Annotated in this window: 50 protein-coding genes and 1 tRNA gene (2 of these 51 cut by a window edge); 32 read left to right on the forward strand and 19 right to left on the reverse strand. The window is 27.5% G+C overall.

Annotated elements, in window-relative coordinates:
* The 3 genes from ACPKM0_RS03365 to ACPKM0_RS03375 form a co-directional block, all read right to left on the reverse strand.
* On the reverse strand, positions 1–1,024 hold the 5' portion of the coding sequence (locus ACPKM0_RS03365; protein WP_472473394.1) for a tripartite tricarboxylate transporter substrate binding protein. The gene continues 11 nt to the left of window position 1, outside the view; 1,024 of the gene's 1,035 nt are visible here — the first part of the coding sequence; its start codon is at positions 1,022–1,024; the stop codon falls past the left edge of the window.
* 485 nt (positions 1,025–1,509) lie between these two features.
* The gene (locus tag ACPKM0_RS03370; protein WP_472473395.1) at positions 1,510–2,628 is read right to left on the reverse strand and encodes a GGDEF domain-containing protein; all 1,119 of its coding nucleotides are present in this window, start codon (positions 2,626–2,628) and stop codon (positions 1,510–1,512) included.
* Positions 2,629–3,179: 551 nt separating this feature from the next.
* Positions 3,180–4,925, reverse strand: a complete 1,746-nt coding sequence (locus ACPKM0_RS03375) for a bifunctional metallophosphatase/5'-nucleotidase (protein WP_472473396.1) — start codon at positions 4,923–4,925, stop codon at positions 3,180–3,182.
* Positions 4,926–5,341: 416 nt separating this feature from the next.
* Here ACPKM0_RS03375 and pyk point away from each other — a divergent pair, with 416 nt between their 5' ends.
* The gene (gene pyk, locus ACPKM0_RS03380; RefSeq protein WP_472473397.1) at positions 5,342–6,793 is read left to right on the forward strand and encodes a pyruvate kinase; all 1,452 of its coding nucleotides are present in this window, start codon (positions 5,342–5,344) and stop codon (positions 6,791–6,793) included.
* A gap of 83 nt (positions 6,794–6,876) precedes the next feature.
* Here the strand turns inward: pyk and ACPKM0_RS03385 are convergent, their stop codons facing one another.
* From ACPKM0_RS03385 to ACPKM0_RS03415, 7 genes are all read right to left on the reverse strand, one after another.
* Positions 6,877–7,848 (reverse strand): permease, encoded by a 972-nt coding sequence (locus ACPKM0_RS03385; protein WP_472473398.1) that lies wholly within the window; start codon positions 7,846–7,848, stop codon positions 6,877–6,879.
* Positions 7,849–7,964: 116 nt separating this feature from the next.
* Positions 7,965–8,501 (reverse strand): permease, encoded by a 537-nt coding sequence (locus tag ACPKM0_RS03390; RefSeq protein WP_472473399.1) that lies wholly within the window; start codon positions 8,499–8,501, stop codon positions 7,965–7,967.
* Positions 8,501–8,977, reverse strand: coding sequence for a permease (locus ACPKM0_RS03395; RefSeq protein ID WP_472473400.1), 477 nt, complete (start codon positions 8,975–8,977; stop codon positions 8,501–8,503). The genes ACPKM0_RS03390 and ACPKM0_RS03395 overlap by 1 nt, the downstream gene beginning before the upstream one ends.
* Before the next feature lie 29 nt (positions 8,978–9,006).
* Positions 9,007–9,237 (reverse strand): thioredoxin family protein, encoded by a 231-nt coding sequence (locus ACPKM0_RS03400; RefSeq protein WP_472473401.1) that lies wholly within the window; start codon positions 9,235–9,237, stop codon positions 9,007–9,009.
* Positions 9,238–9,291: 54 nt separating this feature from the next.
* On the reverse strand, positions 9,292–9,633 hold the full coding sequence (locus ACPKM0_RS03405; RefSeq protein ID WP_472473402.1) for an ArsR/SmtB family transcription factor: 342 nt from the start codon (positions 9,631–9,633) through the stop codon (positions 9,292–9,294).
* A 208-nt stretch (positions 9,634–9,841) separates the two neighbouring features.
* Positions 9,842–10,471: a hypothetical protein gene (locus ACPKM0_RS03410; RefSeq protein ID WP_472473403.1), complete on the reverse strand. Its 630-nt coding sequence runs from the start codon at positions 10,469–10,471 to the stop codon at positions 9,842–9,844.
* 181 nt (positions 10,472–10,652) lie between these two features.
* Positions 10,653–11,597 (reverse strand): SDR family oxidoreductase, encoded by a 945-nt coding sequence (locus tag ACPKM0_RS03415; protein ID WP_472473404.1) that lies wholly within the window; start codon positions 11,595–11,597, stop codon positions 10,653–10,655.
* 296 nt (positions 11,598–11,893) lie between these two features.
* Here ACPKM0_RS03415 and ACPKM0_RS03420 point away from each other — a divergent pair, with 296 nt between their 5' ends.
* The 8 genes from ACPKM0_RS03420 (at position 11,894) to ACPKM0_RS03455 (ending at position 23,231) form a co-directional block, all read left to right on the forward strand.
* Positions 11,894–12,538, forward strand: coding sequence for a GntR family transcriptional regulator (locus ACPKM0_RS03420; protein WP_472473405.1), 645 nt, complete (start codon positions 11,894–11,896; stop codon positions 12,536–12,538).
* 110 nt (positions 12,539–12,648) lie between these two features.
* Entirely contained in the window at positions 12,649–14,169 is a 1,521-nt protein-coding gene (locus ACPKM0_RS03425) for a sulfatase-like hydrolase/transferase (RefSeq protein ID WP_472473406.1), read from the forward strand.
* A gap of 94 nt (positions 14,170–14,263) precedes the next feature.
* Complete coding sequence (locus tag ACPKM0_RS03430) at positions 14,264–15,352, forward strand: LacI family DNA-binding transcriptional regulator (RefSeq protein WP_472473407.1); 1,089 nt, start codon at positions 14,264–14,266, stop codon at positions 15,350–15,352.
* A gap of 253 nt (positions 15,353–15,605) precedes the next feature.
* On the forward strand, positions 15,606–16,952 hold the full coding sequence (locus ACPKM0_RS03435) for an extracellular solute-binding protein (RefSeq protein WP_472473408.1): 1,347 nt from the start codon (positions 15,606–15,608) through the stop codon (positions 16,950–16,952).
* A 69-nt stretch (positions 16,953–17,021) separates the two neighbouring features.
* Complete coding sequence (locus tag ACPKM0_RS03440) at positions 17,022–17,915, forward strand: carbohydrate ABC transporter permease (RefSeq protein WP_472473409.1); 894 nt, start codon at positions 17,022–17,024, stop codon at positions 17,913–17,915.
* 4 nt (positions 17,916–17,919) lie between these two features.
* A complete protein-coding gene (locus ACPKM0_RS03445; protein ID WP_472473410.1) occupies positions 17,920–18,756 on the forward strand; it encodes a carbohydrate ABC transporter permease in 837 nt (278 codons plus the stop codon).
* Between the two features lie 3 nt (positions 18,757–18,759).
* Positions 18,760–20,319 carry a carboxylesterase/lipase family protein gene (locus tag ACPKM0_RS03450; RefSeq protein WP_472473411.1) on the forward strand — a complete coding sequence of 520 codons (1,560 nt, stop codon included), beginning with the start codon at positions 18,760–18,762 and terminating at the stop codon, positions 20,317–20,319.
* 77 nt (positions 20,320–20,396) lie between these two features.
* Complete coding sequence (locus tag ACPKM0_RS03455) at positions 20,397–23,231, forward strand: alpha-mannosidase (protein WP_472473412.1); 2,835 nt, start codon at positions 20,397–20,399, stop codon at positions 23,229–23,231.
* A gap of 102 nt (positions 23,232–23,333) precedes the next feature.
* Here the strand turns inward: ACPKM0_RS03455 and ACPKM0_RS03460 are convergent, their stop codons facing one another.
* A complete protein-coding gene (locus ACPKM0_RS03460) occupies positions 23,334–23,723 on the reverse strand; it encodes a hypothetical protein (RefSeq protein WP_472473413.1) in 390 nt (129 codons plus the stop codon).
* 376 nt (positions 23,724–24,099) lie between these two features.
* Here ACPKM0_RS03460 and ACPKM0_RS03465 point away from each other — a divergent pair, with 376 nt between their 5' ends.
* From ACPKM0_RS03465 to ACPKM0_RS03505, 9 genes are all read left to right on the forward strand, one after another.
* Complete coding sequence (locus ACPKM0_RS03465; RefSeq protein WP_472473414.1) at positions 24,100–24,447, forward strand: DUF2200 domain-containing protein; 348 nt, start codon at positions 24,100–24,102, stop codon at positions 24,445–24,447.
* Positions 24,448–24,889: 442 nt separating this feature from the next.
* A complete protein-coding gene (locus tag ACPKM0_RS03470) occupies positions 24,890–25,600 on the forward strand; it encodes a GntR family transcriptional regulator (protein ID WP_472473415.1) in 711 nt (236 codons plus the stop codon).
* Positions 25,601–25,892: 292 nt separating this feature from the next.
* Positions 25,893–27,815, forward strand: coding sequence for an AMP-dependent synthetase/ligase (locus ACPKM0_RS03475; RefSeq protein WP_472473416.1), 1,923 nt, complete (start codon positions 25,893–25,895; stop codon positions 27,813–27,815).
* A gap of 345 nt (positions 27,816–28,160) precedes the next feature.
* Positions 28,161–29,756, forward strand: coding sequence for a hypothetical protein (locus ACPKM0_RS03480; RefSeq protein WP_472473417.1), 1,596 nt, complete (start codon positions 28,161–28,163; stop codon positions 29,754–29,756).
* Positions 29,757–29,760: 4 nt separating this feature from the next.
* Positions 29,761–31,086 carry a hypothetical protein gene (locus ACPKM0_RS03485; protein WP_472473418.1) on the forward strand — a complete coding sequence of 442 codons (1,326 nt, stop codon included), beginning with the start codon at positions 29,761–29,763 and terminating at the stop codon, positions 31,084–31,086.
* 198 nt (positions 31,087–31,284) lie between these two features.
* The gene (locus ACPKM0_RS03490; protein WP_472473419.1) at positions 31,285–32,907 is read left to right on the forward strand and encodes a Na+/H+ antiporter NhaC family protein; all 1,623 of its coding nucleotides are present in this window, start codon (positions 31,285–31,287) and stop codon (positions 32,905–32,907) included.
* Positions 32,908–33,016: 109 nt separating this feature from the next.
* On the forward strand, positions 33,017–34,189 hold the full coding sequence (gene manA, locus ACPKM0_RS03495; RefSeq protein WP_472473420.1) for a mannose-6-phosphate isomerase, class I: 1,173 nt from the start codon (positions 33,017–33,019) through the stop codon (positions 34,187–34,189).
* A 536-nt stretch (positions 34,190–34,725) separates the two neighbouring features.
* Positions 34,726–36,018, forward strand: coding sequence for an L-cysteine desulfidase family protein (locus ACPKM0_RS03500; RefSeq protein ID WP_472473421.1), 1,293 nt, complete (start codon positions 34,726–34,728; stop codon positions 36,016–36,018).
* A gap of 215 nt (positions 36,019–36,233) precedes the next feature.
* Complete coding sequence (locus tag ACPKM0_RS03505) at positions 36,234–37,646, forward strand: MFS transporter (protein WP_472473422.1); 1,413 nt, start codon at positions 36,234–36,236, stop codon at positions 37,644–37,646.
* A 53-nt stretch (positions 37,647–37,699) separates the two neighbouring features.
* Here ACPKM0_RS03505 and ACPKM0_RS03510 read toward each other — a convergent pair whose 3' ends face one another.
* Genes ACPKM0_RS03510 through ACPKM0_RS03525 form a run of 4 tightly spaced genes read right to left on the reverse strand, consistent with a single transcriptional unit; the run spans position 37,700 to position 42,027 of the window.
* Positions 37,700–38,530 carry a carbohydrate ABC transporter permease gene (locus ACPKM0_RS03510; RefSeq protein ID WP_472473423.1) on the reverse strand — a complete coding sequence of 277 codons (831 nt, stop codon included), beginning with the start codon at positions 38,528–38,530 and terminating at the stop codon, positions 37,700–37,702.
* Complete coding sequence (locus ACPKM0_RS03515) at positions 38,523–39,431, reverse strand: carbohydrate ABC transporter permease (RefSeq protein ID WP_472473424.1); 909 nt, start codon at positions 39,429–39,431, stop codon at positions 38,523–38,525. The genes ACPKM0_RS03510 and ACPKM0_RS03515 overlap by 8 nt, the downstream gene beginning before the upstream one ends.
* Before the next feature lie 59 nt (positions 39,432–39,490).
* On the reverse strand, positions 39,491–40,753 hold the full coding sequence (locus tag ACPKM0_RS03520) for an ABC transporter substrate-binding protein (RefSeq protein ID WP_472473425.1): 1,263 nt from the start codon (positions 40,751–40,753) through the stop codon (positions 39,491–39,493).
* A 38-nt stretch (positions 40,754–40,791) separates the two neighbouring features.
* A complete protein-coding gene (locus ACPKM0_RS03525) occupies positions 40,792–42,027 on the reverse strand; it encodes a Gfo/Idh/MocA family protein (RefSeq protein ID WP_472473426.1) in 1,236 nt (411 codons plus the stop codon).
* Positions 42,028–42,137: 110 nt separating this feature from the next.
* On the opposite strand from ACPKM0_RS03525, the gene ACPKM0_RS03530 reads away from it, so the two are divergent.
* The 8 genes from ACPKM0_RS03530 to ACPKM0_RS03565 all read left to right on the forward strand — a co-directional run bounded on the left by ACPKM0_RS03530 (position 42,138) and on the right by ACPKM0_RS03565 (position 47,915).
* Entirely contained in the window at positions 42,138–43,061 is a 924-nt protein-coding gene (locus tag ACPKM0_RS03530) for a helix-turn-helix transcriptional regulator (protein ID WP_472473427.1), read from the forward strand.
* Positions 43,062–43,173: 112 nt separating this feature from the next.
* A tRNA-Asp gene (locus tag ACPKM0_RS03535) sits at positions 43,174–43,247 on the forward strand.
* A 90-nt stretch (positions 43,248–43,337) separates the two neighbouring features.
* The gene (locus ACPKM0_RS03540) at positions 43,338–44,306 is read left to right on the forward strand and encodes a biotin synthase BioB (RefSeq protein WP_472473428.1); all 969 of its coding nucleotides are present in this window, start codon (positions 43,338–43,340) and stop codon (positions 44,304–44,306) included.
* A gap of 12 nt (positions 44,307–44,318) precedes the next feature.
* Positions 44,319–45,398 carry a tRNA 2-thiouridine(34) synthase MnmA gene (gene mnmA / locus ACPKM0_RS03545; RefSeq protein WP_472473429.1) on the forward strand — a complete coding sequence of 360 codons (1,080 nt, stop codon included), beginning with the start codon at positions 44,319–44,321 and terminating at the stop codon, positions 45,396–45,398.
* A 203-nt stretch (positions 45,399–45,601) separates the two neighbouring features.
* A complete protein-coding gene (gene nagB, locus ACPKM0_RS03550; RefSeq protein WP_472473430.1) occupies positions 45,602–46,411 on the forward strand; it encodes a glucosamine-6-phosphate deaminase in 810 nt (269 codons plus the stop codon).
* A 126-nt stretch (positions 46,412–46,537) separates the two neighbouring features.
* Entirely contained in the window at positions 46,538–47,146 is a 609-nt protein-coding gene (thrH, locus tag ACPKM0_RS03555; protein WP_472473431.1) for a bifunctional phosphoserine phosphatase/homoserine phosphotransferase ThrH, read from the forward strand.
* A 6-nt stretch (positions 47,147–47,152) separates the two neighbouring features.
* A complete protein-coding gene (locus tag ACPKM0_RS03560) occupies positions 47,153–47,350 on the forward strand; it encodes a hypothetical protein (protein ID WP_472473432.1) in 198 nt (65 codons plus the stop codon).
* Positions 47,351–47,549: 199 nt separating this feature from the next.
* A complete protein-coding gene (locus ACPKM0_RS03565) occupies positions 47,550–47,915 on the forward strand; it encodes a TraR/DksA family transcriptional regulator (RefSeq protein ID WP_472473433.1) in 366 nt (121 codons plus the stop codon).
* 43 nt (positions 47,916–47,958) lie between these two features.
* On the opposite strand, the gene ACPKM0_RS03570 is transcribed toward ACPKM0_RS03565, so the two are convergent.
* Positions 47,959–48,606, reverse strand: a complete 648-nt coding sequence (locus ACPKM0_RS03570; RefSeq protein WP_472473434.1) for an MBL fold metallo-hydrolase — start codon at positions 48,604–48,606, stop codon at positions 47,959–47,961.
* 17 nt (positions 48,607–48,623) lie between these two features.
* Positions 48,624–49,190: a DbpA RNA binding domain-containing protein gene (locus ACPKM0_RS03575; protein WP_472473435.1), complete on the reverse strand. Its 567-nt coding sequence runs from the start codon at positions 49,188–49,190 to the stop codon at positions 48,624–48,626.
* Between the two features lie 258 nt (positions 49,191–49,448).
* Between ACPKM0_RS03575 and ACPKM0_RS03580 the strand changes: the two genes are divergently transcribed.
* Genes ACPKM0_RS03580 through ACPKM0_RS03595 form a run of 4 tightly spaced genes read left to right on the forward strand, consistent with a single transcriptional unit; the run spans position 49,449 to position 54,592 of the window.
* Positions 49,449–50,576: a hypothetical protein gene (locus ACPKM0_RS03580; protein ID WP_472473436.1), complete on the forward strand. Its 1,128-nt coding sequence runs from the start codon at positions 49,449–49,451 to the stop codon at positions 50,574–50,576.
* Positions 50,563–52,749, forward strand: coding sequence for an endolytic transglycosylase MltG (gene mltG / locus ACPKM0_RS03585; protein WP_472473437.1), 2,187 nt, complete (start codon positions 50,563–50,565; stop codon positions 52,747–52,749). Before ACPKM0_RS03580 ends, mltG begins: the two co-directional genes overlap by 14 nt.
* Positions 52,750–53,664 carry a histidinol-phosphatase gene (locus tag ACPKM0_RS03590; RefSeq protein WP_472473438.1) on the forward strand — a complete coding sequence of 305 codons (915 nt, stop codon included), beginning with the start codon at positions 52,750–52,752 and terminating at the stop codon, positions 53,662–53,664. It begins immediately after the preceding gene.
* Between the two features lie 13 nt (positions 53,665–53,677).
* Positions 53,678–54,592, forward strand: coding sequence for a PfkB family carbohydrate kinase (locus ACPKM0_RS03595; RefSeq protein WP_472473439.1), 915 nt, complete (start codon positions 53,678–53,680; stop codon positions 54,590–54,592).
* Here ACPKM0_RS03595 and ACPKM0_RS03600 read toward each other — a convergent pair.
* Positions 54,589–55,869 carry an RluA family pseudouridine synthase gene (locus ACPKM0_RS03600; protein WP_472473440.1) on the reverse strand — a complete coding sequence of 427 codons (1,281 nt, stop codon included), beginning with the start codon at positions 55,867–55,869 and terminating at the stop codon, positions 54,589–54,591. The two genes, ACPKM0_RS03595 and ACPKM0_RS03600, sit on opposite strands and share 4 nt — an antisense overlap.
* Before the next feature lie 199 nt (positions 55,870–56,068).
* On the opposite strand from ACPKM0_RS03600, the gene ACPKM0_RS03605 reads away from it, so the two are divergent.
* Positions 56,069–56,605, forward strand: a complete 537-nt coding sequence (locus tag ACPKM0_RS03605; RefSeq protein WP_472473441.1) for a hypothetical protein — start codon at positions 56,069–56,071, stop codon at positions 56,603–56,605.
* Between the two features lie 16 nt (positions 56,606–56,621).
* A complete protein-coding gene (locus ACPKM0_RS03610) occupies positions 56,622–57,230 on the forward strand; it encodes a hypothetical protein (protein WP_472473442.1) in 609 nt (202 codons plus the stop codon).
* Positions 57,231–57,269: 39 nt separating this feature from the next.
* Here ACPKM0_RS03610 and ACPKM0_RS03615 read toward each other — a convergent pair whose 3' ends face one another.
* Positions 57,270–57,671, reverse strand: the 3' portion of a protein-coding gene (locus tag ACPKM0_RS03615) for a bifunctional adenosylcobinamide kinase/adenosylcobinamide-phosphate guanylyltransferase (RefSeq protein WP_472473443.1). 237 nt of this gene lie beyond the right edge of the window; 402 of the gene's 639 nt are visible here — the last part of the coding sequence; its start codon lies beyond the right edge, outside the window; it ends in the stop codon at positions 57,270–57,272.

The following is a 57,671-nucleotide window of genomic DNA, read 5'->3' on the forward strand; positions in this document are numbered from 1 at the left end:
AATTAAATTTATCCATATTTCTTGTAATAATTTCATATGAATTATATATTAACTCAGTAACTTCTTCTTCTGTATAATTTGGCATTTCGCTATTAGTACCAATTACATTTGTTAAATATTCTTTATAAGCATCTGATTGTTGAGCTTCGTCAATTTTTTCTTTGATATAATCAACAATTGCATCTGGAGTGTCTTTTTTAACAGCAATAGCAGTATAACCCATTAAATCTTCCATATTTTCTAGACCTAATTCTTTTGCACTTGGTACTTCAGGAACTGTATCTAATCTCTTATCAGATGCTACCATTAATCCTGTGAATTGGTTGTTTAAAATACGAGGAACTGCAACACTTGCATCAATAATATAGAAATCTATTTGACCACCAAGAAGAGCAGCAAAACCTTCTGCACTACCTGAGAAAGGTAAGAACTTAGGTTCAATATTTTGTTGTGATGTTACTTCTAGCATTACAATTCTACCAAAACCTGTTGAATTTGCAGCACTATATGATACTGTTTCACCATTTTCTAATGCATTAGTTATATCTTCCCATGTTTTATATTTTGAATCTGCACTACTGATAATGATTTGTGGTTCAGGAGGGTTGTTTACAGCTAGATATCTAAAATCATCAACAGAATATGTTAAGTCTACCATATTAGGTTGAATAATATAGCCTGCAAATCCAGCAGCTGTTATAGTGTAACCATCTGCTTCATTTAATACAACTTCAGTTAGACCAATTGATTGACCAGCACCAGCTCTGTTCACTACAGCAACAGGTTTTCCAAAATCAACTATATCAGCTAAAGATCTCATTGCAATATCAACTAATCCACCAGCTGGAGCTGGGATTAAAAATTCTATGCTTTTCTTTGGATAACCATCTAATCCTGACGATTCTTCTGTTTGTTTCTGATTGGAATCAGCTGCTGCTGTATTAGTAGTTTCTGTTTTATTACAACTAGCTAATAATAATAATAAAGATAATAAGATAGTAATTAATTTAATATTTTTTTTCATAAAATACCCCTTTGTTTTTCTCTGAATTTCTATTTTTTTTAGAAAATAATTAGAAAGTGTTTTTATGTGCGCACCATAAAAACTTAATTTATCATACAACGATAAATTAGATATGTCAAATTTTTTATTTCACTTTTTTTATGTCGCAAATATTATTTCATACTAAGGTAATAGGGTATAAAATTATTAGTATATAATTATATACTATATAAAGAATTAAAATATTTATATATTGAATAATGTTGTTGATTAAAAAAGTTTTTATCGGACATTATTCAGAAATAAATACTTTTTTATCTATTAAAATGTACTAAAATAGTGGAAGATTTAGATGTTATTTAACTTACGAAGAATGAACATAAAATACTAAAAAATTAGTTTATTCTGTTTGTTTTATTAATCTCTAAAAATCCCAACATAAGAATTTAAATACGCATACTTTATTATGGTTTTTATTAAGAAATAATTATAATTTATAGAATTTATTAAAGATTATTTAATCTTTCTAGCATATCAATTGAAACTTTATGAATGCAGTTTTTGCCATTAGCTTTTGATTCAAACATTGCTATATCAGAAAAATTTATTACTCTAGTGAGATCATAATTTTCAAAATCATCTGTGTCTAAATATTCAATACTCGCACTTAATGTAGTTTCTATATTTTTATAGGAAATTGGTTTTTTAATTATTTTAAGTAAATCGTTTCCTAAATTATTTGATATACTTGGAGAAATAATTAAAAACTCGTCTCCTCCCATTCTATAAATATTAGTTTCAGGTGCAACTTCACTTAATCTATTTGCAATTGTTTTTAAAACTTTATCACCAATAGAATGTCCGTAATTATCATTTATATATTTAAATTTATCCAAAACAATATAATAGATTATTTTACCTTTTAATTTATCATTTATTTGATAATCTTCAAAAAGAGCATTTCTATTTAGTAATTTTGTCAAATTATCAGTTCTAGTTTGCTTTTCAAGTTCAATGTTCTTTTTAATTTCAATATCAACAATATTTTGAGAAAAACGATTAACAATTAAATCATATATTCCTATAACAGTTAGTAGTCCTAATAAACCATCTAATAAGATAATAAAAGCATCATAACTATAATCCATATAATCTGTTGATGACTCTTTTCTAATAAATACATTTAAAAGTCGAATCATGCAATAGAAAAAATATAATATATTTATTGGGAGCATGAGTGATCTTTTTGAAGAGTCTTTTGTTTCTTTTAATATGCAAATGATAATTAGCAAACGAATTAAGACTGAAGAATTTACAGACACTAAAATTCTTGCGGTAACATTTATTTCGATATAAGTAAAGTAGATAAAAGCTAAAGTGTATAATATTAATCCTATTATCCCATATCTAATTTTAATTTTCATATAATAAAATTTAGTTATTCCATAAAGAAGTAATATTTCTGCATAAATTAATAAACTATTAGCTAATATTATCGATATTAAAGATGGAAGAACTGATCTTAATATCATTAAGATACCACCTATATTAAATAGTAGGTAATATAATATAAATTCATCATCATCATTTAATGTGCTTTTATATCTTTTTCTAATAAAAAGCATTACACATAACCCTAAAAAATAAGATAACAATTATACTTAGAAAGAGCCAGCCATATCGAATTTAAACATACACACCTCTAATTTTTTTTACTATCTAATTTAAAATATTCCCTATTTAAATTAAAAATTATCTAGAAAAATAGTTATAATAATCGTTTTGAATATTTATTAGTATTTTAGAATTATTTTTCGTGGTGGCAAAGATTTACTTGATTTTTTAAATCTGAAAAAATTATTATGGTTATACTACTAATAGACAATATAGCCATCTATATGGAGTATTTACTTCATATTCTAGATATAATTATAGCTGTTAGTTATTAATATGATGATACTTTAGCTTGGAAAAAGAAACAAAATAGTGGACCGTTTTTGAATTGAAGTTTGGGGTATTATTCAGTTAAAGATTTCTTTATTTTTTCAATTGTTATAAGAACTCAAAAATTAAATCGAATAAGAGAATCCTATTAATTAAATTTATATTAAAGAGAAAAACAACCTCACTTTTAAAGAAAGGCGAGGTTGTTTTCTGTTTGTAGAAATATAATTTTTTATAAATCTGCTTCAGTTAGACTCTTATAATAAGGAGTTTCAATAGTGCCATTATTAACTAGTTCACAAGCTTTATTACGTAAGGTTTCATCCCAACTGTAACCAGTTAATTTCCAGTTGTTATCAACTTCAGGAGTTATTGTACCTTCTTCTTCTAAGTAGTTAACAATCATATCTCGAATAGAGTTTGAGCTTTCCCAATTTCTCTTACCTGAGATAATCTTAGCAGCTTTTAAACCAGAATATCTATAATTATTAACACCTAAGATTAGTTTTTGCTCAGGATCTAAAGGTTGATTTTTAAATGTTACATTTTCAATTCTGCTTCCAATTGGTTTAGAAACATTTACTTCATAATTTACACCAGCAAACATATCATAAAGGTATCCTGGATATTCTTCATTAAAGGAAATATTTAAATCACCTTCATTAAATGTATTTAAGCCTCTAACAGCCCATTCCATATATTCTTTTAATTCAGCGCCAGTAATTTCTACAGTATATAATGTGTTATCATATTTATAGATATCAAAAATATTTCCATAGTTTAAATCCCCTTTTGGTAAATCACTAGTATCTTTAAATAAAGCAGCAGTTACTACATCTGCATCGCTATTCATTAATTGAACTTTGTTAATTAAATCTATTACAGCAGTATCTCTTAGTTTACCTTCAGGAATGCCCATCATTTCATTTTCAGGTTGGAAAGTAGCACTTGCAACACCTAAAGCAACACTTTGTACTTCGCCATTTTCATCTTTAACTCCGCCTTTAATGAAATCACGAGTTGCTTGATGAGCTTCACTAACGATAGAAAGTTCTCTTATTTCATTAGAAGGTTCATAATCTGCCATATCAACTATTTGAGTTTCAACACCAGTTACTTCATTATATTCGTTAATAGAGATGTCAAATCTAGCGATTGATGAAGCATTCTTTTTACACTCAAGAATTTTTACACCATTAACTTCGTTTTGAACATTGCTATGGAAATGGCCTAACATTAGCATATCTAATTCAGGACATTCTTCTGCAATTTTAAGTCCTGCATCGCTTTCGTAATCTTGGTCAAATTCTGCTGTTTCACCTAAGTGAGCAACACAAATTAATACATCACATTGATCTTTAATTTCATCTACAACAGCTCTACAAGTTTCAGCTCCACCTTTAAATTTTAGTGCAGAAACTTTTTCTCCATCCCATGTTGGTACATTTGGATTAGTAATACCAATAATACCAATTTTAGTTCCATTTCTTTCAATAATGGTGTATGAATTAGCTAATGGTGTATTATCAACATAACTAACATTAGCTGCTAAAATAGGAAAGTTAGCTTGTGCAATTATTCTATTTACCATATCAATCCCAAAATTGAATTCATGGTTTCCTAATGTCATTGAATCATATCTCATATAATTCATTGCTTGTATAATAGGATGTGGTCCATCTACTTTGTTGTAGATATCATCAGTTAGAATGTTACCTTGGATTGTATCTCCATTATCAACTAAGATAACATTTGTTGGGTTTTCTTCTCTTACTTTTTTAACATAAGTATAAGCTCTTGCCATACCTGTGTTTTTAGTTTCTTTGTCGTTTTCATAGGAAAATCCCCAAACATCAGAGTGAATATCTGTTGTTGCTAAAACTGTTACAGTTTTAGATTCTGGCATCTCTTGGTAACCTTGAGCAAATAGAGAGGTAGTACTTGCTAAAAGAACCATCAATAATGCAATCTTTTTCATAAATTTATCCTCCAGGAATTATATAACTGCTGAGTATATCAAAATTTAGTATTTTTTTATACTAGTTTTTGAGATTTTTAATATTTTATTTTTAATATTATTTATTAGTAGCAAATAACATTTATTATAGTTTTCTTACATTTAATTTAGTAATTATCCTAAGTAATAAAAATTTCATTTTTTGTTTTAAGTTAAAAATATTAATAATTGCAATTATTTAAATTGAAGTCAGATAAGATAACGTGTTTGATAGTGTTAAATAAGAATAATTTTTTGTTTATTTGTCCAATCATAATAATTATTCTTATATATTATTCATTATATTTACACTTATATGCAATTTTTCATTAGGAGAGAAACTTTTCTAAGCTTGACGTATGAAATATTTGCCTTATCATATATATAAGAGGTAACTTATGAAAGACAACACAACTAATGCCAAAATTGTAGCTACAATTGGACCTGCTTCTAGAAGCTATGAGATGATTCGTGACATTATTGAATCAGGAGCAAGAGTTATTAGACTTAACTTTAGCCATGGAGACAGTGAAGAACATCAACCTACAGTTGATTGGGTTAGACAAGTATCTGACGAGCTTGATACACCTATCGCCATTTTTCAAGATTTACAAGGCCCAAAAATAAGAGTAGGTAAATTAGATGTGCCATCTTTTACAGTTCATGAAGGGGAAACTCTTAAGATTTCAACTGAACCATGTATTGGTAATAGAGAGTTAATTAGTATTGATTATCCATATCTTCACGAAGAAGTAAAAAGTGGAGATAGAGTATTAATAGATGATGGACTTATTTGTTTAAAAGTATCAAAGGTTGAGGGGAAAATTATTACTACTTTAGTAGTGGATGGAGGTGTTGTAAAACCAAGAAAAGGTGTTAACTTGCCAGAAGCTTCTCTTAAACACCTTTCTTCTTATACAAAAAAAGATGAAAATGATTTAGATTTTGCATTTAAAAATAATCTTGATTTTGTTGCTTTATCTTTTGTAAGAAGTTCTAAAGATGTTATTGCTTTGAAAAAGTTTATGTATAAAAAATATGGTAGAGAAATTCCAATTATCTCTAAAATAGAAAAACCTGAAGCTGTAGTTGATATTGCTAATATAATTAAAGAAACATGTGTAATTATGATAGCTCGTGGAGATTTAGGTGTTGAAACTTCTCCTGAAGAAGTTCCAGTAATTCAAAAAACTTTAATTAGAGAATGTAATCTTACAGGTACTCCTGTAATTACAGCAACCCAAATGCTTGAATCAATGATATCAAATCCTAGGCCAACTAGAGCGGAAGCTGGGGATGTAGCTAACGCAATTCTTGATGGAACAAGTGCTGTTATGTTATCAGGTGAAACTGCAGCTGGAGATTATCCACTACGTGCAGTGAAAATTATGAAGAGAATAATAACTCACACTGAATCTAGTTTGACTTATCAAAGACTTGTATTAGATCAAAGATTGAATCAAGAAGATATTGAAATTAATAGAAAGAAAAGTACAACAGAAGCAGTTGGGGTTGCAACACGTGAACTTGCAATGGAAATAAAAGCTGCATATATAGCTTGTTTTACACATTCAGGTGGTTCTGCTCGTCTTATTTCTAAATATAGACCAGGAGTTCCAATAATTGCATATACACCTTTTGCCCAAACAGCACAACGCTTAGCTCTTTCTTGGGGAGTTACCCCAATGTTAATACCGCATTTAAGTTCTTTAGATGATTTATTAGAAATGGCTCCTAAGTATTTACAAACTTTAGGATATATTAAAGAAGGTGATAAAATTGTTATTACTGCAGGTGTACCTGTTGGATCTCCTGGCAGAACAAATATGATAAAGGTTGTTGAAATCTAATTTAAATAACAAAAGTATAGTTTTGTATTTATATACAAATAAAAAAAAGTTCTAGTAAAATAGAACTTTTTTTTATTTTGAATTTAAGCCATTAAGAAAGGCGCCCATAGATTAAATAAATATCCAACAATCACTATAGCAACGGCCGTAATTATTAAAAAAGCTGCAATTAATTTAGGCTTAATTACTTTTCTTAGTAATATCATCTCAGGAAGGGATAATGCTGTTGTTGCCATCATAAATGATAGAGCTGTTCCAATCCCAACACCTTTAGCAATTAATGCTTCGGCTATAGGGATTGTACCTAGGGCATTTGAATATAAAGGAACACCAATTATAACAGCTACAAGAACTGCAAAAGGGTTATCAGGTCCTGCATATTTGCTTAGTAACTCAGCTGGTGCATAACCATGAATTAAAGCTCCAATTCCAATACCTATTAATAAAAAGATCCAAACTCTTTGAACTATATCTTTTACATTTTGCCATGCAAAATCTACTCTTTCTTTAATACCCATTTCAGGTATAAAATCAGTACCATTTCTTTTTTCATATACATATTCTTCTACTTCTTTTTCTAAATGAAGTTTACCAATAATAATACCACCAATTATTCCAACAATAACTCCAGTAATTACATAAACAACTGCTATTTTCCATCCAAAAGAAGCTAATAAAATTGCAAAGGCAGCTTCATTTACTATTGGAGATGTAATTAGAAAGCTGAAAGTAAAACTTAGTGATATCCCTGATTCAACAAATCCAATAAATATTGGTACTGAAGAGCAAGAACAAAATGGTGTTACTATACCTAATAAGGAAGCTATTATGTTACCAGTAATTCCACTAAATTTACCTAATATCTTTTTTGTTCTTTCCGGTGGGAAGAAACTTCTAATATATGATATAGCAAATACCATCATACTAAGAAGAATTATAATTTTTATTGTGTCATAAAAGAAGAAATGTATACTTGAGCCCCAAGCACTTTCAACTTCTAGTTTAAATACGTTTTCTACCAATAAGGTAACAAGATAATCTAACCAATTAAACATGATAAATTCCTTTATTTATTCTTTTTTATTTTCTTTATTAAATTAATTATTTTTGGTAATAAAAATCCTAACCTAATAAAATTAGGTCTATTTTTTATTATTATAATTTTATTTATTTAAATCATATTTTCTGCATTTGCATAAATTTGTTTTTCATCATTTTCATTTATGAAACTGTTTAAAATAAAAGCAATTATAGTAATACCAATCAAACTACAACACAATCTAGTAAGTGTGAAATTTAAACCCAAACTAGCCATTTCAAAAGTTAGCATTGGAATTTTAGTGGTTGACCAAGCCCCTATAAATACAAAGATGTTAAACAAGCTTGCTCGTTTTTTTACCATTAAAAGAGCAATCGGAAAAGCAGCATATAAAGGCCCTGCTGCAACACTTCCTAAAAGAAGTGCAATTAAAAATCCTTTTAGTTTAGAACCTTTTCCTAAATATTTAATCATTGTTTCTCTATCTACCCAAACATCAAGTAATCCTAATAGAATAAAAATAGGGGGTATTACTGATAATATTTCTAGTAAATTAGATTCAGTGTTTTTAAAAGATGTTCTTCCAATATCAGGATAAACAATTCCAATAATAATATTTATAGTTAAAATAATTAAAAACCATTTATATCTTTTAATAAATATAGTCATTATAAAATCGCTCCCATAATAAATGCTACAAGAGTTGAAAAAACAATAGCAAGTGAATTTCTAAGTACAGTAACTTTAGTAGTAAACATCTTTTTCTCCATTGGATAAGTTACAATTCCAACCATCATTAACGATGAAATAAAAGCTGCAATTTGTGAGACTCCAGCCCCATTATTTAATAATGCAGCAGCTAGAGGAAAAGCAACAAACCCTGGAATTAATGTAATACTACCAATTATTAAAGCAATTAAAACGCCAATAAAACCTGATTGACTTCCTAATAATTTACTAATAGCTTCTTCATTAAGAATACTCAATAACATACCAATAATTAATATAATTACTAAAAATTGAGGTAGTATATTTTCAAAGGCTTTCCAAGCTTTTTTTAAAGCTTTTTTGGTTTTTGTCTTATCCCTAATTAAGGAAATAATCAAACAAACTGCAACTACAAAGTATAATATTTTTGTAAACATATTATATATCCTTAGTTAGGTGATCTTTATTAATTTAATAACTCTTCAATTGCTTTAGGTTTTAATAACTTTCCAGCTGAAACAACTTTGCCATCAATAACTAGTCCTGGAGTACTCATGATGTTATAACTTGCGATTTGTGCATAATCAGTAACATGATCAATAGTAGCTGTTAATCCTTTATTTTTTAAAGCTTCTACTACATTTGCTTCTAGTTTTTTACATTTTGGACATCCTGATCCTAATACTTTAATTTCCATAATTTTTCCATCCTTAATAAATATATTTTTTAATCAAAAAAATGATTATAATTCTTATCTAGAGCAACTTACCATATAATTATCTTTATTAGCTAATTTGATACTATCAGACATGAGAGACGGATAATTGTTTATATTTTTAACTATATTTGATAGAAAATTAGCAATTTGATCTTCTTTTGGTTTGAAAGAATAATAAATAAACTTTCCATCATGTCTTGATTCTACAAATTTTGTATCTCTAAATTTAGTTATATTTTTAGATACGGTAGGTTGGCTTAGTCCTAAAATACCGGTAATATGGCAGACACATAATTCTTCTTGATACAATAGAACAATCATTCTAAATCTATCTTCATTTGATGCTAATTTTAGAAATTCATTAAGTCTTTCCATTAGAAACTCCTGTTATTAAATTTGGTCATATACTCATATTCCCATATTGGAATATGAACAATATAATTATAGTTATACTTTTTGTCAATATTTATTTTGCATAAAAATTATTTTATCTAACAAATATGAAAAAATAGTTTAAATTATAATAGAATAAACGAAAAATATTTTATTATAATAAATCCTTTTTTATAAAACTTAGATGTTTTTATGATGATAAAGATGGAAGAATAATCATTAAAACACCTGTTATTCCTGCATTATCATTTCCTAGTTTATTGCCCCATAATGTTTTTATTTCATTAATGATTTTTCTAAATTCTACATAGAATTTATAACTAGGTTTAGGATTATACGTTAATGAATCTATTTCAAGAATTCTAATTATTTCTTTAACAGTTGTTGGTTTTAAAAACACTTCAGTACTTGGTGCACTATAATACAAGAAAGTTGAAATAATTGTCCATTTAGCTAACTTTCCATCTTGAAGGACAAAAAGCATTTGATTGAAACCTATTTCTTGATTTTCGAATAAAAGTGAATATAATCCTTCTACTAATAATTCTTTATCATCATAAGATAAAGATCTTAAATAATCTCTAAATTTAGGTTTTTCAAAAAGGGAAACCATTGAAGATTTTTGAACAACTTTTATCATTTCTTCAATAATTTTATCAATGTTGTCAAAATTTGTTTTGTTAAATGCATTTAGATAATATTCATGTAGCTTTTGTGTATTATGCTTTTTTTTAATTTGTTGCATTTCAACACTATCAAATCCTCTAGGATAGAGAGATAAAAATTCTCTCTCAGCTTCTAATACTTTATTTTTATTCATAAATAGAACCTTTATTTATTATATATAAAATAATAATGAATAAAAGATAAAATATAAAGTCAAAAAATAAAAATAAATTATCGAATTGATTTAAAAAGAATAAATGCCTTAATAAAAAAAACCGTAATGAATCTTTTTTAGATTAACCACGGTTTATATTATTGTTTTATTAAATAAATAATTAGAAGTCCCATTTAGCTTTAGTTGCTTTTTCTGAAATATCCCATAGTTTTCTTGCAACTGTTTTATCTTTTGCATGAGCTTTAATTTTACATTCTCCAACAGGTCCTACCCAATAGCTTCTACCTGTTGGACCATAAAATCCTTTTTCATCTAAGTTCTTTTCAGTTGCACACATTAATTCTGGATAACAACCTTTTTCAGCTGATTGAGTTAATGGAGTCATTAGTTTAAAGGATAATCTCATAAATAAGTTACCACTAGTAGTAATTAATGAAGTTCTAGATGATCCTGGATGGCAAGCATAAGCTTTTACTTTTGTTTTACCCGCAGCTTTTAGACGATCTTGTAATTCATAAATACTCATGATTTGAGCTAGTTTACTCTGACTATAAGCATTATTCCCTGTATAATCTTTATCCCAGTTCATATCGTCAAACTTAATAGTTTTTATTCCCATATCATAACCCATACTACCAACTGTAACAATACGGCCATTAGATTTTTCAATTAATGGGAAAAGTAAACTTTGTAGTAGAAAGTGTCCATAGTGATTAACTCCAAGTTGGCTTTCAAACCCATCTACAGTTAATTTTTGTTTAGGAACTTGAGCAATAGCCCCATTACACATAAGAGCATCAATTCTTGTAACTTTCTTTAGAACTTCATTAGCAGCTTTTCTAACTGAAGATAAATCTCCTAAATCAATTAAAATATATGAAACATCAATATTATTGTTAAGCTGTGTTTTTAATCTATTAATTACGTCATCTGATTTTTTAGGATTTCTATTAAGCATTACTACTTTAGCGCCTTTAGATAAAAGTATTTTTGTAGCTTCATAGCCTGTTCCACTTGTAGCTCCAGTAATTAAGAAAGTTTTTCCTTTTAATGATTTAATTCTCTCTGGTGTCCATCCATTACGTCCAAATTGTTTATCTGCCATTTTATGACTCCTTATATGATTTTTTTTATTTATTCTATGTATCAGTTTTTGTTTGTAACTATAATATAAATCTATTAATGCACTAATAAAATAGTAAATACTCTCTAAAATATGCCTATTTGTATCACTTAAGATATTTATGCTAAATAAATCGATTATTTTATTTTAGAATTTATTGTTTGATTTGTTTCAGAATTTAATATAAAAAACTGATAAAAGTTAATTATTTTAAAATAGATATCTTTTTACTATTAAATAACAAAGAATTATGCTATATTTTTTCTAAAGGGAATTATATGGCACGTATTAATAAAAAAAGTGAAGAGATATATGAAGAGCTAAAGAATAAGATTTTTGAAGGTGAACTTAAAACTGGGGAAAGGCTAATTGAAACAAAATTAGCTAAAGACAAAGGTGTTAATAAAATTCATGTCTCTTATGCATTAAATCAATTAGCTGAAGATAATTTAGTTGAATATAAACTAAGACGTGGGTATTTTGTTAGAAGAGTTGATAATACAGATTTTTTAGAATTTATTAAAATTAGAGAAATGTTAGAAAAAGAATTGATTATAGAGTTTTTAGACAAATCAAGTGATAGTGATATTGAAGAATCTGTTAAAATGATAAAAAGAAAATTGGCTTTTTTAAATGCTGATTTATTAGAAGATGCTGATGAAGAAACTAATAATTTTTTTGAAAAAATGACTCTAATAAGCAATTATAATTATATTCCTAAAATAATGCACCAATATCAAAGCTATATTATGGAAGTTATTAACTCTGAGTTTAAATTTCGGGAAGATATCAAAGTAACTATTGAAGTCAATGAATTATTATTAAAAGCACTTGAGTCAAGAAACCCTGACCTTGGCATTAAATGGGCAAAGGAAAGATATCAATATCTTTTACATTCTTGCATTTTAAATTTAAAGAAATAATCTATTAAGTTAACAAATAGTTAATTATTTATATAAATTATTTAAATAGTTATTTTTATTGTTTTTGTAAAAATAGCATGCTATACTTTTTCAAAACTAGAAGGAAAGTTATGAAAAAGAAAAATATTTTATTTATTTGTACAGATCAACACAGAAAAGACTCATTAAGTTTCTATAATAATAGTACTCTTTGTAGTACGCCTAATTTAGATAAATTAGCCAATCACTCTATTATTTTTGATAGAGCATATACTACTTGTCCTGTATGTACACCAGCTAGGTGTAGTATGCAAACAGGTCTTTTCCCATCGACTACAGGTATGGAAACAAATTGTTTCCAAAATGGGTGTAGTACTCATGAATTAGTAGATTCACCAATAATTTTATCTAGAAGACTTCAAAAGGCTAACTATTCGCCTTTATATACTGGTAAATGGCATTTAGGGTTTGGGACTAAGAAAGAAGGTGATTTTGATGGAGATAAGTTATTAAAGGCATTAAAAGAAGAAAATAAATGGGATGTTGCAGCATATGAAAAATATGGAACTGTACCAACTGAAGTTGGCTTTATTGGTGATGATTTTCCAGGACATGGTCAAGGTGGATGGCATTTTGATCAGTTTAAACAATATTTAAAAGATAATAATTTAACCTTAGAGATTGAAAACACGACTGGTTATAAAAATATTGGAGATCATTCAACAGTTGGGGAGGTTAAATCTCCAATTGAGAGTACAATTGAATACTTTTTAGTAGAGAGAGCTATTAATTTGATAGATGATTCTACTAAAGAGGATAAACCATTTTATTTGTCACTCAACTTTTGGGGACCTCATGAACCCTTTTTTGCACCTAGTGAATATTTAGAAAAATATAAAAATGTTAAAATACCTAAATGGGATAGTTTTGATGAAAATATAAAAAATCATCCTAGAATGCTAGATATAATAAGAAGAGGGGAGCAACCTTGGAGTTTCTTTGAAAATACACTTAGACATTATTATGCTGTTATTTCTCACATTGATAATCAAATTGGAAGATTATTTGATTATTTAAAAGAAAAGAATATTTATGATGATACAGTTATTATTTTCACAACTGATCATGGCGATTATCAAGGTGTTCATGGTGGATTAGAAAATAAAAGTTATGGTATGTATGATGATATTACTAATATCCCTCTATTACTTAAACCTGCAATTAAAAATTATAAATCATACCATAATGATAAATTGGTATCAACAAATGACTTTTATGCAACTGTTTTAGATATAGCTGGAGAAAAAAAAGATTATAATGAAGGTAGATCTTTATTACCGTTTATTGATAATTTTGATATTAACTGGTCAAATGAAATAATGTGTGAAGGCCTTGGGGCATTTGACGTTATAGTAACACAGAGAATGTATATTAAAGATAATATAAAATATATCTTTAATGGTGTTGATAAAGATCAATTATTTGATTTAGAAAAAGATGAAAATGAAGTAAATAATCTTATTGATAAAGAACCTGAGTTATTGAATAGTATGAAATTAGCATTTAGTAAATATTTAAAAGATAACAACTTCCCACTATATGCTATGTTTTCTAAAATTAATCATATTAATGAATGGGATTTTACAAATTAACACTATTTTATATTCTTTTTGCTTTTTTACTATAAAAAGTGAGTTATTTATGTTATTTTTAATGTGAGTAAACGTTTTTGCAATGAGAGAATAAATGAAAGAATATAAGAATCCTACAATAAAAGATTTAGCTAGAGAATGTAATGTTTCTACTGCCACAGCTTCAAAGGCTCTAAACAATACAGGTCGCGTAAGTGATGATACTCGAAAGAGAGTAAAATTAATTGCCGATAAAATTGGTTATACCCCTAATGTATTTGCTTCTTCATTAAAAGCAGTAAGAACAAATACAATAGGGTTGTGCTTTCATAATGTTTTCTCCGGTCACTTTTGGCCAGAGGTTTATAAAGGAATTGATTCATATTGTTTAGAAAATAATCTATATCCAATCATTAGTAACAGTAATAATAATAGTGATAGAGAAGAAGAAATTATAAATAAATATATTTCAATGAAAGTTGATGGAATAATTATTGTTCCAACTCTTCAAACAAAAAAAAGTTTGTATGAAAAATTAATGAAAACAAAAATACCATTTGTTTTCTTAGATTCCTATGCTGATATTAATTCATTTGATTATGTGGGAACAGATAATTATAATTCAGGTATACTTTTAGCTAAATATTTAATAAATAAAGGGTATAAAGATATAGCAATTATGCTTGGAGGCCATGTTAAATGGAATACATCTTTAAATAATGAAAAAGTTACACACGATAATCTAGGGATAAGACCCTCTTCTATTTTATTAAGATATAAAGGGTTTTGTGATGAATTAAAAACTCATAATATTATTCCTTTTATAATTGATGAAAAAAGAGATATAGAACCTCCTTATATATACGGTTATGAAGTAACTAAAAAAAATATTAATTTATTTTTAGATAAAAAATATTCAGTTTTAGTTTGTCTAACAGATTCTCATGCAATAGGAGCATATAGAGCATTAAATGAATATGATATTAAAGTTGGAAAAGATTTATCTGTTACAGGTTATAATAATGACCCAATTTGTGATTTTATCTCTCCAAGGCTAACAACTCTTTCTCAAGATAAGTTTGAATTAGGAGTTAATGCTATTCAATTATTATCTAATAAGATAAACGATCCTTTATTAAAACCTAAGAAAATTTTGCTACAAGGTGAAATAATAGAAAGAGATTCATGTAACACCCAAAAATAATTATTTTTTAGTATTCTATTTATTAAAAATAGCATGATTTTAATCATAATTCTTATTTGTGCTTAAATTATGTATAGTTATAGTATATAAAATAGTTAACTATTTATAGTATTTTGTATAGTAATTATTTATATTTTATATTTTATTAAAAAAATAACTTGACAACTAAAAATATTGTAGTATTCTATTTTTAGCTTGGTTAAACGATTTCTCAAATCACACTTTAACTAATAAAATATCAAAAGGATTTATTATGAAGAAAAAATTATTTATTGTTTTAACAATCGTTATGATGTTAAGTACATCATTAGTATTCGCTGGTGGTGATTCAGAAAAAAATGAATCAGGTTCTCCTGAAATTGTAGTTTCAAACAATTTTATTGGTAACCCTGATGGAACAATCGAATTAAATTGGCAACCTAACCCTTATCACTGGTTAACTAATGCTTCAGAATCTAAGAAAGCATATTTAGAACCAAGAGTAAAAGAATGGTTAGAAGCTCATCCTGATGTAAAAATCAATGTTATGGATACTTCAACTTCAATTGCAGATGCAATGGCTAAAACTTTAGTACAATCAGAAAACGGTCAACTACCTGATATGGCATCAATTGACTCATATATGTTCCCTAAATTCCATAAATATGTACAACCATTGAATGATGCATTATCAGCAAACAACATTGAACAAGATGATTTCTTCGAATATGTACAAAAAACAACTGTAGATAGTAATGGTGATATCAAAGGTTTATGGTATACAACTGATGTAAGATTCTTATATTACAGAAAAGACTTAATTAAAAATCCTCCTAAAACTTGGGATGAATTATTAGCTGTTTGTGAAGATATTAAAGACGATGTTGAAGAACCTATTAATTTTGAAGCAGATAGAGATGAAGGTACATTAACTGCAACTATCTTACCTTGGTTATATGGTGATGGTGGTAAATTATTTGATGGTGAAACACCAGTATTCGGTGAAGCTAATAATAAAGAAACTTTAGTTAATAGCATGAACTTTGTAAAAGAATTATTAGAAAAAGGATATGCTCCTTCTAGTATCTTAACATCAAATATTCCTGCTTTCTTCCCACAAGCAGCAGCTGGCCAAGTTGGTATGTTTATTGGTGGTAACTTCTCAAAGAACCAATTTATTGGAATCATTGGTGAAGATACATATAATGAATTATGGGATGTAGCTCAAATTCCAATGCCTAAAGAAGGTCAAAGATCATCAATCGCTGGTGGATGGGTAAGTGCAGTATTTACAGATGATTCAGTGAAAAAAGATTTATGTGAAGACTTCTTAATCTGGATGTATGGTAGTGATGATGGTATGTCAGGTTGGTGTGCAGCTGGTGGTTATTTACCTACAAGAACATCTGTATTCAACAATGATCCTTATTTCAACAGTACAGAATTCATGAAAGCTTGTAGAACAGAATTAGCTACTTCTTCAGTTAGACCTGCAGCAGCTCTATATTCAGAAGCATCTAATGAAATTTTAGCAGCTTATGGTGATGTTTTAACAAACAAAATGAGTGCAGAAGAAGGTGTTGATTTAGCATTTAACAATGTTGTTAAATTAACAAAATAATATAAATTAATTATAGTTGGAGTTTTATAAACTCCAACTATAGATGTTATCATCAAAGAGAAAAAGTTTATGAAAAATAAATTACAAAAAAATAGTATAAATAAAATACCAATTCACTGGGTTTTACCTGCATTATTCATATTGATAGCGATATTTATTTTGCCTGTATTAGATGTATTTAAAACTAGTTTTACTAATCAAAAAATAGGAATAAGCGAATATTCTTATACTTTGAATTCTTATAAAGAAATATTTACTTCTGCAAGTTTTTGGTCCTCTTTAGGTAGAACGCTTGTATTTGTTTTCTTCTCTGTTGCTTTTCAAGTAATTTTAGGATTAGCAATCGCTATAAGCGTTGATGAAGGTGAAAAATTAAAAATTAGAGGTACAGTATTTGTTAGAACTGTATCGTTAATATCAATGGTAATCCCTGGTGTTATTATTGGTATTATTTGGAAGATTATGTATCAAGAATCAGCAAATGGTATTCTTAATTATTTTCTTTCATTCTTTAATGTGTCAACTGTAAAATTCTTATCAGATACTAGTTTAACAATGGCTAGTGCTGTTGTTGCTAATGTTTGGAGAGGTACTGCTTCAAGTATGATTTTATTATATGCAGCAATTAAAACAATTCCAAATGATATTATTGAAGCTTCAAAAGTTGATGGAGCTAATGTATTTCAAAGATTCTTTACAATTAAATTGCCTACAATTGCAAATATGTTATTAATTGTAATTATTCTAAATGTTATTGGAACATTTAACACATTTGACATGATTATGACATTAACAGGTGGTGGACCTGGTCGTACTACAGAAGTACTCGCTTTATCTGTATATCGTGAAGTATTCCTTAATTTGAATATTGCTAAGGGCTCTGGCGTTGCAATTATTTTATTAGGCATAAACATGGTAATGGCAGTTATATATTTTAGAATGCAAAAGAAAGTAGAGGTATAGAAGAATGAAACAAAATAATTTAGGTAAAAAATCAGGTTTATATATCATTTATTTTTTTATAAGTATATTTTTCTTAATTCCAGTTCTATGGGTATTAAGCTATTCTTTTAAAACTATACCAGAGTTATTTGCAACTCCACTTCAGATATTACCAAAGCAATTAAATTTAGATAATTATATGTATGTTATAAAAAATACTAGTATTCCAAGAAGTATTTTCAATACATTCTATATTGTAGTTATTTCAATTATTGGAACTATCGCAATAGCAATTCCAGCATCATATATTTTCTCACGTTTTAAATTTAAGGGAGCTAATAGCTTACAATTTATTATTCTAATGTTTAGAATGATCTCTCCAATTGTTATAGTAATTCCTCTATATGTTTTACTTAATAATTTAAATTTAGCTAATTCACATATAATTATGATATTTATATATATTGCTTTAAGTTTACCTTTAGCTATATTGAATATAAAAGGATATATTGATGGTATTCCAAAAAGTGTTGATGAAGCTGCATTAATTGATGGTGCATCAAGAGCACAAATTATTACCAAAATTCATTTCCATGTTGCTTTACCTGGTTTAATTTCAGTAGCTTTAGTTACAATGGTAGCTCTTTGGGGTCAATTTATTGTTCCATTTATTTTACTAAGCGATGCTAAGAAATATCCAATTTCTACAGCATTAAATAATATGAGTAGCGCAAGTGAAGCAATTACAACTCACTATTTAGCAGCAGCTTGTATACTAAGTATTTTACCAACTACTATATTATTTATTATCCTACAAAGATTTATTGTTTCTTCTATGACAGATGGAGCTGTAAAAGGATAGATTATGGATAATAATCTTAAATTTGTTTTAAACAGGGAAAATCCTATTGTTGAAACAACTTACGGTAGAATTCGTGGATTTATAGAAGATTCAACGTATACCTTTTATGGAATAAAATATGCTACATCTAAAAGATTTCAAGCTCCAAAAAAATGTGAAAAATTTGAAGGGATTAAAGATGCTATATCATATGGTTATGTTTGTCCCTTACCAAAGCAAACTAAGATTTCTAATGAAGTATTAGTACCACATAGATATTGGATATCTGATGAAGATTGTTTAAATTTAAATATTTGGACTCAATCCATAGATAAAGAGAAGAAGAGAGCCGTTATGGTTTGGCTTCATGGGGGTGCTTTTACTAATGGTTCTTCTATTGAACAAATCGCATATGATGGGAAGAACTTATCTAAACTTGGTGATGTTGTAGTTGTATCGATAAATCACAGATTAAATGTTTTAGGTTATTTAAATTTATCAGATTATGGAGAAAAATATAATAATTCTGGTAATCGAGGCCAAGAAGATATTATAGCATCATTAAAATGGATAAAGGATAATATTATTAACTTTGGTGGAGATCCTAATAATGTAACATTATTTGGTCAATCTGGTGGTGGAATGAAAATTGCAGCACTTATGCAAACTCCATCATCTGAGGGCCTATTTCATAAAGGTATAATTCAAAGTGGTGTTGTTGATGATGATTCAGCATTTAGAAAAAATGAATCTAAAGACTTAATTAATGCTTTACTAGATGAATTAGATTTAAGTGAAAAAGAAATTGAAAAGTTAGAAACAGTTGAATATGAAAAGTTAATAAAAGCTTATCAAAAAGCAAGTGATAAAGTTAATCATAGAAATGGATTTTTGAAATTAGGAGCTCCTTTAGAAAATGATTGGTATTTAGGGGAAGGTAGATTTAACAAATTTAGTGATCACTCTAAAACTATAGCTTTAATGATTGGAACAACTTTTGGTGAATTTAATTTTGAAAGTAGTGTAGCTAGAAATAATATTAGTGAAGTAGAGATAAAAGAAAAGTTAGTTAATTTATTTGGTTTATCAAAAGACATAGATAAATTAGTAGCTCTTTTTAGAAAAACTTACCCAAGTAGAGACTTAGCTGATTTATTAGATTTTGATGAAACTTTTAGATATCCAACAAAGCATTATATAAGTGAATTTTCTAAAGTGATGAAAGCTCCACTCTATTCATATTTACTAAATTTTGACTTTGAGTATGAAGGGGGAAAACCCGCTTGGCATTGTAGTGATATTCCTTTTGTGTTTAACAATATGGAAAAAGTACCATTATACAATACTAAAGAGACAATTGAGTTGGGAAAGATAATGAGTCTAGCTTGGATTAATTTTGCAAAAAGTGGAAATCCTAATCATGAGAATATGGTCAATTGGCCTAAATGTGAAAAAGAGATTGAATATACAATAATCTTTGATAAAAAATGTGAAGTTAAAGTAAATTTTGATGATGAGTTAGTAAACCTGCATCATAAATTGACTTTATCTAAGGTTATTAAAGAGAAAAATATAATTCATTAATTTACAAAAAATTTTCATAAATTCAATAGATGAATATATGAATCGAAATATAAAAATTCCTATTATCGGAGAACAATATGAAATGGCATGCACAAATAATATCACATACACACTGGGATAGAGAGTGGTATTTAAATAGTAAATATACAAATGAATGGTTAGTTCCTTTTTTTGATTCTTTATTAGATATGTTTGAAAAAGAAGCAGATTATCAATTTGTTTTAGATGGTCAGTTATCTATGATTGATGACTATTTTGAAGAATTAAAAAAGTTAAAAAGACCTATTTATAAATATAAAAATTTAATTAGAAAATACTCAAAAGAGGGAAGATTATTTGTAGGACCATATTATCTTCAACCAGATTGGCAATTATTAAGTGAAGAATCACTTGTTAGAAATTTGGTAATTGGTACAAAAATGGCTAATGAAATTGGTCAATGTATGAATGTCGGTTGGTTACTTGATAATTTTGGACAAATTTCTCAAACATCACAAATTCATAAAGAAGCTGGACTTAGAGGTCTTTATGTTTGGAGAGGTGTTGAAATGGATCCTGAAAATGTACAATCAGAATTCATTTGGGAATCTCCTGATGGTACTAGATTGCCTTCTGTTTATCTATTAAATAGTTATAGAAATGTAATGAGACTTGCTGAATATAGTGATATCATGAAAGATAGAATCTATAATGAAGTTGAAAAGTTACAACCATTTATGACAACAAAAAATATCCTTATGATGAATGGATATGATCAAGAAATGGTACCTGATAATATTCAACCATTTTTAAAAAGTAATCAATTAGATAGTGAAAATATAACAGTTACTCAATCGAATCCTGAAAAATATTTAGATAGTGTGTTAAATGAAAATCCTTCATTAATTACATTAAAAGGGGACTTATATAGTGGCCGCTTTATTTCAGTATTTCCAGGAGTAATGTCTGCAAGAATGTACTTAAAACTTCAAAATGATGAAGCACAAAAAACAATTGAAAAATATGCTGAACCATTAAATTACTTAAACTATTTAATTAATGATAAATATAATGAAGTAAGTTTTATAAACGCATGGAAATTATTATTAAAAAATCATCCACACGATAGTATTTGTGGTGTTAGTATTGATGATGTTCACACTGATATGGAAGAAAGATTTAGAGATTTTCACTATATAGTTGACAATTTATTAGAACAAAGTATTAAAGATATTTTAAATAATGTTGATACATCTACTTTAAATGATCAAAACTATTTTGTTTATAATCCTAGTGTATATGATAGAAAAGAGATTGTTAATATTGAAGGTGTTGATAAAATAGTTGATGCTAAAGCTTTAGGTATTAGTTTAATTAAAGATAATAGCTTAAAGGGTGATGTTGAAAAAACTGATAATATTATCACTAATAGCAAAATTGAAGTAACTATTAATAGTAATGGTACAATTGATCTTTTTGATAAAGAGACTAATACAACTTACAAAAATTTAGGCTATTTAGAAGAAAGTGGAGATGCAGGAGATGAATATAATTATTCATATCCTGATAGAGATAAATATTTCTATTCAACTGATTCTGAAGCTAATATTACATATTCTGTTGTAAATGATAAAAAAGTTGAAGTAATTATTGAATATTCAATGAAACTTCCTAAATCATTAACAATGGATAGAAAAGATAGAGTTGAAGATTTATTAGAAATGCCAGTTAGAACAACTATTAGTATTGAAGCTTATTCAAGTGTTGTTAAATTTAATACTACTATTTTAAATACAGTTAAAGATCATATTGTAAAGGCAGTATTTCCAACTAATATTGAATCAAGTGTTTCTTATGCAGGTTCTCCTTTTGATGTTGTTGAAAGACCAATTCATATAGATGATTATGATGAATCAATGATTCCATCTAATGTAAGAAAAGTAATAGTTGGAGCAAGAGAAGCTAAACCTAATACTATATTCTTAGGTAGAGAATTAATTGATATAAATGATGGGGATAAAGGTTTATCAGTTTTAAGTAAAGGCCTTCCTGAATATACAGTTAAAGAAGAAAATAATGGTATTTGTTTAACATTATTTAGAGGTGTTGATTGGGTAGCTAATGATATTAATACTAGAATAGGTGATGCCGGTCCATTAATTTATACACCAGAGGCAGAATGTTTAAGACAGATGACTTTTGACTATGCAATATATCCACATAAAAATGGTTATGAAGAAGGTGGAGTTGTAAAAGAAGCAGATAAATTTAACAGTGATTTAAAAGTATTAACAACTAATAAGCATAAAGGTAGTTTAAATTCTGATTTTTCTTTGCTTTCTATATCTGATACTTTAGATAATATTAGAGTAACTTCAATTAAGAAAGCAGACTCTTCTCAATCTATGTTAGTTAGAATGTATAATAGTGGTGAAAACGATACAAAGGTATCACTTAATAGTATTCATCAACTTAAATCTGTTAAAAAAACTGACTTCTTAGAGAATGAAAAAGAATCTTACGATATTATAGACAATAGTGTAACCTTTGATGTAAGTAAAAAAGAAATAGTAACTTTAGTTGTTGATATTGATAATACTTTATTAAAAACTGCTTCTAATCAAATAGACGAAAATGCTATTTCAGATATTTATGATTTATCAGAAAGATATACTTTTGAAGGTTATGAATCTGTAGAATTAGTTACAAAAGAAGATATTGAAAGAGAGAGAGCGCGTGCTGAAAGTCTTTTAGAAAATATCGACAATCCTCTTTATAGAAGAACTGCCCTAGAGGCTCAATTATCAGCTACATTAACTCAAGATAGATATGATGAATTAAAAACATATAAACTAGGTTGGGGGTTAAATGAAGCTCGTGTAAAGAGAAGGGTTTTTGATTATATACAAGATATATTATCAAAAAGAAAATAACAGAATACAAAATAAAAAATAGCTCATTTTGATTAAAATTATCAATGTGAGCTATTTTTATATATAATAAATTATACCAAAGTAATAAATATAATTTAAATATTATTTAGAAGCTTGTTCATTTACTTTTTTTTCTAAGTCCCTTAATTCACTATGAATAGAATTAATTTTAAATTCAATCGTGTTTAAAATCCAAAACTGAAAATGGCTTGTCTTATATTGATGGTGCATCATAACAACTATTTTTATTGAAACTAGAAGTACACTTATTTCAAGAGAAATAAAAGGTGGTAGAAAGTGAGTTGTCATTTCAAGAATAAATAGTGTTAATATAATAGCAAGGAATATAATATTAACAATAGAGTCAACTTTTGAGAAATTCTTTCCTCCTAGTTTACCTAGCATATCTCTTATTTTCTCTTTTTCCTGATTGTATTCTTCTATTTCTTTTAGCATAGCTTCTTCTGCTCTAGTGAATTCTTCTTTATTCATATTTATAAATCCTATATTATCTTTGATTTCAACCTACATAAATAAACATGTATATAATCTATAAATTATATATACAAGTTATTTTATTCTCAAAATAATAAATAATTGAGATAAAGGAGTGACTAATATTTTTTAATCTGTTTTAAGTTCATTTGCAAGCATTAATTATCTATTTTATTGATATTTTAATAAATTAGTTAACACAGTTTATTATAAAGTAATAATTTAATAATTTTAAACAATAATAAAAAATGAATTCCTTTATTAAAATTAGAAAAAGTGGAAAATAAATTAGATTTTGGAGTTTAGTAATGATAGAATAATTATGAGCAAATAGTTTTTTTACTTTATAATTTAATAAAAAAAGGAGTAAGCTATGAAAAATGATAGATTATATAATATGAGTTTTTCAAAATTATATCCAATGTATGTTGATAAAGCTATAAAAAAAGGTAGATTACAAAATGAAGTAGATGAAATTATCTGTTGGTTATTAGGATATAGTAAAGAAGAATTACGAATGCAAATAGAAAAAGAAGTTGATGTAAAAACCTTTTTTAATGATTGCCCATGTCTTAATCCTAATAGTGATAAAATTAATGGTGTAGTTTGTAAAGTTAAAGTACAAGAGATAGAAGATCCTCTTATGAGAAAAATTCGCTATCTTGATAAGTTAATTGATGAACTTGCTAAAGGAAAAGAGATGAATAAGATATTTCGTTAATTGTCGAGATTTAAGCGGAGAAATATAAAGGAAAAATAGTTTTAGTGATTGAAGAGCGTCTTATATTTGAGGTAATTAATTCATATAATTTCTTTTAAGAATGAATTTTTAAAATCTGCATGTGAAATTAAGTATTTTATTTTAATTTCATAAACTATATAACTTAATATCTTATTAACTATGTATAAAATTGATATTAACACATTGTTGTATATATGGGGTGTAACTCCATTTAGGAAAACAAATAAATGGATAAAAAAAAGTAAATTTATAACTGTTGTAGTATAAGTAATTTTTTATATATAAAAATTATTAAATATGTAAACTATTATAAATATTTAATACTTATTTGTTAAAAATAATTGTTCTTGATATTGTAGTTTTTTATAAATGGTAGTAACCTACATATACGACTCTAATTTATTTTAACTAAGGGGAAAAAATGTTCAAACATAATGTAGTATACAATTCTATAAAGGAAAAGATAGTAATTGGTGGATGGTACGAAGGAATGCTTATCCCTTCTGAAACTCAGTTATGTGAAATGTACGATGTATCAAGAATAACAATTAGAAGAGCTTTAAAAGAGTTAGAATATAGTGGATTTGTAAAACGAATTCAAGGTAAAGGTACTTTTGTAAAAGCAAGCAATCGTGATGCTATTGAGATTAATAACTCAAAAGAACTTGATGATTTAATTTCTTATGAAGTTATTGAATGTAAATCTGTTTCAGCAAATGCTGAAGTTGCAAGAAAATTGAATGTAGGAGAATATGAAGAAGTTTTATATCTTAGAAGAATAAGATATAGAGGTAATTTAGCTGAAGCTTATATCGATACTTGGTGCACTGATATAAGTGTTAATAAAATAAAAGAATATGATTTAAAAAATCATAAAATCTTATCAGTTTTATCAGATATAAAAGATGAGTTAATTGATGCAATTACATTAACTGTTTCTCCTATAATCCCTTCTGATAATATCTGTAGAATTATTAACGTAGAAGAAGGTTCTGCTCAAGCTTTATTAAAGAGAGTTTCATCTAACCCTAATCAGGTTCCTTGTGAATATACAAAGGCTATAATTAATTCCAATGATTTGGAATATTGTATTAATTCTTGGGTAAAAAAAGATAGCTACAAAGGTTTGTAGTTATATTTAATTATTAAATGTGTAAATAAGGTTAAGACTTAAAATCTTAACCTTATTTAGTTATATGCTAATTTATTAATTTTTTACAAAGTTATTTTTGTTTATAATATTTTGTTACTTTTTTCATTTATTTCTATTATAGTAATAGAGAGTATATCAAATCTGTATATATTTCATCAGTATAAACTATTCATCAAGATAGAATTAATTTATACATATTTCCTTGCGTTTGATGAAAATATTAGGTATTCTATTTTTGACAGGTTTATATATTCTGTAAGGAAAAGGGATCATGGAAAGAACTATTATAACAATGCTAGAACAAGCAGCTACAAAATATGGTAGTCGTGCTTATACTACTAAAAAATTTGATGGTAAATGGATAGAATGTTCATTTAAACAGACAGAAATAGAAACAACAAATATTGCAGCAAGTTTATTAGACAGAGGTTTAAAAGTTGAAGATAAAGTTTCTATTTTAAGTGAAGGCTCAAGTCAATGGGTAAATATTGAATTAGCTGTAATTAAATCTAGAGGAATAAGTGTTCCCTTATCTATAAAACTAACTGAAAGTGAAATAGCTTTCAGAGTTAATCATAGTGAATCTACAATGATTGCTGTATCTCACAATACTATTGAAAAAGTTGTAAAAGCTTATAGTGAGTTTGATCATAAAGTTGTATTAATATATTTAAATGAAGAAGATACTCGAATTTCTAAAATTGCTAAAGAAATGAATTGGGAAAAAGGTGTAGATTATGTAATTTATGCTGATTTAGAGAAAGAAGGTAAAGCTGTTTTAGAAAAGAATGTAGTAATTGTAAGAAATAGTATTGCAGATATAAAAGAAAATGATGTAATAAATATTTGCTACACTAGTGGTACAACAGGAAATCCTAAAGGAATTATGCTAACTCATTTGAACTATTGGGCAAATAGTCATGATGCAGTTACTCTTTTTCAACTTCCAGATGCTGCTTTTGAAACCTTAATTGTTTTACCAGTTGATCATTCTTTTGCACATACTGTTGGTATTTATACTGCATTCTTAAAAGGGATAACTTTACATTTTGTTGATTCTGGTAAAACCAATGCTTCTATACTTAGGAACTTCCCTAAAAACTTAGTAGAAGTTAATCCAATATTTATGATGACAGTTCCATCAATTAGTGGTAGTTTCATGAAGAAAATGAAGCAAGGAATTAATAAAAAAGGGCCTTTTATTCAAAAGATTTTTAATAATGGGTTAGAAGCTGGAATTATTAGAAATGGCGATGGCTATAATAAAGCAAAAGGCTTTGTAAGAGTTAAAACATTCTTCCCATATTTTATAGCTAATGTATTAATTTTTAAAAAGTTAAGAGCTGTTTTTGGTAGTAGAATTAAATATTGTGTTGGTGGTGGAGCTCTTTTAGAAGCTAAACAACAACATTTCTTTGCTGCAATAGGAGTTCCTGTTTTCCAAGGTTATGGATTAACAGAAGCTGCTCCAATAATTAGTAGTAATTCACCAATAAGTTATAAATTTGGTACAAGTGGTAAAGTTGCTCCGTCTGTTGAATGTAAAATAATGTTAGATGATGGAGTTACTGAAGCTAAAGTTAATCAAAGAGGAGAAATCGTTATTAAAGGTGACAACGTAATGAAAGGTTACTTTAAAAACGAAAAAGCTTCTAAAGAAGTACTAAGAGATGGTTGGTTATTTACTGGAGATTTAGGTTACTATGATGAAGATGGATTCTTAGTAGTTACAGGTAGAGCTAAAGCTTTACTAATTAATAAAGAAGGTGAAAAATATTCTCCTGAAGAAGTTGAAGAAGTTATGTATAATAATGTTGATATTATTAATCAATTATTAGTTTATAATGATCATAGACCTGCAACTACTTCATTAGTAACTTTACAAGAAGAAAATGTTAAAGCTTTATTAAAAGAGAATAATATAGAAGATCCAAAAAAAGCCTATGAATTAATTATCAAAGAGCTTAAATCTTATGAAGATAAAGCTAATATGATTCCTAATATGTGGCATCCAGCTAGATTCGCTATAATTGAAAAACCTTTTAGTGAAGCAGACGGATTAGTAAATTCAACTATGAAGTTAGTTAGATATAAAACTAAAGAGTTCTATAGTGATCGTCTTGAGCTTTTATATGAAAATCCTGAAAAGAATAGAGAATTGAATTTAGAAATAATTAAAAAATTATTTTTTTAAGTTATAAAAATTTAGTGTAAAAAGAGCCCTAAGGGGTTCTTTTTTTTTCAATAAAATACTTATATTTTAAAAATATTTTAAAAAATCAATAAAATTTTACTTAATAATGATATAACAAATTCATTATATAAAATAGCTTATTTACTATACATATGTACTTATAAATGTGGGAAAAAAACAAAAAAGTATATAAAAATCTTAATATTTCGTAACTTTTTAGTGTTATTTATACTTTGATATTGTAGAATGTATTTGCTAAATGAATTGTTTTTTAGTGTCGTTGTGTTTTGATTGTATATTTTATTAGTTAATAAAATATTTTTTAGAGATTTTTTTGGAGGAAATATGAAGAAAAGAAAAATTAGTTTATTAATAGTCCTTTCTATAGTATTTTTGCTATCCTCATGTGATATTTCAACTTTGTTAGATTCATTTAAAGGTAATGTTTATGAGGATGTGTTCGATATGGACTTAGTGGGTGAACAAGCTCAAGATGCTGTAAATAGTGTTGTTGAAGCAAGTGAGCCAGAATCGGTTAGTGAAGATGAGGCAGTTGATAGTTCAGGTAATGTTAATGTTGGTGAAGATGCAGTTGATACAATTGTAGTACCTGATGATATTGCTGAGGATGTTGAAATACCTACAGCTGATGTAGATGATGTAGATGATCTTACTCCTAATACTGTTGCTGTTTTTAATGAAGGAGTTCCAACTCTTCCTGTACAAGATGAAGATGAAAAAGATGAAATAAAAGCTACAGTTAATCAAGCATTATCAGGTGAAGGCGAAGATTCATTTATTGAAAGCTTAGAAGAAGATGCTGAAGAAGAACAAATTATTGCTGCTCACAATACTAAAGTGATAGCAAATAAAGTTTTAAATAAAGTAAACGGTGAACTTGAAACTTCAGGTGTTCCTGAAGGTGTAAGCGATGCAATCTCAGCATTAGCTGATGAATTAGGTAATAAATTACCTGAAAATCCAACTCAAGCAGATATTTTAAATGCACAACTTGTTGCAAATTTAGCAAACAGTATGGTAAATGCTTTGACTGTAATGGCTGGTGATGGTGATTTATCAGATATTGATGATATTGATACTGATGATCCTGAGGTTCAAGAAGCACTCGATAATGTTAGAAGTGATGCCGCTTTCTTAATTAATGTAGCAAGAGCTCAAGGAGCTACTTCAGACCTTATTAATAGTATTGATCTTACAAATATCCTATCTTTATTTGAAGGAGATGGAGAAGAAGCAAGACTTGCAAGAGCTGCTATTACTGACACAGTTGATGAAAATTTCTTACCTTATTTAAATGCTTTTAAAACTTCTATTAATTTAGTTTTAACTAAAGTTTTAGGCGTTGATATAACATCTAGTACTCCTGAGATGGATTATGAAACTTTTAAAGCAGCTGTATCATCTTATAGCTTACAAAGAACGGCATTTGATTTATTTGTTTCTAGTTCTGAAGGGTTAACTTATGAAACAATAGATGGAGATCAAAGAAGTAAATATTGTGGTATTACTGGTGTAGTAAATTATACATTAGCTACAGTATTTGATAATGTTAAACCTGCATTAGATAAGATTGAAGAAGCTCTAGAAGGAGGTTCAACTCCTTATACAATAGAAGAAATAGTTAATTTAGTATTACAAGCTAATACAGATTTTATAGATCCATCTGAGTATACAGCCCCATTAGAATATACGATTCCTGATGGTATATCAGACATAGATATAGAAGCCTTACAAACTGAATTAGACATAACAACTAGTGTTGAATTATATATTACTAATGTTCGAAGACTTGCAGAATTAGGTGTTCCAAAAAATGATCTAGAAAATAGTGTATTGATACAATTAGTTGATGAAATAGAGACTTCTATTGATGATGCTCTTAATGGTGGAGAATCTGGAGATTCTGGAGAAGGAGAATAGATTTATGAAAAATATAAAAAAAATATTAATTAGTTTAATTCTAATAGGCCTTATTTCTTCAACATCAGTATTTGCAGATCCAGATCCTGGTTTATTAGATTCAGCAACTCAAGAAGCAAGAGTTTCAGCATTTATGCCTACGAGTAGTCATAGAATGGCAATGGGTAGTGCTGGTTTAGGTTTAGCTGGATTTTATGATAGTTATTTATACAATCCTGCAAATATAAGTAAAGATGGATTTAAATTTGTTTTACCATCTATCACATTAACTGTAAATAATGTCTATAATTTGATGGAACCAGATTCTGGTGAAAATGTTGTTGAACTAGCTCAACAAGTTGGGGATAGTGATGAAGCTGCTATAGATTTAGCTACTTTATTCTTGAAATCAATACCTTTTGGTTATGGTGAAATTTTAACTCTTGATGCTAATACTGGTTTTAAAACAAGAAATTTTGGACTTGATTTAGCAGTTCAAGAAAAACTAAGAAGTTATAATGGTGGTAGTGATTATACAACCGCATCTGCAATAAGTGAAACAAGCGTTGCTTTAACAGCTGCAATTGGTTTTAATGTTCCATTAGTTAGTGATTATATTACCCTTGATCTTGGTGCTTCTGCTGCTTTTAATTATAAAATGTATTCATTAGCAATTGATGCAAATGAAATTCTTAACTTATTTAATCATATGGATGAAGGTGCAGATCTAATATTAGAAAATATACCATTTGCAAGTGGTTATGCAGTTCCTGTAACTGTTGGTGCAAATCTTAATCTTCCTCTAGGTTTTACTATTAGTGGAGTTGGAAGAAACTTTAATGGTAATTATAATATGGTTGCTTATAGTAACTTAAAGAGTTTAATAAACAATGATGAGACTATAGTAGCGTTTATAGGTGAAGATACTTTTGATGATGAAGAAAGTGAAGTAACAATTTCTGATGAATTTAGTGTAGAAGTACCTTGGACATTAGATTTAGGTGTTGCTTTTGCTCCATCAACTCCTTTAGACGGAGTATTAAAAGCTCAATTAGCTTTAGACTTTATTGATTGTTATTCATTAATCGAAGATGCAATTAAAGAAACTAAAACTGCAACACAACTAAAAAGTGATGCCTTAGAATCTATAAATATAGGAGCTCAAGTTAGATTGTTGAATTTACTTGATGTTAGAGGTGGATTTAGCCAAGGTTATAAGAGCATTGGTTTAGGTCTAGATTTATTAGTATTACATCTTGATGCTTCATATTATTGGAAAGAATATGGAGAGGTTTTAGGACAAAGTCCATCGGATGCACTAAGTGTTAAATTCTCATTAATTAGTAGATAACAAAGTATTATATATTAGCCCCTTAGCTACGGTTAGGGGGCTTTTTTATGCATTATTTATTACTATAGAGCTTAGCTATAGTCTAATTTGTGTTATTATAGTAACATACACTATAATAAAACAACAAATGTGTTAAAAACTATATACAATATCACAAAAATATGCTAATTTGTTATCCATTGAAAAAAGAGGTGACAAATGGAAAATTTTGGTGCATGGGGATTAATTCCTCCCATATTAACAATTACATTAGCCTTTATTACAAAAGATGTAATAATAGCTTTATTTTTAGGTATATTATCTGGTTCATTAATTGTAGCTGGTGGAAATATATTTTTAGCAATATTAAGTTTAACTGATATGTTGGCTTCAAGTTTAAATGATGGTTGGAATATAAGGATATTTTTATTCTGTGCATTATTAGGCGGACTTGTTGGTATGCTAAGTAGAACAGGAAGTGCAAGAGCTTTTGGAAATTGGGCAGCAACTAGACTACATAGTAAAAAATCAAGTTTATTCATGACTTGGATTTGTGGTATTATTATCTTTATTGATGACTATTTTAATTCATTAGCCGTTGGTACAGTTATGAGACCTATAACAGATAAAAACAAAATACCTAGAGCAAAATTAGCATATATATTAGATTCAACTGCAGCTCCAGTTTGTATTTTAGTTCCAATTTCTTCTTGGGTTATTACTGTTATGAGTTTGATTAAAGGATCTGAAGGTTTTGATCAATTAAATATTAGTGAATTCTCATTTTTTATGAAGAGTGTACCATTTAATGTTTATGCAATTTTAACATTAATAATGGTTGTTACAATAATTATAACATCTAGAGATTTTGGCGCTATGAAAAAAAGTGTTGAATATGCAAAAGAAACAGGAAAATTATATAATGAAGAATTTGGCCCAGCTCCAGGAGATATAAAACTTGAGGGTGATGATAATGCTAAAAAAGCTAAACCATTTGATATGTTATTCCCTATTATATTATTAATTGTATCAGCTGTTATTTTATTCCCTTTAACAACTTGGTTAGCATCTATAGATGGAGATACAATTACAAGTTTATCTCAATCTATTGCTATGATATCTGTTGGTGAAGCTTTTAATAATACAGATGCTTCAATGGCACTATTTTATGCGGTAATAATAACTTTATCACTTACTTATTTATATTATTTAATTAGAGGTTTATTCACTATTAAAACTGCTAGTGATTCCTTAATTGAAGGTGTTAAGAGTATGGTACCTGCATTAATTATTTTAACTATGGCTTGGACAATTGGTGGAATTATAAAGTATTCACCAGCTGATGGAGGATTAGGTTTAGCCTCATATCTCTCTGATGTAGTAGTGGGGGGAGGATTCCCATTAATGTTAGTACCTATGATAGTTTTTGCTTTATCTGCTTTAATTTCTTTTGCTACAGGTACTTCTTGGGGTACTTTTGCAATAATGATTCCAATTATAATGCCAATTATCGTTGGGCTAGGTCAAGCTAGAGGATTAGATCAAGCATCATTGATTAATGCTTGCTTATTTGGTGTAAGTTCAGTATTAGGTGGAGCTGTATTTGGAGACCATGCATCTCCTATAAGTGATACAACAATTTTATCATCTACAGGTGCAAGTTGTCCTCACTTAGAACATGTTAGAACACAGCTACCTTATGCGATTACAGTAGCTTCTTGTGTATTTGTTGGTTACTTTATTGGTGGTTTATTTAATATGAGTATAGTAGTTACATGGATTGCTTCATTAATTAGTTTTGCTCTTTGTATGACCTTTTTACCAAAAATATTAAATAAATAAAAGTTTTTATAAAAGCATAGCCTACTTTCTAAAGAGAGTAGGTTTTTTTATTGTTTATCTAGTTGTTTTATAATATTATTAGGATAAATAAAATAAATAGGGATATGTTATGAATAAATATATTAAGATTGAACCTAAAGTAATGGAATATGCTTGGGGAAATAAAGATTTTATACCTACTTTAATTAATAAAGAAATTGATGGAAATCCTAAAGCTGAATTATGGATGGGAACACATAGTGGAGCACCTTCACTCATTGAAGGTAGTGATAAAACTTTAGAAGATTATCTAAAAGAACATGTTTGTTTTTTTAGTTCAGAACACGTTCAAAAGTTTAATGATAATTTACCTTTCTTATTTAAAATATTAGCTATTGAAAAGCCTTTATCTATACAATGTCATCCAAATTATAAAGAAGCAAAGATTGGTTATGACAATGAAAAAGAATATAGAGAAAATAACCCTAGATCACTTTGGAATTATAAAGATGATAATAGAAAAGCAGAGGTTATTTTTGCATTAACTGATATCACCGCTATGTGTAGTTTTTTAAGCGATGAAGAGATATTAACTAATTTAAAAACCTACATTCCAAAAGGTTTTGATAAATATATTAGTAGTAAATTTATTGATAATAAAAGTAAGGCAGAAGTTGTTTTTGATTATCTTTATAAAGTTGATAAAGAAATATTAAAAGAATTAATCACTGAGTTATTAGAAAACGTTAAAAACTGTGAGAATAAAAAAGGTTCTTTTTTCACTAAAGAGGGAATTATTAATAGAGTCAAAGATGAATATCCACTAGATAGTGGCTTATTTGCTCCTTTATTTTTAAATGTTGTTCATCTTAAAAAGAATGAAGCTCTTTACTTAGAACCTCGTTTATTACATGCCTATGTTTATGGTAATGGAATTGAATTAATGAGTGCATCAGACAATGTTCTTAGAGGTGGTTTAACTAATAAGAAAATGGATGTTGATGAATTAATGAAAGTTATGCGTATCAGCCAAGACAAAATAGAATTATGTAACACTCGAAGAGATAAATATAATAGAGAAATTGTAGAAACTCCAACTGAAGAGTTTACTTTATTATATTTTGATAAAGGGGATTATCAAGTTAAAACTAAAAACCTTGAAATGTTATTATTCTTAGATGATAGTGTTTTAACTATTGATAAGAAAGACGTTGAAATAAAGAAAGGGGATGTATATGTAATTTGTGCAAATACTATTTATTCCCTAAAAAATAAAGGTCAAGTTTTTGTAGCAACTTGTTAATTAATTTAATTAGTATATATTATTAATAGTGGTAAGTTATATCTTCGATATTTATTAATACTGCTGAAATATTTTTTAGATTTTATAATTTAGGTGGAGTTGAAGCTAAAAAAAATAAGAAGTATTGTTCTCGTGAGTATTTTATAGCAGATAATTTTAAATGGTAAAAGTATTATGACTAATCATTTATTTTAGAGATAAAAAACTATACTATTTTTTAAGAAATAATATTTTATTTAACAGAAAAAAATTTAATAACAGATGTTGAATTTAAAGATACTGAGAGATTATTAATTGAATAATATAAAACTATTATATCAATTTTATCTCTTGGTATTAACTAGTATTTTTTATACTAGTTTTTTTTATTTCTGACTTAATTCTTTTATAGGTAATAAATAAATAAAACAGAGATTTCTATATAACCAAATATATGATATATATATTTATGATTTACTAAAAATAATTCTTAAAAAAGTTGAAAAGCTAAATTTTTCTACTTGTTAATCAATGATAACTATGTTATATTTCTAGCTATGGAAAATATAAGATTTGTTGATTTATTAAATAAAGAATTAGTTATTGCAATGGGATGTACTGAGCCGGCTGCAAGTGCACTTGCAGGTGCTAGAGCTGCAGAATTATTAGAAGGTGATGTTGATAAAATATATGTAGAAACTAGCCGTGATATGGTAAAAAATGCTATGGGCGTTGGAATTCCAAATTGCAAAAATAAAGGGATTCAGGCTGCTGTTTCATTAGGGGTTGCAGGTAGAAGTATCGAAAATGGTTTAGGTATATTATCGGACGTTTCACAAGATCAAAGGGATAGAGCTTCAAAATATAAAGTTGAACTTACCATGGTAGAAGATGTTCCACCCCTATATATAAAAGTTACTTTAAAAAATGATAATCATGAGAGTGTAGCTATTGTAAGTGGGAACCATTCATATTTCTCATATTTAAAAAAAGATGGAAAAGTATTAGTTGATGAGCCATTATCAAAAGTTAGTGAAAAAGGAAAAGATTCTAACTTTATGGCAGATGTCTCATTAGATGAAATTGTTGATTTCGCAACTAATTTACCTAAAGAATCTTCAGATCTTTTAATTGGGGCTGCTACAACAAATTTAGCTATTTCTCATCATGCTCTTACAAAAGAATATGGTTTAGCAGTAGGTAAACATACATATGAAACTTTAAATGATCCTCCAACTTCTTTAGATGAAGCTTTATCTTTAGGTGCAACTTTAGCAGCTAGTGCTTCAGATGCTAGAATGGCGGGGTGTCCTTTTCCTGTAGTAATTAATAGTGGTAGTGGAAATCAAGGTATTACTATTACTTTACCAATTTATACATTAGCAAAATATTTAAATAAAACCGATGATCAATTAGCCTCAGCTCTATGTATAGGAGAGTTAGTTGGACTTGGATTAACAGCAAAAAAAGATAGATTATCAGCTCTATGTGGAGCTTTTACTGCAGCTATTGGTACTGCATGTGGTATGGTCTATTTATTAGATGGTACAACGAGTGAAATGAACAGAGCTATTAATATTATGATAGCAAATTTAACTGGTATTATTTGTGATGGTGCAAAAAATACTTGTGCTCTTAAAATTTATTCATGTGTTCAAAGTGCTGATTTAGCTCTAAGATTAGCTATGAAAGGAAGCTCTCCTAGCGAAGAAAGTGGTATTGTTGGAATGGATAGTGTTCACAGTATCGATTATTTATCTAGAATTAGTCATGAAGGTATGGAACAAACAGATAAAACTATTTTAAAAATCATGATGGAAAAACAAAAAGAAAGAGAAGAAAAATGTTAATTAAATAAAATACAACTTCTTTTATTTTTTATATCTTTAGTAAAGGCAACTTATTTATTTAAGTTGCCTTTTGTACTTTTTAAATAGATTAGTATTAGAAATAAGTTGTTATGATATAAAAAGATAAGTAATTGTGTAATAGAAAATATAATAGTTATTTTCTAAATAAATCTATGATATACTGACTTATTACAAAACAAAAGAGGTTAATTATTATGCAAAAAGTACCTTTGAAGAACAAAGTCTTGTTTGGTATAGGTGATATGTATGCAGGTGGTGCATTTTTAATAGTTGGTTTATTATATTTAAAGTTTCTAACTGATGTTGTAGGACTAGCCCCTTCTCTAGCTGGAACCGTTTTTTTAATAGGAAAAATTTGGGATGCTGTATCAGATCCAATGATGGGTGTAATATCCGATCATACTAAATCTAAATTTGGTAGAAGAAGAATATACTTTTTATGTGGGATAATACCAGTATTTGTTACCTTTTCTATGCTTTGGATGAGAATTTCTAATAGCTCTCAAATATCCATGTTTTTATATTATTCTTTTAGCTATATTTTATTTAATACAGGCTTCACTATGGTTCAAGTACCATATAATGCAGTTTTAGCAGATATGACTAATTCCTATAAAGAAAGATCGATAATGAGTGGTATTAGGTTAACCTTTTCTGCTATTTCTGCAGTAATTGCAGGAACTATTCCTATGTTATTAATTAATTTAAAAGGATATACATTTATGGGATTATGTTTTGGCATTTTTTATGCGATTCCATGGATCTGTGTATTTCTAGGTACTTATGAAAATAAAGAGCATTATGAAAATGTTGAAAATGAAACTATTAAACAAGTTTTTAAAAATCTTCCAACTATCTTCACAAATAGAAGTTTTAGGCATCATGCTGGCTTATTTATTTCAAGTCAAAGTGCTGTTGATTTTTTAACTACATTGTTTATTTATTATTTAACTTATGTATTAAAGAGGGAAAATGAATTTTCATTAGTAATGGGTGCGATGTTAATTGTTCCAATATTTATGGTACCGAGCTATACCAAAATTGCTAATAAATATAATAAAACAACACCTATGCACATTGGTTTGGTTGTTTGGATAATTGTATTATTTATTGCTTTATTTTTAAGAGAGGGGCAACCTAGTTTTCTTATTTATACTGTTGCAGTATTTAGTGGGGTTGGAAGTGCAAGTGCATTATTTGTTCCGTGGTCGATTTTACCAGATATCACTGATGTAGATGAATTGATTTCTGCCAAAAGAAGAGAAGGCCTATATTCAGGAATGGCTACACTACTTAGAAAAATAGCACAAGCTGCTGCAATCTTTTTAGTAGGTGTTATATTAGATTTAGTAAATTATGTTCCTAATGTTGAGCAAACACCTCTAGCAATATTTGGTATTAGATTAATGTTCTCTATAATTCCAATTATCTTATTATCTATAGCATTATTTTTTTCTTATAAATATAATCTTACAAAAGAGAATCATGCAATTATAATTGAAGAGATTGATAGAAGAAAAAATCATAAAGATGAAATAGCAAGTGAGAATACTATTAAAGTTTGTGAATTGGTAAGTGGAAAAAAATTTGAGGATTTAAAATTATAAAAAAAATATTATTGAAGATATATATTTATATCTTCAATAATTAAATATCTTTTTTATCCTTTTACACCGGATAAAGCTATTCCTTGAACAAAGTATTTTTGTAAAAATACGAATAGGATAATAATTGGAACAGTTGCCATAGTAGCTCCTGCCATTATTTGATTATAGAAAATCCTATTTTGTCCTTGAAGTAATGCAATACCAACAGATAATACTCTTGAACTTTCTGATGAACTAATTATAAGTGGCCATAGATAATCATTCCATGAATACATTACTGTAAATATTAATAATGAAATTAAAGCAGATTTAGTAAGTGGCAAATATAATGATCTAAAACAACCAAAGAATGAATATCCATCAATTCTCCCAGCTTCTAAAAACTCATCAGGTAAAGACATGTAATATTGTCTTAATAAGAACATTCCAAATGCACTGAACATACCTGGGAGAGCTACTCCAAGTAGAGTATCAACTAATCCTAGATTTCTCATAATTATATAGTTAGGTACTAAAATCATTTGAGGTGGAACCATTAATACAGATAAAAGTACCATAAATACTAAATTTTTACCTTTAAATCTTAATTTAGCAAAAGCGAAAGCTGCCATTGAACAAAAAACTAATTGAGAAATTGTTCTAATTACAGTTAAAAATATAGTGTTAGTGTAAAATCTTAAGAAAGGAATAACTTTTACAACTTCACTATAGCTACTAAATAATAATTTTTCAGGAAAGAAAGTAGGTGGAACTCTTGTTAATTCCGTTGTAGACTTTAATGAGGATAATATCATCCAAATAAAAGGTACTGCGTTAATAATTCCAAAAACTAATAGAACTATAAATAATATAATATTTGTTTTATTTTTTCTTACATTAAGCATAATGGACCCACCTTTTTTGAACTCTAAATTGTATTACTGTAATTGTTAAAATAATTAAGAATAATATAAATGATTGAGCTGATGAATATCCCATTTTAAAATAAACAAATCCATTTTCATATATGCTCATAACAATTGTACTTGCTGCATTTTTTATTCCCATAGCAGGATCGGCACCTAATATAATAAACGCACTATCGAATACTTGGAAACAAGAAATTAATTGTGTTATTAATATAAAGAAAATTGAGGGTGATAAAAGTGGTAATGTGATTGAAGTAAATTGTCTAAAAGGGGAGGCTCCATCAATTCTTGCAGCTTCATAATAGATTTTTGGAATTCCCTTTATACCAGAAATAATGATTATTAAATCATAAGCAACACCTAGCCAAATTCCAATAAATATTATTGAAATTAAAACATATCTAGAATCTGATAACCATGGAATAGGATCTAAATTCATAATAGTTAATATCTTATTTATTAAACCGTAGTCTAAGTTTAATAACCATTTCCAAACTAGAGTTGCCGCAACTGGCATAGTCATAAGAGGTAAGAAAAAAAGTGTTCTTAAGTTTTTAACATCAAAAATATCTTCTTTTGATAAAAATGCACCAAAAATAATTACAATTAATAAAATAGCTGGAACAACTACTAAGCTGTAAATAAAGGTATTTCTAATTGAATGAATGAATAATGAATCATGAAATAAATTAAGAAAGTTTTCTATATTAATAAATTTCATTTTTGATAATCCGTTCCATTCAAAAAAGGCTAGAAGAATTGACCAACAAATTGGAATTAGGTAAAAAACAACTAACCCAATTGTATTCGGGAAAATCATTGCCCAACCTTGAGTACTTTCTTTTTCAAAGAATTTTTTTATTTTATTGTCTGCCATATTTTCTCCAAACGGTTTTATAAGAATTCTACCGAGATTTCTCTCGGTAGAAAAGTGAATTAATCTTCAGTGGCTAATATAGCATTCATTTGATCTGCTATTGAATTCATAGCAGTAGTTACATCAGTATTGCCTAAGAAACAATCTTTAATTTCGCTTGCTTCAATACTCATCCATTCTGAAGTTTTTTGTGAAACTGGATAAGGATGTGAATAACTTTGAGCATCAATGTATACTGATAAGTTATAGTAAGGTACTGCATCAACCCAAGCTTGTGCTTTACCTTCGTAAGCTGGGATAGTAATAGCTGATTGTGCTAATGAATCATTAAATTCAGGAGAAATTAAATAGTTAATTAATTTCCAAGTAGCTTCAGGGTATTTAGTATTTGCATATCCTGCCCAACCTAACCCATGAATAATAGTTTTTCTTTCATTAGTATTAGGACTTTTTGGAAGTGGTGCGAAATCAACTTGGTCGCCTAAAGAATCATTAATTACAGGTACATACCAAGAACCAATACTTGTCATTGCAGCGTTTCCACTAGTAAATACATCGTATGGGCTGTTTAATTCAACCATTTGTTGACCAGTAGGAGATACTTCATATTTGTAAATCAAGTCAATTAAGAATTGAATTGCATCAATACTATTAGGATTGTCAAAACCAGATGATTTTCTATCTTCACTAATAATGTCTCCACCATTCATTACCATGTAGTTATAATATGCTGCTTGGTTTTCATAGTGAGATAAGTAACCATATTGTTTACCATCAGCTGTTTCTTTGGTTAATATTTTTGCAGCTGTTAGCATATCATCCCAAGTCCAATCTTCATTAGGATATTCTAAATTAGCTTCATCAAACATAGTTTTATTATATGCAAGAGCAATTGTGTCAAATTGTTCAGGAATTACATAATTATCACCATCTTTTGAATATTTAGCTATTAAATCTTTAGGGTATTTACTAATATCTACATTACTTTCACTGATATAATCAGTTAAATTTAGTAGTAAATTATTGTCTGTATATTTTGGGAAATTAGGAACGTTCATCCAAAAAACATCTGGTGCAGTCCCTGCAACAGTAGTAGTTTGAAGTTTTTGCCAATATTGACCCCAAGGAACAATACTTGTTTCAACAGTTATGTTAGGGTTTTCAGCCTCAAATTTTTCTAAAGCGCTATCAATAACAGGCTTTTGTACATTATCCCAATACATTAATTGTAATGTGATTTGTTCGTCTTCTGAATTTCCTTGTGCGAAAAGAGGTAGTATCATAGCCCCTAATAAAACTAGCACAGCAATTGTCTTCTTCATATAATCCTCCTAGATAAAATGAAATTAATAAATAAATATTATAGTTTAATGTTATATCCCTTATTCATAGATTCGTGAGCAGCGAATGCCATTTTATGAGATTGTAGTGATTGATCTATTGAAGTTTTTAATTCAAAGTTATCTTTATCTTGTAAATGAGCAATTAATTCGTCCATGAATCCAATATCTCCACCACCGTGGCCAGCGTTTTTATAAGATGTATGTTTTATAGTTTTTACATCACCAGTTGAAAAATTGAATGTTTCAATTTCGTCATTTAACATATTTCCTCTGATTTGACCATTGTCCAACATAATTTTGATTGTTCTTGATGTATCAGGAGTAAAAGCACTCATAGTAAAGGCAACACTAACATTGTTTTCAAATTTTAGTGATACAACTTGATGTTCGGTCATATCATTGTCACATGCAAAAACACATCTTCCATAAGGTCCTTTATTTAATGCTTCTATAATTCCTTCATCACTTAAATCTGTTGTAATAATATTAGTAGGCCAACCCTTCTCACCAGTTAAATAAACTTTTGGTGCATAATATGGGCAAGTATTACTATGTGGACAACCATCTAAACATCTCTTTGGTGCATCTTCTGGTTTGTTATTAGCAGAAAAATACCCTTTTGATCCGTAAGAGAAGATATCAGTACAATTTGCCCCAATTAGGTATAATAAAATATCCATATCATGACAACTTTTAGCAAGAATCATAGGAGTTGAGAGCTTTTCATTTCTCCAATTTCCTCTTACAAAACTATGTGAAAAGTGAATGTTTCCAACATTTTCATTGTGTTGAATTCCAACAATATTTCCTAATTCTTTAGAATCAATAATGTTCTTTATTGATACAAAAAATGGTGTATATCTTAATACATGTGCAACTGCAACACTAACACCTTTTTCTTTAGCTTTTTTAGCTATAATTTCACATTCTTCAAAGGTTGGAGCAATAGGTTTTTCTAATAAAATATCATACCCTTTTTCAATAGCTGCTAAGGCTGGTTCAAGGTGCATTCTATCTTGTGTACAGATACATGCTAAGTCAGCAAATTTATCTTTTTTTAATATTTCCTTCCATGAAGAGTAAACATTCTCATCACTTATTTTATGATTGTTTTTAAATTGTTCTCTTCTTCCATTATCAGGTTCTGCAATTCCAATTACACACATCTTATGTGGATTATTCTTAGCATATTCTCCATATGTATATTGGCCTCTACCGCCACCACCGATTATTATAGCTTTTATGGTTTTCACTTTGTTTAACCTCAATATTTTTAATATGTTTATATTATAGAAATGGATTTTTAAATAAAAGAATATCAAAAATGACTTGTTTTTTAACAAATCCGTGCATAAAATAGAGTATGGATAGAATAATTGAACTTTATGAAAAGTATAAAGATATAAGAAACCCTTTTGATTATTATAAGGGTATAGGTGTATTATCAATGCCAATACCTAATAATGTTTTATGTTTTATAAGAGTTAATTATGGGATAACAGGACTTTCTGAAAGTATACAATCACATTATAGATATGTTTGTATATTTAACTTTAGAAAGCCTATTGAAATAATTGTTGATGGAAAACTTCAAATAGTTGATAAGGGAGAAGGATTAATTTTACTACCTTATCAATATCATAAATTTCCTATACCAGAAAATGAAAAAGATATCTTTGGTGTTTTTATAACGTTCGAAATGGAAGAAAATTCTTTCTTTGAAAATTTTAGATTAAATAATTTTAAAATTGATTCTAAAATTGTTGATTATCTTTTTGAATTTAATGATTGTTATGTATGTAAAAAGACAGGAGAAATACCTTTACAATTAAGTTTGCTATTATTCTATATTTATAAGAAATCAACATTAGTTCAAAAAGAATTGTCTATTGAAATTATGAAAAACAATTTACTTCAAAAAATAATAACAATGATACATTCTAATTTACATATTAATGTTATAGAAATTGCTGAGAATTTAGGTTATTCAGAAAATTATATTAGACGGTTTTTTAAAAAGAAGATGGGTATTACTTTAGGATCATATATTATAGAGTTAAGAATTTCTAAATCATTATTTTACCTATTTAAAAAAGAATATTTAATCTCTGAAATTGCAGAATTGTGTGGGTATGAAACTATATATTCATACAGTAGAGCTTTTAAACAAATAATGAAATGTTCTCCAAAGCAATTTAGATTAAAAGTAAATACAAAACCTGAACTGTTAAATGAATATAGAGCTAATCAAGAAATGAGAATTGCGATTAAAATGAATAATAAGTAAAATAACTATGATATATGATATATTTAAGTAAATAAAACGCATATTATTAAGAAAAATTAAAAATTCCTATTGACATTAACTAATAAATTCTATAGTTTAAGTCTTGTTATTTGGGGGCGTAGCGAAGATGGTTATCGCGTCGGCCTGTCACGCCGAAGATCGCGGGTTCGATCCCCGTCGCTCTCGAATTAAGCTCTTTACTTTTGTAGAGAGCTTTTTATATTTTTTCTCTCTATCAATCTACTAAAATTATTAAAACTATTATAGACTATCTGTATGAAAGCTGATTTTGATACAATAAAAAATTATCTAACAATGGATAGAAAAGATTTTGATAAAGAGATAAAAACTAAAGCCTTTGAAACACTAAAGATGAATGATTCAAGTGTTTATACTGGAGGCTTGTTAGCATTAACAAATGTTTGTGTTAATAATTGCCATTATTGTGGATTAAATAGGAATAATGGAAATATTAATAGATTTACTTTAGATGATGATCAAGTATTATCATCTATTAAAGCAGTTAAAGATTTGGGACTGAAGAGATTATTATTAATTGGTGGAGAAAATCCTAAAATTAAGATTGATCAGTATCTTAAATATATTGAAGCTGCAAAAAAGAATGATTTAGAAATTAACTTAGCAATGGGTGTTTTTTCTAAAAGAGAATATAAGATACTAAAAGATGCTGGTCTTGATTACTATACTATAAAGTTTGAAGTATCTAATCCTAAAGTTTTTAATGAATGCAATCCTGATATTTTATTTGAAGATAGGATGAAGGCTATTAGAGAAGTTAAAGAAGTTGGATTAAAACTTGGAACTGGAAGCATAGTTGGACTTAAGAATCAGAGTCTTGATGATATGGTTAATGATATTTTATTAACTAAAGAGCTAGAAGCAGATTGGGCACCAATTGTTCCATTTATTCCAGCTCCAAATTCAATAATGGGAGATGATACTCCTTTTGGTAATGTTGATATACTTCTTAGAAGTATTTCACTAATTAGATTGTTATTACCTAATAGTCAAATTACAGCAGGGCAACCAACTCAGGATTCTAAGATTGGGTTCGGCGATGAAAAAGGTAATATAGATGCGATGGCACATGGTGCTAATAAATTATTTGTTGAAGTAACTCCTTTAGCTTTGCAAAAAGATTTTGAAATAACAGAAGGGAGAAAACTTTTAAAGTTAGAGAAAATCGATAGGATGATAAATAGTTTAAGTTTGAAAAGAATATAGAAAGGATATGATATGAAAGTATTAGTTGGTATGAGTGGAGGAATTGATTCTTCTGTAACAGCATATTTATTAAAAAATGCTGGATATGATGTTAAAGCTATTACAATGTTATTAGGACAAGGAAATTCTGAATTAAAAGATGCAAAAAAAACAAATTATTGTTTTGCTCCAAATAAAGATGAAGAAATAAAAAAAGTAAAAGAAATCTGTGAAAAATTAGAAATAGAATCTATTATCTTAGATTTATCAAAAGATTTTAGTGATACAGTTTTACAAAACTTTAAAGATGAATATTTAAGTGGACGAACTCCAAATCCATGTGTTTGGTGTAATTCTAAAATTAAATTTAAGGCTATGTTAGATGAAGCTAGAAATAGTGGAATTGAATTTGATAAATTTGCAACAGGTCACTATGCTAGAATTATAGAGAAAAATGGTAGATTCTGTTTGTATCGTGGAAAAGATTTGAAAAAAGATCAGTCCTATTTTTTATATAGATTAACACAGGAACAACTATCTCAAATTATTTTTCCTCTTGGGGAATTAAATAAAGATGAAGTTAGAGCTATTGATGTTGAATTAGGTTTCCACAAAGAAGAACAAACTGAAAGTCAAGATTTCTATGATGGTGATTATACTGAGTTATTAAATGTTGAATCAAAAGTTGGAAATATTGTTGATAAAGATGGAAATATCTTAGGTAAACATAAAGGTTTATTTAATTATACTATTGGTCAGAGAAAAGGCTTAGGTATTGCAGCTGAGAGGCCATTATATGTTCTTGAATTAGATACTGTTAGAAATGAAGTCGTTGTAGGATTTCAAGAAGCAACATATAATAATGTAGTTGAAGCAAAAGATATAGTTTGGGGTTCTAGAACTGAACTTAATAAAGAAAAACTTCAAGCAAAGATTAGAAGTACCGGCTATCCATCCTCTGTAATTGCCTCTTCTTATTTGAATGAAAATGGGGAAATGGTATTGAGATGTGAATTTGAAGAGAAGATTCAAGCAGCAACACTTGGTCAATCTTTAGTAATATATGATGGCGATGAAATTGTTGCAGGTGGTATTATTTCTAATACGATCTAAGTAATAAATAAAACGTATATATTTATAAAAAGTACCTCTTAAGTAAAATTATTTATATGATTTTAACTTTAGAGGTATTTCTATCTTTAAAAGTGTAAAGTTTATACAATAATACAATAAATTAATATTATGTGTTATTTATTGTTGTTTCTTTTTTTTCTTTGTGTTTAAATATTTTTACACTGATATTAGGAGAAAAATAGATGAGAGTTATAATTGAAGAAAATTATAATGATATATCATTATGGGCTGCAAGATATATTGCAAAAAGTATTAATCAATATAATCCAAGTGAAAATAATCCTTTTGTTTTAGGACTTCCAACAGGTTCAACACCATTAGCTACATATAAAGAATTAATTAGATTATATAATCAAGGATATGTTTCTTTTAAGAATGTTGTTACTTTTAATATGGATGAATATGTGAATCTAGATGAAAATCATCCACAAAGTTATCATTATTTTATGTGGTCTAATTTCTTTTCTTATGTCGATATTAAAAAAGAAAATGTTAATATTTTAAACGGTATGGCAAAAGACCTAGATAAAGAATGTTTAAGATACGAAGAAAAGATTGCAAGTTATGGTGGAATTGATTTATTTTTAGGTGGTATTGGTTGTGATGGACATATCGCTTTTAATGAACCATTCTCTTCTCTTTCTTCTAGAACAAGAGTTAAATCTTTAACTCATGATACAATTGTAGTAAATAGTAGATTCTTTGATAATGATATTTCTAAAGTTCCAACTACAGCATTAACAGTGGGCGTAGAAACAATTACAAGTGCAAAAACAGTAATTATATTAGTTAGTGGCCATTCTAAAGCTGAAGCTTTAAAATTAAGTGTTGAAGGCGCTGTTTCACATACATGTACAGCAAGTGCTCTTCAAATGCATAAAAATGCTATTTTTGTTGTAGATGAAAATTCATGTGGTCAATTAAAAGTAGATACTTATAAATATTTTAAAGAAATAGAAAAAGATAATTTAGATTCTAATACTCTTTTATAAGAGAGATGAAATAATTAAAAAAAACCTTATTTTATTTGATAATAGAATTTACGTAAAATTATGTACTTGAATTATATTTTTTTTATTGCTATTAATTATAGAAATAGTAAAAAAAAGGAAATATATATGAACATTGTATGTCTTGATTTAGAAGGGGTATTAGTACCAGAAATTTGGATTGCTTTTAGTAAGGAAACAGGAATTGAGAAGTTAAAGTTAACAACTCGTGATGAACCAGATTATGATAAATTGATGAAATATAGATTAGATATTTTAAAAGAACATAATCTTAAACTACAAGATATTCAAAAAACTATTTCCTCTGTTAAAGTACTTGATGGAGCAAAAGAGTTCTTAGATGAACTTAGAAGTTTAACTCAAGTTGTTATTTTAAGTGATACTTTTAGTGAATTTGCAGCTCCTCTTATGAAGCAATTAGGTTATCCAACTATTTTCTGTAATAGTTTAGAAGTTTCTGCTGATGGTGAAATCTTAGATTATAAATTAAGAATGCCTGATGGAAAAAGAAAAGCAATAGAAGCTTTTAAAAATATTAATTACAAAACCTTTGCAGCTGGAGATTCATACAATGATTTATCTATGATACGTAAAGCTGATGCAGGTTGTTTGTTTAAAGCACCAAAATCTATTTTAGAAGAAGAAAAAGATTTAGTATTAACTACAAATTACGCTGATTTCTTAGTTGAAATCAAAAAGTTTTTGAATAATAATTAATTAGATATGAAGAAGCATGAGAGAAAAATTATAATATCATTAATCGTATTAGTAATTTCAATAATTATTGGATTTGCACTACTTTCTATTGTGTATAATGGAAATGTATTATATGAAGCTATTGTAGCTTTAGTTGTTATTTTTGTTCTAATTGTGCTTTTAGTGATAATTAAAAACTTTTATAAAAATTTTAAAAATTATTAGTATAAAAACAAAGTATTGGTAATTTTTGTGTAAAATTTATTTTTTTGTTATATTACACTATACATAAGTATAGTGTAATTTCTTGTCTTTTTATGAATTAGCTTATTTTTTTTAAAAATCTTATTGACTAGAATTTGTTTTTTTAGCATGTTTGCATTAACAAAATAAAACGTTGTGACAGAGCGATATAGGAGGCATTATGACTCGTGAATTTATTGATGAGATGAAAGATGCACTAAAAGCTGAAAAAGTTGAATTGTTGGAAAAACTTGTTAAAAAGGATTCTGATTTTAAGGATCTCGTTGGGTCAAAAACTATAAATGATAGTATTGATTCAGTAACTGAAGAACTTGCGTTTAGAAAATTACAATTAAATGCAACTCATGATTTTACAAAATTGGAAGCAATTAATAATGCTTTATCTAGAATACATAATAAACAATATGGGTATTGTATTGTATGTGGGAAAGAAATTCCTGAAAACAGACTTAGAGCAATCCCGTATGCTGTAGTATGTGTAGATTGTAAAAATGCAGAAGAAAAAAAGACACGTATAAGACACTAAAATAAAAGCAAAAGGTTCACATTAAATGTGAACCTTTTTATTGTTAAAGAAATGGATTATGTCTTTCTTGTTTAATTGAAGTTTGAGGACCATGGCCAGGTAGAACGATTGTTTCATCATCAAGCTCCATTAGCTTATTTAATGATGTAATAAGTTGATTATAATCACCACCATATAAATCCCATCTGCCAATACTGTTTGCAAAAAGTGTATCACCAGAGAAAAGTATATTATTTTCACTGCTATAATAGCAAACACCTCCTGGAGTGTGACCTGGGGTAGAAATAACTTTAAATTTGCAATCGCATAAAAATTCACCATCTTTTAATAAATAGTCTGCTTCTGGCAAAGAATTAATTTCTTTTTCAAAACTCTGCAGGAAAGTTAAGTCGAAGCAATGCTCATTAATAAAATCTTTACCTTTTTTACCAAGGTAATTTAAATCATTTTCGCCAACAAAAATCTCAAGTGAAGGATATTTTTCAACTAATTTAGGTAAGCCCATGATATGATCCCAATGTCCATGAGTTAATAATACTGAAACTGGTTGAACATTTCTTTTTTCTAAAAGTTCAATAATTTTATCAGCATCTGCACCTGGATCAATAATCCAAGCACTTTTTGTTTCTTCATTTCCATAAATGTAACAATTAGTTTGGTAAGGTCCTACTACTAAATTATCAATAAACATCTGACATTTTCCTAAGATTATTTTTTTTTGGAATAAGTAATTGTTGCAGTTCTACCTTTAATATCAAGGCCGTTTAGAACTTCAATTGCTTTTTCGCAATTCTTTTCATCCATTGTGATAAATGAGTACTTATCATGTACTTTAATACTGTAAATATCGCTTCTAGTAATTTCTAATTTGTCTTGAAGCAGTTGAGAAAGTTCTTTTGTATATAACTTTTTCATTTTTCCAACGTTAAGGTAAAGTGTTTTTGCACCTTTTGGGAAAGTTTTTACAGGTTTTTCTTTTTTTTGCTCTACATTAGCAGATTTCATAGGTTTTTTATCATTAAAATCTGTAATTGTTTTTTTAGCTTTTCTGTTTCTTTGACCTCTATTTTGTGGTTTGTCATTTTTAGTAAGTTCTCTTAATAAATAAGCCATAAAATAACCACGTAAGCGCCATGGAACATTCTTTTTGATTAGTTTTCTTAGGGATTCTAATTCTTCAGGTTTTGGATCTGTTTCAGTTTTGCCTGCAAGTAATTTAATTTTCCCGATAAGTACATCCTGTTCGTTAGGGGTGCTCTTGTTTCTATCATCCATGAGCAAATCTCCTTAAAGCTATAAACTACACTCAATGAGTTTTAGTGTAGCTCCTTTTTGGTTGTTATATTTATAATATAACTACATAATTAAACTAAGGCTAGTAAAAGGAAACTACCTTAGCGCCAAGGATACCTTGCGGTCACACTCGGGTAAAAATTGATAAACTAATAAAAGTCCTGCAATATCAATTGCTTTTGAGCATATAAAAGAATTAATATCTTTGTCAAGGAAACAATTATTTGTTATATTATTGTTATGGCATATAGTTGTAGTGAAAAGATAGAAATAATAAAGAAAGAAATAGCATCAGAAACAAAGCTTTTAAACCAATTATATAAAAATCTAGGTGAAAATGTAGCTTTTTATGTTAAAGATCAAGCTTTTTCTTTTTGTGTAACTGAACTTGCAAATTATGAAATTTCTAAAAATAAATATTCTAAAATATTACTAAAGAAAAATTCTCTAAAAAGTAAAGTTGAAGTTATTAATGAAAATAGAAGTGAGATTTTTTCATTACGTGATGAGTTGTTAGTAAAAAAAGAAGAAGAGAGTAAAGAATTATCTCGTTTTGGTGCAGCAATTTATGAAGCCTATGTTAATAAACAGCTAGATCAAGAGCTTGTTGAGAAATTAGATACAATATTTAATCAGATTCATAGAAAGATGAGTAATATTGCAAAGAAGAGAGATTCTACTACTATTATTTTATTAACTGCTCTTTATGAAAAGCAATTAGATAGTATGCAAAAATCTTTATTAAATTTATTTATAGAGAGTGCTAATTTTATATTAAAAGAAAATTTAGAAGATAAGCTAGTACTTAAAAATAAAGATAAATATTTAAATAATTTAAAAGTTGTAACAATTCAAAGAAAGGCTATTGAAGAAAATATAAAAACTTATGAAAAACAAATAGAAGAAATCCAAACAGAAGATATAGAATCACCAAATAGAAAATTAGAAGAGATGAAGAGTGAAATTAACACATTATTCGAAGCTCAAACTAATTCGGCAATACTCTTAGGAAAAGAATTATATAAAGTTCTTCCTGATGAAATAACTTCTAAAGAGATTGGGAAAAAAGCAATCTCTTTAATTGATGATATTACCATCAAGTTTGCTTTAATAGATAGCCTTGAAGAAGATATAGAAAAACTAAACAATGAAATCTTTATTTCCGAATTATCAGCACAAATTGCCCATGAGAGAAAAAAAATAAAGCAATTAAATCAAGAAATAAATAATTGTAATTCGCAAATTTGTAAAATTGAGGATATAATAAAGAAAAAGAGAGATAAAATAATAGAATTGAAAGAAGCTGGAACTTTTGAAAAATCAACTATAGATTTAATACTTAAAGGTGAAGATAATGAAAGAAACTGAAAATAATAATAATGTAAAAAAGATGGAATCTTCATCAAAAGAATCATTAGTAAATGAAAGAGCTAGAGAAAGAATAGAAGGCTCTGTTAAAAAAAGAGCTAAAAAGCCAATAACTAAAGTTGATACCAAAGCTAAAAAAAATATAAAAAAAAGTGAAGATAATTCATATATAGATGTACCATCTAGGAAATCTGTTAGAGGTATCCCTAGTGCAAAACTTGATGTTTTTAACACATCTACTAAAGATACAACAAAATCTACCCCCTCAAATAAAACAAAAAGTTCTACTTCTACTGAAAAGAAAGCTGTAAAAAAAGATGTTAAAACAACTTCTACAGAAAAAAAGGCAAAAGATTCTATTACAAGTAAAAAAAGTGATAAAACTTCTATTTCAAATAAAAATACTTCTAATAAAAAAAGTAGTTTATCAACATCAAAGAAAACAGATTTAAATTTAAAAGGTACTACATCTTCAATTACAAAAAAAGCTTCTACTTCAAAAGATAAGAAATCTATTGATTCTGTATCCTCTAGAAAAGTAAATAAAAAAGATGAGAAAAGACCTTTATATAGAGAAAAAACAAGGCCTACAAAACGTCCTGTCAATCAAAATGCAAAACAAAATTCTTCAAAAACAATTAGTAAAGTAAAAAGCACTAAATCAACTGCTTATATTAATAATAAAGATAAAGAGACAAAGAAAAGTAATACTGATAAAAAAAAAACACTCTCTACTACTACTAATAATAAAAAGACAAAGGGCTCTATATCAAAAAGTTCTCAAGCAAAGAAAAAAGGTAATAAATCTAAAAATAGTGATTCATTAAATAAGATTATAGAATTAATGAATTCTAAACAATCTAGTACTGATAAAGCTTTAGAAGCAAGTATGTCAATAAAAAAGAAAAGGCAGAGAAGATTAACTAATGCTCAGTTAAATGAAAGGGCTCAAATCAATAAAGAGAAAAAATCTTTGATGTACAAAATCTTGAATTATAGAATTAATGCAAGGTTTAATTTTAGATTTATTTACTTAATTTTATTAATAATTGTTTTAGCTTTGTTTATAGCAGTTAATTTCTTCTTTTTTGATTTTAACCTATTTGTAGATAATGCTAAAATAACTTTATCAAATGAGCTTAAGAGAGAAATAGTTCAACCGATCCATGAGGATTATATTGAGCCAGAGTTTATTTTTGTTGGTGAAAATTTAGAAGATATAAGTGCTCTTCAAATAAGTGAAAATAAAAATAATAATATAAATGAAGTAAACCATATAATTAATATTGAAAATGAAGAGTTAAATGATAATTATATTAAAATAATCATTGATAACGGTTTAAGTGCAACACAAATTGCATCATTACTTGAAGAAAATGGTGTTTGTGATAAAGAAGAGTTTTTAAATTATGTAGTTGAAAATGGTTATGATACAAAACTTAGAAGTGGTGTTTATATAATAGATAAAAACAGTAGTATTGAAGATATTGTAAATTCAATAATTGAAATAGATCAAACTATTCTTACGTTTTATCCAGCTTCAACAATAGATCAAATAGATCAAATGCTTACAAGTAGAAATTTAATTGATAGTGGCGATTTTTATGATGCCTGTGTTAATGTTTGTGCTCAAAAAGGTTTTGATTTTGTAGAAGGGTGGTTTACTCCTGCAACTTATAAGATAACAAATGATTTTGATGTGAATTTATTAGCACTAACCATGGTTGACAATACTCTTTCAACACTATCTCCTTATGTAAATGATATCGCACGAATGGGCTATAGTATTAATGATATTGTTATAATAGCATCTTTAATTCAAGCAGAAACTCAGAATGTAGAGCAGATGCCGATTATATCAAGTGTTATTCATAATAGATTAGAAAAAGATATGCCACTTGGAATAGATGCTACAACAAGGTATGAGATGGGAAACTGGACTTCTAAGTTAACAAGTGAAGATTTTGAAGAATTAACACCTTATAATACTAGAAGAGTAAAAGGACTTCCTCCTAGTGGAATTTGCTTAAGTTCTAAAGAAGCTCTTATCAGTGCTATCTTTCCTAAAGATACCAATTATTTGTATTATATACATAATCAAGCAGGACAATTAATCCCTGCATTAACATATGAAGAACATCTTAATAATATTGAAGAGAGAGATAATAGTTAAATGAATTATTCTAAATATAATTTGCACACCCACTCCTTTTATTGTGGACATGGAAAAGGCGAATTGAGTGAATATGTAAGAGAGGCAAAATCTAATAATATAGAATTATTAGGTTTTAGTGAGCATTGTCCTGTAAAAGAGAATAGATGGCGTCGTAGTAGAATGGCCTATGAAACTCTCGAAACTTATATAGAAGATGTAAATAATATAAAAAAAATAGAAAATGAAATAATTAATGATAATGGAGAAACTAAAAAACAAGTTGATATTGACAACTTGTTTTCTTTAGGCCAAAAAAGAGAAGCTAAACAAAATAAAAGTATTAAAATACTAAGTGGTTTTGAATGTGACTATTTCCCTTCTTACCATAATTATTTAGAGGATTTACTTGAAAAATGTGATTATTTAATTTTTGGTGTTCACTATTTAGAATTACCAATTGATAGAGATTTTCCAATCCATCATCATACATTAAATAATAAAGCCCTCAATGCGTATACAAATCAATATATTAAATCGATAGAGAGTGGATTATTTTCTTTTGCAGCACATCCTGATTTATTTTTCTTACAATATTTTAAATGGGATAATCAAGCAAAAGCAATTAGTAAAGAGATAATTGAGGCTGCAATTTATTATGATATACCATTAGAAGTAAATGGAAATGGAATAATTAAAAATAAAGTAAAAGGTTTTTATAATGATATGAGAGCTCCTTACCCTGTTAAAGAGTTTTGGCAACTAGCTAGTACTTATGATAAACTTAAAATAGTAACTAATGCAGATGCTCATTCCCCTTATAATTTAGAAAAATCATATAAATTATGTAATGATTTTGCTAAAGAGTTAAATATAGATTATAAAAAAGCCAATATTGAAAATATTGATAAAAACAAAAAAATAGATTTTGTATAAAATAGGTGAAAATATGAAGAAAGCATTAGTTGTTTGTTTAAATCCAACTTTTCAAAAAACTTATATGTTTGATAAGTTTTATATAGGTGAAGTGAATAGGGAGTCTTTTCATAGAGAAGATGCTAGTGGAAAAGGCATTAATGTTAGTAGGGTATTAACACAAAAAAATATAGATAATGCAATAATAACTCATCTAGCAACTCAAGATGAAGAAAGAATGTTAGACTTAACAAAACGTGATAATATTAGTTTAAAGTATGTTTTAGATGATGATTCTAGGGTTAGAACATGCAGCACAATCTTAATCAAAGATAAAAGTACCACTGAAATTGTTGAAGAGAGTACTAGTGTAAATTCTTTAACAGATTCAAAGATTAGAGCATTATTTGAAAGTGAAATTGTAAATTATGATTATCTTTTAATTACTGGAACTAGAAGTCCTAATTATAGAGAAGATATTTATATGTCATTTGTTAAAAGGGCTAGAGAATTAAATAAATTTGTTATCTTAGATATTGCTAAAGATGAATTAATAAAATGCATAAAATATAGACCAAATATAATAAAACCTAATCTAAGTGAATTCATGAAAACTTTCTTTAATGAAGAAGTTTTAGAGAATGAAGATAGTAGTGCTTGTTTAGACAAAGTTAAAAATAAAGTAAAAGAATTATATGATGAGTTTAATGTTATAAGTATTATTTCAAGAGGTGTTAATCCAATTTGGGTTTATGATAACACTGGTTTTTATCAAATTCCTATTGAACAAACTAAAAAATGCGTTAATACAATTGGATGTGGGGACACAATTAGTGCTTCCTTAATTGCTAATTTAATAGAAAATTATGATATGAAGAATTCTCTAAAAAGAGCTGTAATCGATGCTAGGTTAAATGCAGAAAGTATAATTCCAGGATCTCTAATTTAAAAATCAGGTGATGAATTAAATTCCATAATTTTATCTGTAAAGGGATGTTTAAATTTTATAAAGGATGCATGTAATGCCATCCTTTTTTCATCTTTTAGTCTTTTTCCATATAATCGATCACCTACTATTGGAAATAGCATTTCTTTAGAGTGAACTCTTAATTGATGGGTTCTACCTGTTTTTGGAATGAATAATATCCTTGTAACAATTTCTTGTGTTTGTTTATTCTTTTCAATGTTTAATCTTTTGTAAAAAGTTTTGGCATTTTTGCCTTGAAGATGATCAACAATTTGATAAGGTCTATTATCTACATCTAATCTTAAGGGTAGATTTATCTCGCCTTCTTCTTGTTTGACTATACCCCTTAATAATGCAATATATTGTTTTTCTACTTCTCTATTTTGAAACTGAATTGATAAAGATCTATGAGATGCTTTATCAAAGGCTAAAACAAGAAGACCTGATGTGTCCATATCTAGCCTATGGGTACTACTTTGGTCAATTGAGTTTTTAAATAATGATTTAACTCTTGATGTTATACAATCTTTTAATTCAATTTTCTTTCCAGGAATTGTTGTAATGTTTGCTTGTTTATTTACTACACAAATATAATCATCAGCATATAATATATCTAAATTAAGCATATATGGTAAAATAATTGAACATTTTTCTTCACAAGGTGGATAAATTTTTAAATGCTGTTTATTTTGTGTAGACTTTCCATAAAAGCCTTCTATTAAGCTAATAGGGTGTAAGTTGTTTCTAAATGCGTAATTAAGTAGTTTAGGAGCACAACAGTCTCCAGTTCCAGTTGGTACATATTTCTCTTTTTTTATTTGTGATAAATTAATTTCTTTTTTATCAATATTATAAAACTTATATAAATCTTGAATTTCTAATAATGACTTATTACTTAATTCTTTTCTTTGTTTTAGTAAAGATAAATCATTATCACCTTCTTTTATCTTTTTAGTAAGTTCTTTTATTTTAGAATCATATTTTTCAACTATTTTATTAAATTCTGCTATATCAAATAAAGGTGGGACATATCCATCTATTATATATGTTGAATTAATTGAAGCAGAGAAAGCTTTTAAAATTACTTCATTATCACTTTCATCTAAACATACAAGAATTCCAAACATTGAACCTTTGTCTTTGAAAAGAATATCACAAGATATTTCATCAGATATCTTGTTGGTAGTATCAAATGAATTAAACAATTTTTCTAAATGTTTTTTTGCTTTAGCTTGTGGTAATATTCTTCTTTCAATCATGATTACACTTTATAGAAATTATAAATTAAATTCAAATACTTAATTTTACTTAAAAGAAGATAAGTAAAAAATAGTTGAATTGCAACAGTAAATAACTCTTTGCAATTCTTAATAACTGAAAAAATCAAGCAAATGACTAAAAAATGAATATAGGCGCTAAAAAAAATATTGTTAACAAAATTAACAAATAGGAGGTTGAATGGATAAATCAAAAGTAAAAAAAAATGAAAATGTTAAAAAGAATAGTAAGAGCAAGAAGCTTACTAAAAAGCAATTGATTGTCTTTATTATTGTTTTTGTTTCATCTCTATTAATTGTTTATATAGCTTTTTTAGGAATGAACAATAGACCTGTAGAACATTTAGATAGTAGTGAAGCATTAAGTGTACTTAAAGAAATATATGGATCAACTTGGAATTTAGATGATAATGGGGAGATATATTATCTTTCAACTAGAGGTCAAATTTTCAAGAAAGTTGAAATAACTAAAGATTTTGATAGAGAAAATCTTAGAATCCCTTTTTATTTGTACTTAGAAAATGAAGAAGAAGTTTTAGGAAGGCAAGTTGCAATTCTCTACTATGATGATAAAGATACTGTTTTAAAAGCAAAATTACCTAATTCAGAGATATATGATTTTGCCTATTCAAAATCACTTGATAATAAGTTAGAGAGTATAGCTTTTATATCAAAAGAAAATGAAAGAACTTATTTCATAAGGGATTTAATTAAATAATAAAAAAGAGGATATTATGAAAAATAAAGAAAAAAAAGAAGTAAAAATAAATGTTAAGAAGTCTGTTTTCAGTATTGTGTTTATGCTATTTGTTATATTAAGTAGTTCTTATTTATTCCAAAGTTGCGATCCAACTATTATTAGTGAAAATGAGGAAGAAAGTATTGAGCAATATTTAAATGAGCTAAATAAATATGATGATGCAGATCAAGAGAATGATTTAAATACTAACCAAGAAGAAAATATTGTAGCAATAGAAGATAATAGTGAAGATGAGATAGTTGATAGTGTAGAGTATTTTAGTATAGACGTTGTTGAAAAATTAAGTGAAGACTTATTTACTTTAGTTATCAATAATAATGATGAAGCGAATGTCCCAAATGGTTTAGAAATTTTTGAATTTAGTGAAGAGAGAATGTTTGGATGGGTAAATTTGTCAGGATTTGAAAATAATGTTAATAATGGCTTTTATTATTTCGAAATTGATGAAAATAGTTGTGAAATTTCTAATGATGAATATAGTTTTGTTGCAACTTTAGATTTTGATAAATGCTGGGTTGAAGATGAAATAACTTATATAAATATAGAAATAGAAGAGATAGAATATATTTGTTATTTTAATTAAAAAGATGGAGCAGTGAAAGCTGCTCCTATTATATATTAATTATAGTAATTCGCCTTTAATCTTTAATGGAAGTCCTGCTACCATCAAAATTACATTGTCACATAATGCAGCTAGCTTTTGGTTAAATAATCCAGATACTTCTCGAATAATGTTTTCCATATTATCATTTGGATCTATTCCAAGTCCCATTACATTAGATATTAATATAATATCAACATTAGCATTATTTAGTTTTTCAAGTAAGGCTTCTTCTTTTTCCTTAACATTTTCATCACTGTCTAAAAGATTTGTTAACCAGACAGAGATATTATCAATTATAACAATTTGAGAAGTTGATGGAAGATTTTCAAGAGTATAATCAATGTTTAATTCATCTTCAATAATTGTAAAATTATCTTCTTTTTCTACATTTAAATTCTTACTTTTTTCAGATACTTCTTT

It is taken from the genome of Pleomorphochaeta sp. (assembly GCF_050031695.1).
Taxonomy (GTDB): domain Bacteria; phylum Spirochaetota; class Spirochaetia; order Sphaerochaetales; family Sphaerochaetaceae; genus Pleomorphochaeta.

Bases quoted from the DNA above. Each gene is read 5' to 3' on its own strand.
- ACPKM0_RS03600 (WP_472473440.1), bottom strand. From the start codon at position 55,869: ATGATTGAAAGAAGAATATTACCACAAGCTAAAGCAAAAAAACATTTA.
- manA (WP_472473420.1), top strand. From the start codon at position 33,017: ATGAATAAATATATTAAGATTGAACCTAAAGTAATGGAATATGCTTGG.
- ACPKM0_RS03500 (WP_472473421.1), top strand. From the start codon at position 34,726: ATGGAAAATATAAGATTTGTTGATTTATTAAATAAAGAATTAGTTATT.
- ACPKM0_RS03480 (WP_472473417.1), top strand. From the start codon at position 28,161: ATGAAGAAAAGAAAAATTAGTTTATTAATAGTCCTTTCTATAGTATTT.
- ACPKM0_RS03515 (WP_472473424.1), bottom strand. From the start codon at position 39,431: ATGGCAGACAATAAAATAAAAAAATTCTTTGAAAAAGAAAGTACTCAA.
- ACPKM0_RS03560 (WP_472473432.1), top strand. From the start codon at position 47,153: ATGAAGAAGCATGAGAGAAAAATTATAATATCATTAATCGTATTAGTA.
- ACPKM0_RS03400 (WP_472473401.1), bottom strand. From the start codon at position 9,237: ATGGAAATTAAAGTATTAGGATCAGGATGTCCAAAATGTAAAAAACTA.
- ACPKM0_RS03520 (WP_472473425.1), bottom strand. From the start codon at position 40,753: ATGAAGAAGACAATTGCTGTGCTAGTTTTATTAGGGGCTATGATACTA.
- ACPKM0_RS03450 (WP_472473411.1), top strand. From the start codon at position 18,760: ATGGATAATAATCTTAAATTTGTTTTAAACAGGGAAAATCCTATTGTT.
- thrH (WP_472473431.1), top strand. From the start codon at position 46,538: ATGAACATTGTATGTCTTGATTTAGAAGGGGTATTAGTACCAGAAATT.
- ACPKM0_RS03435 (WP_472473408.1), top strand. From the start codon at position 15,606: ATGAAGAAAAAATTATTTATTGTTTTAACAATCGTTATGATGTTAAGT.
- ACPKM0_RS03580 (WP_472473436.1), top strand. From the start codon at position 49,449: ATGGCATATAGTTGTAGTGAAAAGATAGAAATAATAAAGAAAGAAATA.
- ACPKM0_RS03375 (WP_472473396.1), bottom strand. From the start codon at position 4,925: ATGAAAAAGATTGCATTATTGATGGTTCTTTTAGCAAGTACTACCTCT.
- ACPKM0_RS03505 (WP_472473422.1), top strand. From the start codon at position 36,234: ATGCAAAAAGTACCTTTGAAGAACAAAGTCTTGTTTGGTATAGGTGAT.
- ACPKM0_RS03390 (WP_472473399.1), bottom strand. From the start codon at position 8,501: ATGACTATATTTATTAAAAGATATAAATGGTTTTTAATTATTTTAACT.
- ACPKM0_RS03395 (WP_472473400.1), bottom strand. From the start codon at position 8,977: ATGTTTACAAAAATATTATACTTTGTAGTTGCAGTTTGTTTGATTATT.
- ACPKM0_RS03540 (WP_472473428.1), top strand. From the start codon at position 43,338: ATGAAAGCTGATTTTGATACAATAAAAAATTATCTAACAATGGATAGA.
- ACPKM0_RS03415 (WP_472473404.1), bottom strand. From the start codon at position 11,597: ATGGCAGATAAACAATTTGGACGTAATGGATGGACACCAGAGAGAATT.
- ACPKM0_RS03455 (WP_472473412.1), top strand. From the start codon at position 20,397: ATGAAATGGCATGCACAAATAATATCACATACACACTGGGATAGAGAG.
- ACPKM0_RS03590 (WP_472473438.1), top strand. From the start codon at position 52,750: ATGAATTATTCTAAATATAATTTGCACACCCACTCCTTTTATTGTGGA.
- mnmA (WP_472473429.1), top strand. From the start codon at position 44,319: ATGAAAGTATTAGTTGGTATGAGTGGAGGAATTGATTCTTCTGTAACA.
- ACPKM0_RS03410 (WP_472473403.1), bottom strand. From the start codon at position 10,471: ATGAATAAAAATAAAGTATTAGAAGCTGAGAGAGAATTTTTATCTCTC.
- ACPKM0_RS03575 (WP_472473435.1), bottom strand. From the start codon at position 49,190: ATGGATGATAGAAACAAGAGCACCCCTAACGAACAGGATGTACTTATC.
- ACPKM0_RS03595 (WP_472473439.1), top strand. From the start codon at position 53,678: ATGAAGAAAGCATTAGTTGTTTGTTTAAATCCAACTTTTCAAAAAACT.
- ACPKM0_RS03460 (WP_472473413.1), bottom strand. From the start codon at position 23,723: ATGAATAAAGAAGAATTCACTAGAGCAGAAGAAGCTATGCTAAAAGAA.
- ACPKM0_RS03530 (WP_472473427.1), top strand. From the start codon at position 42,138: ATGGATAGAATAATTGAACTTTATGAAAAGTATAAAGATATAAGAAAC.
- ACPKM0_RS03430 (WP_472473407.1), top strand. From the start codon at position 14,264: ATGAAAGAATATAAGAATCCTACAATAAAAGATTTAGCTAGAGAATGT.
- ACPKM0_RS03425 (WP_472473406.1), top strand. From the start codon at position 12,649: ATGAAAAAGAAAAATATTTTATTTATTTGTACAGATCAACACAGAAAA.
- ACPKM0_RS03385 (WP_472473398.1), bottom strand. From the start codon at position 7,848: ATGTTTAATTGGTTAGATTATCTTGTTACCTTATTGGTAGAAAACGTA.
- pyk (WP_472473397.1), top strand. From the start codon at position 5,342: ATGAAAGACAACACAACTAATGCCAAAATTGTAGCTACAATTGGACCT.
- ACPKM0_RS03475 (WP_472473416.1), top strand. From the start codon at position 25,893: ATGGAAAGAACTATTATAACAATGCTAGAACAAGCAGCTACAAAATAT.
- ACPKM0_RS03610 (WP_472473442.1), top strand. From the start codon at position 56,622: ATGAAAAATAAAGAAAAAAAAGAAGTAAAAATAAATGTTAAGAAGTCT.
- mltG (WP_472473437.1), top strand. From the start codon at position 50,563: ATGAAAGAAACTGAAAATAATAATAATGTAAAAAAGATGGAATCTTCA.
- ACPKM0_RS03510 (WP_472473423.1), bottom strand. From the start codon at position 38,530: ATGCTTAATGTAAGAAAAAATAAAACAAATATTATATTATTTATAGTT.
- nagB (WP_472473430.1), top strand. From the start codon at position 45,602: ATGAGAGTTATAATTGAAGAAAATTATAATGATATATCATTATGGGCT.
- ACPKM0_RS03490 (WP_472473419.1), top strand. From the start codon at position 31,285: ATGGAAAATTTTGGTGCATGGGGATTAATTCCTCCCATATTAACAATT.
- ACPKM0_RS03470 (WP_472473415.1), top strand. From the start codon at position 24,890: ATGTTCAAACATAATGTAGTATACAATTCTATAAAGGAAAAGATAGTA.
- ACPKM0_RS03420 (WP_472473405.1), top strand. From the start codon at position 11,894: ATGGCACGTATTAATAAAAAAAGTGAAGAGATATATGAAGAGCTAAAG.
- ACPKM0_RS03445 (WP_472473410.1), top strand. From the start codon at position 17,920: ATGAAACAAAATAATTTAGGTAAAAAATCAGGTTTATATATCATTTAT.
- ACPKM0_RS03440 (WP_472473409.1), top strand. From the start codon at position 17,022: ATGAAAAATAAATTACAAAAAAATAGTATAAATAAAATACCAATTCAC.
- ACPKM0_RS03565 (WP_472473433.1), top strand. From the start codon at position 47,550: ATGACTCGTGAATTTATTGATGAGATGAAAGATGCACTAAAAGCTGAA.
- ACPKM0_RS03485 (WP_472473418.1), top strand. From the start codon at position 29,761: ATGAAAAATATAAAAAAAATATTAATTAGTTTAATTCTAATAGGCCTT.
- ACPKM0_RS03570 (WP_472473434.1), bottom strand. From the start codon at position 48,606: ATGTTTATTGATAATTTAGTAGTAGGACCTTACCAAACTAATTGTTAC.
- ACPKM0_RS03370 (WP_472473395.1), bottom strand. From the start codon at position 2,628: ATGCTTTTTATTAGAAAAAGATATAAAAGCACATTAAATGATGATGAT.
- ACPKM0_RS03605 (WP_472473441.1), top strand. From the start codon at position 56,069: ATGGATAAATCAAAAGTAAAAAAAAATGAAAATGTTAAAAAGAATAGT.
- ACPKM0_RS03405 (WP_472473402.1), bottom strand. From the start codon at position 9,633: ATGGAAAGACTTAATGAATTTCTAAAATTAGCATCAAATGAAGATAGA.
- ACPKM0_RS03465 (WP_472473414.1), top strand. From the start codon at position 24,100: ATGAAAAATGATAGATTATATAATATGAGTTTTTCAAAATTATATCCA.